The sequence below is a fragment of the Pantoea phyllosphaerae genome (genome assembly GCF_051025595.1).
In the GTDB taxonomy this organism is placed as follows: Bacteria; Pseudomonadota; Gammaproteobacteria; order Enterobacterales; family Enterobacteriaceae; genus Pantoea.
This window is the reverse complement of record NZ_JBPFDE010000010.1, coordinates 115,344-171,598: the sequence shown is the minus strand read 5'-3', so window position 1 is coordinate 171,598 and position 56,255 is coordinate 115,344. Positions and strand designations below refer to the sequence as shown.

At 60.4% G+C, this 56,255-nt stretch carries 55 protein-coding genes (2 of these 55 cut by a window edge); 19 read left to right on the top strand and 36 right to left on the bottom strand.

The window, feature by feature from the left end:
• The 9 genes from ACR6A7_RS14860 to ACR6A7_RS14820 form a co-directional block, all read right to left on the bottom strand.
• A protein-coding gene (locus ACR6A7_RS14860) for a response regulator transcription factor (RefSeq protein WP_434125708.1) crosses the window boundary here: on the bottom strand, positions 1-197 show its beginning. It extends 484 nt beyond the left edge of the window; 197 of the gene's 681 nt are visible here — the first part of the coding sequence; its start codon is at positions 195-197; its stop codon lies beyond the left edge, outside the window.
• Between the two features lie 167 nt (positions 198-364).
• Positions 365-1,246: a cysteine synthase CysM gene (gene cysM / locus ACR6A7_RS14855; protein WP_434125707.1), complete on the bottom strand. Its 882-nt coding sequence runs from the start codon at positions 1,244-1,246 to the stop codon at positions 365-367.
• Positions 1,247-1,321: 75 nt separating this feature from the next.
• On the bottom strand, positions 1,322-2,410 hold the full coding sequence (gene cysA / locus ACR6A7_RS14850) for a sulfate/thiosulfate ABC transporter ATP-binding protein CysA (RefSeq protein ID WP_434125705.1): 1,089 nt from the start codon (positions 2,408-2,410) through the stop codon (positions 1,322-1,324).
• Positions 2,400-3,275: a sulfate/thiosulfate ABC transporter permease CysW gene (gene cysW, locus ACR6A7_RS14845; protein ID WP_434125704.1), complete on the bottom strand. Its 876-nt coding sequence runs from the start codon at positions 3,273-3,275 to the stop codon at positions 2,400-2,402. Before cysW ends, cysA begins: the two co-directional genes overlap by 11 nt.
• Positions 3,275-4,111: a sulfate/thiosulfate ABC transporter permease CysT gene (cysT, locus tag ACR6A7_RS14840; RefSeq protein ID WP_434125702.1), complete on the bottom strand. Its 837-nt coding sequence runs from the start codon at positions 4,109-4,111 to the stop codon at positions 3,275-3,277. The genes cysW and cysT overlap by 1 nt, the downstream gene beginning before the upstream one ends.
• Positions 4,111-5,127: a sulfate ABC transporter substrate-binding protein gene (locus ACR6A7_RS14835; RefSeq protein ID WP_434125700.1), complete on the bottom strand. Its 1,017-nt coding sequence runs from the start codon at positions 5,125-5,127 to the stop codon at positions 4,111-4,113. The genes cysT and ACR6A7_RS14835 overlap by 1 nt, the downstream gene beginning before the upstream one ends.
• Positions 5,128-5,305: 178 nt before the next feature.
• Complete coding sequence (locus ACR6A7_RS14830) at positions 5,306-5,923, bottom strand: RpoE-regulated lipoprotein (RefSeq protein ID WP_434125699.1); 618 nt, start codon at positions 5,921-5,923, stop codon at positions 5,306-5,308.
• A gap of 64 nt (positions 5,924-5,987) precedes the next feature.
• A complete protein-coding gene (locus tag ACR6A7_RS14825) occupies positions 5,988-6,449 on the bottom strand; it encodes a DUF2919 domain-containing protein (protein WP_434125732.1) in 462 nt (153 codons plus the stop codon).
• Complete coding sequence (locus ACR6A7_RS14820) at positions 6,445-6,870, bottom strand: GNAT family acetyltransferase (protein WP_033753728.1); 426 nt, start codon at positions 6,868-6,870, stop codon at positions 6,445-6,447. The genes ACR6A7_RS14825 and ACR6A7_RS14820 overlap by 5 nt, the downstream gene beginning before the upstream one ends.
• Positions 6,871-7,080: 210 nt before the next feature.
• Between ACR6A7_RS14820 and amiA the strand changes: the two genes are divergently transcribed.
• Both amiA and hemF read left to right on the top strand, forming a co-directional pair.
• Complete coding sequence (amiA, locus tag ACR6A7_RS14815) at positions 7,081-7,947, top strand: N-acetylmuramoyl-L-alanine amidase AmiA (protein ID WP_434125698.1); 867 nt, start codon at positions 7,081-7,083, stop codon at positions 7,945-7,947.
• A gap of 32 nt (positions 7,948-7,979) precedes the next feature.
• Positions 7,980-8,882 carry an oxygen-dependent coproporphyrinogen oxidase gene (gene hemF / locus ACR6A7_RS14810; protein ID WP_434125697.1) on the top strand — a complete coding sequence of 301 codons (903 nt, stop codon included), beginning with the start codon at positions 7,980-7,982 and terminating at the stop codon, positions 8,880-8,882.
• Here hemF and maeB read toward each other — a convergent pair.
• From maeB to ACR6A7_RS14775, 7 genes are all read right to left on the bottom strand, one after another.
• Positions 8,877-11,156 (bottom strand): NADP-dependent oxaloacetate-decarboxylating malate dehydrogenase, encoded by a 2,280-nt coding sequence (maeB, locus tag ACR6A7_RS14805; RefSeq protein ID WP_434125695.1) that lies wholly within the window; start codon positions 11,154-11,156, stop codon positions 8,877-8,879. The two genes, hemF and maeB, sit on opposite strands and share 6 nt — an antisense overlap.
• Before the next feature lie 116 nt (positions 11,157-11,272).
• On the bottom strand, positions 11,273-12,238 hold the full coding sequence (locus ACR6A7_RS14800) for a sugar-binding transcriptional regulator (RefSeq protein ID WP_033753739.1): 966 nt from the start codon (positions 12,236-12,238) through the stop codon (positions 11,273-11,275).
• Positions 12,239-12,339: 101 nt separating this feature from the next.
• On the bottom strand, positions 12,340-13,197 hold the full coding sequence (locus tag ACR6A7_RS14795) for a phosphogluconate dehydrogenase C-terminal domain-containing protein (RefSeq protein WP_033753742.1): 858 nt from the start codon (positions 13,195-13,197) through the stop codon (positions 12,340-12,342).
• A 4-nt stretch (positions 13,198-13,201) separates the two neighbouring features.
• Positions 13,202-14,011 carry a sugar phosphate isomerase/epimerase family protein gene (locus ACR6A7_RS14790; RefSeq protein WP_434125693.1) on the bottom strand — a complete coding sequence of 270 codons (810 nt, stop codon included), beginning with the start codon at positions 14,009-14,011 and terminating at the stop codon, positions 13,202-13,204.
• Complete coding sequence (locus ACR6A7_RS14785) at positions 14,008-14,781, bottom strand: triose-phosphate isomerase family protein (RefSeq protein ID WP_434125691.1); 774 nt, start codon at positions 14,779-14,781, stop codon at positions 14,008-14,010. Before ACR6A7_RS14785 ends, ACR6A7_RS14790 begins: the two co-directional genes overlap by 4 nt.
• Positions 14,778-16,523, bottom strand: a complete 1,746-nt coding sequence (locus ACR6A7_RS14780) for a dihydroxyacetone kinase family protein (protein ID WP_434125689.1) — start codon at positions 16,521-16,523, stop codon at positions 14,778-14,780. The genes ACR6A7_RS14785 and ACR6A7_RS14780 overlap by 4 nt, the downstream gene beginning before the upstream one ends.
• A gap of 2 nt (positions 16,524-16,525) precedes the next feature.
• Entirely contained in the window at positions 16,526-17,857 is a 1,332-nt protein-coding gene (locus ACR6A7_RS14775) for an MFS transporter (protein ID WP_434125688.1), read from the bottom strand.
• A gap of 395 nt (positions 17,858-18,252) precedes the next feature.
• Between ACR6A7_RS14775 and rpiB the strand changes: the two genes are divergently transcribed.
• The 4 genes from rpiB to ampH all read left to right on the top strand — a co-directional run bounded on the left by rpiB (position 18,253) and on the right by ampH (position 23,327).
• Positions 18,253-18,717 carry a ribose 5-phosphate isomerase B gene (gene rpiB, locus ACR6A7_RS14770; protein WP_033753755.1) on the top strand — a complete coding sequence of 155 codons (465 nt, stop codon included), beginning with the start codon at positions 18,253-18,255 and terminating at the stop codon, positions 18,715-18,717.
• 276 nt (positions 18,718-18,993) lie between these two features.
• A complete protein-coding gene (tal, locus tag ACR6A7_RS14765; RefSeq protein WP_216491448.1) occupies positions 18,994-19,944 on the top strand; it encodes a transaldolase in 951 nt (316 codons plus the stop codon).
• A gap of 68 nt (positions 19,945-20,012) precedes the next feature.
• Positions 20,013-22,013, top strand: coding sequence for a transketolase (gene tkt / locus ACR6A7_RS14760; protein WP_434125686.1), 2,001 nt, complete (start codon positions 20,013-20,015; stop codon positions 22,011-22,013).
• 144 nt (positions 22,014-22,157) lie between these two features.
• Complete coding sequence (ampH, locus tag ACR6A7_RS14755; RefSeq protein WP_434125685.1) at positions 22,158-23,327, top strand: D-alanyl-D-alanine-carboxypeptidase/endopeptidase AmpH; 1,170 nt, start codon at positions 22,158-22,160, stop codon at positions 23,325-23,327.
• On the opposite strand, the gene ACR6A7_RS14750 is transcribed toward ampH, so the two are convergent.
• The 4 genes from ACR6A7_RS14750 to ACR6A7_RS14735 all read right to left on the bottom strand — a co-directional run bounded on the left by ACR6A7_RS14750 (position 23,324) and on the right by ACR6A7_RS14735 (position 27,365).
• Positions 23,324-24,385, bottom strand: coding sequence for a DUF1176 domain-containing protein (locus ACR6A7_RS14750; RefSeq protein ID WP_434125684.1), 1,062 nt, complete (start codon positions 24,383-24,385; stop codon positions 23,324-23,326). The two genes, ampH and ACR6A7_RS14750, sit on opposite strands and share 4 nt — an antisense overlap.
• A gap of 235 nt (positions 24,386-24,620) precedes the next feature.
• Positions 24,621-25,199: a GDP-mannose pyrophosphatase NudK gene (gene nudK, locus ACR6A7_RS14745; protein ID WP_434125683.1), complete on the bottom strand. Its 579-nt coding sequence runs from the start codon at positions 25,197-25,199 to the stop codon at positions 24,621-24,623.
• 125 nt (positions 25,200-25,324) lie between these two features.
• Positions 25,325-26,818 carry an L-asparagine permease gene (ansP, locus tag ACR6A7_RS14740; protein WP_434125682.1) on the bottom strand — a complete coding sequence of 498 codons (1,494 nt, stop codon included), beginning with the start codon at positions 26,816-26,818 and terminating at the stop codon, positions 25,325-25,327.
• A gap of 274 nt (positions 26,819-27,092) precedes the next feature.
• A complete protein-coding gene (locus ACR6A7_RS14735) occupies positions 27,093-27,365 on the bottom strand; it encodes a YdgH/BhsA/McbA-like domain containing protein (protein WP_434125681.1) in 273 nt (90 codons plus the stop codon).
• A 256-nt stretch (positions 27,366-27,621) separates the two neighbouring features.
• Between ACR6A7_RS14735 and narQ the strand changes: the two genes are divergently transcribed.
• From narQ to acrD, 3 genes are all read left to right on the top strand, one after another.
• Positions 27,622-29,310 carry a nitrate/nitrite two-component system sensor histidine kinase NarQ gene (narQ, locus tag ACR6A7_RS14730; protein WP_434125680.1) on the top strand — a complete coding sequence of 563 codons (1,689 nt, stop codon included), beginning with the start codon at positions 27,622-27,624 and terminating at the stop codon, positions 29,308-29,310.
• Positions 29,311-29,387: 77 nt separating this feature from the next.
• Positions 29,388-30,020, top strand: a complete 633-nt coding sequence (locus ACR6A7_RS14725; protein WP_434125678.1) for a response regulator — start codon at positions 29,388-29,390, stop codon at positions 30,018-30,020.
• 170 nt (positions 30,021-30,190) lie between these two features.
• Positions 30,191-33,307 (top strand): multidrug efflux RND transporter permease AcrD, encoded by a 3,117-nt coding sequence (acrD, locus tag ACR6A7_RS14720; RefSeq protein WP_434125677.1) that lies wholly within the window; start codon positions 30,191-30,193, stop codon positions 33,305-33,307.
• Positions 33,308-33,404: 97 nt separating this feature from the next.
• On the opposite strand, the gene ypfM is transcribed toward acrD, so the two are convergent.
• Positions 33,405-33,467 (bottom strand): protein YpfM, encoded by a 63-nt coding sequence (gene ypfM / locus ACR6A7_RS14715; RefSeq protein ID WP_434125731.1) that lies wholly within the window; start codon positions 33,465-33,467, stop codon positions 33,405-33,407.
• 380 nt (positions 33,468-33,847) lie between these two features.
• Between ypfM and ACR6A7_RS14710 the strand changes: the two genes are divergently transcribed.
• From ACR6A7_RS14710 to ACR6A7_RS14700, 3 genes are read left to right on the top strand one after another with little or no spacing between them, the layout of a single operon-like run.
• Positions 33,848-34,216: an ArsC family reductase gene (locus ACR6A7_RS14710; RefSeq protein ID WP_434125675.1), complete on the top strand. Its 369-nt coding sequence runs from the start codon at positions 33,848-33,850 to the stop codon at positions 34,214-34,216.
• Position 34,217: 1 nt separating this feature from the next.
• Positions 34,218-35,345 carry a succinyl-diaminopimelate desuccinylase gene (gene dapE / locus ACR6A7_RS14705; RefSeq protein WP_434125673.1) on the top strand — a complete coding sequence of 376 codons (1,128 nt, stop codon included), beginning with the start codon at positions 34,218-34,220 and terminating at the stop codon, positions 35,343-35,345.
• A gap of 23 nt (positions 35,346-35,368) precedes the next feature.
• Positions 35,369-35,557 carry a YpfN family protein gene (locus tag ACR6A7_RS14700; protein WP_434125671.1) on the top strand — a complete coding sequence of 63 codons (189 nt, stop codon included), beginning with the start codon at positions 35,369-35,371 and terminating at the stop codon, positions 35,555-35,557.
• 57 nt (positions 35,558-35,614) lie between these two features.
• Here the strand turns inward: ACR6A7_RS14700 and ypfH are convergent, their stop codons facing one another.
• The 6 genes from ypfH to dapA form a co-directional block, all read right to left on the bottom strand.
• Positions 35,615-36,298, bottom strand: coding sequence for an esterase (gene ypfH, locus ACR6A7_RS14695; RefSeq protein WP_434125670.1), 684 nt, complete (start codon positions 36,296-36,298; stop codon positions 35,615-35,617).
• 73 nt (positions 36,299-36,371) lie between these two features.
• Positions 36,372-38,342 carry a tRNA(Met) cytidine acetyltransferase TmcA gene (locus tag ACR6A7_RS14690; RefSeq protein WP_434125669.1) on the bottom strand — a complete coding sequence of 657 codons (1,971 nt, stop codon included), beginning with the start codon at positions 38,340-38,342 and terminating at the stop codon, positions 36,372-36,374.
• On the bottom strand, positions 38,342-39,202 hold the full coding sequence (gene ypfJ, locus ACR6A7_RS14685) for a KPN_02809 family neutral zinc metallopeptidase (RefSeq protein WP_434125667.1): 861 nt from the start codon (positions 39,200-39,202) through the stop codon (positions 38,342-38,344). Before ypfJ ends, ACR6A7_RS14690 begins: the two co-directional genes overlap by 1 nt.
• Positions 39,203-39,327: 125 nt before the next feature.
• Complete coding sequence (purC, locus tag ACR6A7_RS14680; RefSeq protein ID WP_434125666.1) at positions 39,328-40,041, bottom strand: phosphoribosylaminoimidazolesuccinocarboxamide synthase; 714 nt, start codon at positions 40,039-40,041, stop codon at positions 39,328-39,330.
• 146 nt (positions 40,042-40,187) lie between these two features.
• Positions 40,188-41,219 (bottom strand): outer membrane protein assembly factor BamC, encoded by a 1,032-nt coding sequence (gene bamC, locus ACR6A7_RS14675; RefSeq protein WP_434125665.1) that lies wholly within the window; start codon positions 41,217-41,219, stop codon positions 40,188-40,190.
• A gap of 14 nt (positions 41,220-41,233) precedes the next feature.
• Positions 41,234-42,112 carry a 4-hydroxy-tetrahydrodipicolinate synthase gene (gene dapA, locus ACR6A7_RS14670; RefSeq protein WP_434125664.1) on the bottom strand — a complete coding sequence of 293 codons (879 nt, stop codon included), beginning with the start codon at positions 42,110-42,112 and terminating at the stop codon, positions 41,234-41,236.
• A gap of 143 nt (positions 42,113-42,255) precedes the next feature.
• On the opposite strand from dapA, the gene ACR6A7_RS14665 reads away from it, so the two are divergent.
• On the top strand, positions 42,256-42,834 hold the full coding sequence (locus ACR6A7_RS14665; RefSeq protein WP_033753810.1) for a glycine cleavage system transcriptional repressor: 579 nt from the start codon (positions 42,256-42,258) through the stop codon (positions 42,832-42,834).
• A gap of 142 nt (positions 42,835-42,976) precedes the next feature.
• Entirely contained in the window at positions 42,977-43,444 is a 468-nt protein-coding gene (gene bcp, locus ACR6A7_RS14660; RefSeq protein WP_434125662.1) for a thioredoxin-dependent thiol peroxidase, read from the top strand.
• Between the two features lie 42 nt (positions 43,445-43,486).
• Here bcp and ACR6A7_RS14655 read toward each other — a convergent pair whose 3' ends face one another.
• The 3 genes from ACR6A7_RS14655 to ACR6A7_RS14645 all read right to left on the bottom strand — a co-directional run bounded on the left by ACR6A7_RS14655 (position 43,487) and on the right by ACR6A7_RS14645 (position 46,692).
• On the bottom strand, positions 43,487-45,067 hold the full coding sequence (locus ACR6A7_RS14655) for a GGDEF domain-containing protein (RefSeq protein WP_434125660.1): 1,581 nt from the start codon (positions 45,065-45,067) through the stop codon (positions 43,487-43,489).
• A gap of 376 nt (positions 45,068-45,443) precedes the next feature.
• Complete coding sequence (locus ACR6A7_RS14650) at positions 45,444-46,052, bottom strand: DsrE family protein (RefSeq protein ID WP_033753830.1); 609 nt, start codon at positions 46,050-46,052, stop codon at positions 45,444-45,446.
• 34 nt (positions 46,053-46,086) lie between these two features.
• Complete coding sequence (locus ACR6A7_RS14645) at positions 46,087-46,692, bottom strand: DsrE family protein (protein ID WP_434125659.1); 606 nt, start codon at positions 46,690-46,692, stop codon at positions 46,087-46,089.
• A 735-nt stretch (positions 46,693-47,427) separates the two neighbouring features.
• Between ACR6A7_RS14645 and bepA the strand changes: the two genes are divergently transcribed.
• Both bepA and arsC read left to right on the top strand, forming a co-directional pair.
• The gene (bepA, locus tag ACR6A7_RS14640; RefSeq protein ID WP_434125657.1) at positions 47,428-48,891 is read left to right on the top strand and encodes a beta-barrel assembly-enhancing protease; all 1,464 of its coding nucleotides are present in this window, start codon (positions 47,428-47,430) and stop codon (positions 48,889-48,891) included.
• 6 nt (positions 48,892-48,897) lie between these two features.
• The gene (gene arsC / locus ACR6A7_RS14635; RefSeq protein WP_434125655.1) at positions 48,898-49,239 is read left to right on the top strand and encodes an arsenate reductase (glutaredoxin); all 342 of its coding nucleotides are present in this window, start codon (positions 48,898-48,900) and stop codon (positions 49,237-49,239) included.
• Positions 49,240-49,365: 126 nt separating this feature from the next.
• On the opposite strand, the gene ACR6A7_RS14630 is transcribed toward arsC, so the two are convergent.
• Complete coding sequence (locus tag ACR6A7_RS14630; protein ID WP_434125653.1) at positions 49,366-49,521, bottom strand: hypothetical protein; 156 nt, start codon at positions 49,519-49,521, stop codon at positions 49,366-49,368.
• Positions 49,522-49,588: 67 nt separating this feature from the next.
• On the opposite strand from ACR6A7_RS14630, the gene ACR6A7_RS14625 reads away from it, so the two are divergent.
• The gene (locus tag ACR6A7_RS14625; RefSeq protein WP_434125651.1) at positions 49,589-50,485 is read left to right on the top strand and encodes a hypothetical protein; all 897 of its coding nucleotides are present in this window, start codon (positions 49,589-49,591) and stop codon (positions 50,483-50,485) included.
• A 44-nt stretch (positions 50,486-50,529) separates the two neighbouring features.
• Here the strand turns inward: ACR6A7_RS14625 and hda are convergent, their stop codons facing one another.
• From hda to upp, 3 genes are all read right to left on the bottom strand, one after another.
• Positions 50,530-51,231: a DnaA inactivator Hda gene (gene hda, locus ACR6A7_RS14620; protein ID WP_239670403.1), complete on the bottom strand. Its 702-nt coding sequence runs from the start codon at positions 51,229-51,231 to the stop codon at positions 50,530-50,532.
• Between the two features lie 91 nt (positions 51,232-51,322).
• Positions 51,323-52,606, bottom strand: coding sequence for a uracil permease (gene uraA, locus ACR6A7_RS14615; RefSeq protein WP_434125730.1), 1,284 nt, complete (start codon positions 52,604-52,606; stop codon positions 51,323-51,325).
• Between the two features lie 66 nt (positions 52,607-52,672).
• Positions 52,673-53,299, bottom strand: coding sequence for a uracil phosphoribosyltransferase (upp, locus tag ACR6A7_RS14610; RefSeq protein ID WP_081138348.1), 627 nt, complete (start codon positions 53,297-53,299; stop codon positions 52,673-52,675).
• A gap of 238 nt (positions 53,300-53,537) precedes the next feature.
• On the opposite strand from upp, the gene purM reads away from it, so the two are divergent.
• The gene (gene purM / locus ACR6A7_RS14605; RefSeq protein ID WP_434125649.1) at positions 53,538-54,578 is read left to right on the top strand and encodes a phosphoribosylformylglycinamidine cyclo-ligase; all 1,041 of its coding nucleotides are present in this window, start codon (positions 53,538-53,540) and stop codon (positions 54,576-54,578) included.
• On the top strand, positions 54,575-55,213 hold the full coding sequence (purN, locus tag ACR6A7_RS14600) for a phosphoribosylglycinamide formyltransferase (protein WP_434125647.1): 639 nt from the start codon (positions 54,575-54,577) through the stop codon (positions 55,211-55,213). The genes purM and purN overlap by 4 nt, the downstream gene beginning before the upstream one ends.
• Before the next feature lie 258 nt (positions 55,214-55,471).
• Here the strand turns inward: purN and pstB are convergent, their stop codons facing one another.
• Positions 55,472-56,239, bottom strand: a complete 768-nt coding sequence (gene pstB / locus ACR6A7_RS14595) for a phosphate ABC transporter ATP-binding protein PstB (RefSeq protein ID WP_434125728.1) — start codon at positions 56,237-56,239, stop codon at positions 55,472-55,474.
• Positions 56,240-56,251: 12 nt separating this feature from the next.
• On the bottom strand, positions 56,252-56,255 hold the 3' end of the coding sequence (gene pstA, locus ACR6A7_RS14590) for a phosphate ABC transporter permease PstA (protein ID WP_434125645.1). 1,637 nt of this gene lie beyond the right edge of the window; 4 of the gene's 1,641 nt are visible here — the last part of the coding sequence; its start codon lies off the right edge, out of view — the gene reads right to left on this strand; it ends in the stop codon at positions 56,252-56,254.

The following is a 56,255-nucleotide window of genomic DNA, read 5'->3' as shown; positions in this document are numbered from 1 at the left end:
ACCTGACGCAGCACGTCAATGCCGCTCATATCGGACAGCATAATATCGAGGATCATCGCGGTGTAGTGGCCGGAAAGCGCGCCTTCAATACCGGCGCTGCCGGTTAATACCAGCTGGGTTTCAAAGCCTTCTGCAATAAGGTACTGGCTGAGCATGGTGCCCAGCTCCACATCGTCGTCAACTAACAAAATTTTCATAGGGGTCTCTCGCCTGAATTGCCGCTATTTTGTCCTGAGCGGAGGCCGGACGCAGCCGATTTTACGCGTTCCTTACAGATCCGACGTCAGGCGATGCTCAGGAAGACTATAGACAAAAACGGCCCGGCAGTACCAGACAGGCACAGCCGGGCCGCCTGGCAGAAGGATTAGCGGTAGACGCCGGTCGAGAGATAGCGGTCGCCGCGATCGCAGACGATAGCGACGATAACGCTGCCGGGCTGCGCCTGCGCGATGCGCAACGCGCCCGCCACCGCGCCGCCGGAGCTGACGCCGCAGAAGATGCCTTCGCGGCGCGCCAGCGCCCGCATCGTCTCTTCCGCCTCGGCCTGCCCCATATCCATCACCTCGTCCACCAGTTCGGGACGATAGATGCGCGGCAGATAAGCCTGCGGCCAGCGACGAATGCCCGGTATGGCGCTGCCCTCTTCCGGCTGCAGGCCGATAATAGCCACGCTGTCGCTTTGCTCTTTGAGGTAGCGCCCGACGCCGGTAATGGTGCCGGTAGTGCCCATGCTGGAGACGAAATGGGTCAGGCGTCCGGCGCTCTGCTGCCAGATTTCCGGACCTGTAGTCTGGTAGTGGCCGAGCGGATTATCGGGATTATTAAACTGATCGAGCACATGCCCCTCGCCGCGCGCCATCATCGCCAGCGCCCTATCACGCGCGCCCTCCATGCCCTGCTCGCGGCTTACCAGCACCAGCTCGGCGCCGTAGGCGCGCATCGCGTCCTGTCGCTCCTGGCTCATATTTTCAGGCATCAGCAGGCGCAGCGCATAACCCTTCATGGCGGCGATCATCGCCAGCGCGATGCCGGTATTGCCGCTGGTCGCCTCAATCAGGCGGTCGCCGGGCGCGATCTCACCGCGCAGCTCTGCCTGGTGAATCATCGACCAGGCGGCGCGATCCTTCACGGAGCCGGCAGGATTATTGCCTTCCAGCTTGAGCCAGATTTCGCTGCCGTTGGCAGGCGTCAGGCGCTGGAGTTTGATCAGCGGCGTAGTGCCGATGGTGTTTTGCAGAGTGGTCAAGGTGCGTTTCCCGGCGAAGCTAAGCGAGCATAAAAAAGGGCGGGATCGCTCCCGCCCGCTGTCGCGTGAAAAATATCAGGCGCTCTCGGCAAAGGCAACAGCGCGCAGCGGGGTCGCCCCCTGATAAAGGCGCGCCTGCTGCAGGCCGACGAACAGGCGTTCGCCGCGCACCGGCGCGCTTCTTCCGCCGTCGTACACCAGCGAAACCGGCTCGCTCTGCCAGCCGACGGGCTGAACCACCAGCTGCCAGAAGTGGCCGCGCGGGCTTACCTCAAGGATTTGCACCGGCAGCGGCGTCTCCAGGCTGCTCTGACGGGAAACGTCAATTTCCCACGGGCGCAAAAAGAGATCGACCGCGCCCTGATGCGCCGGGGTATAGCCCAGCGGCCAGTGGTGCGCGCCGACGTGAAACTGCGAGCCATGCACCTCGCCGTCGAAGCGGTTCACTTCGCCGAGGAACTCCAGCACGAAGCGCGTAGCCGGATCGCGCCATACCTCATCCGGCGTCCCCACCTGCTCAATATTGCCCTGGCTCATCACCACCACGCGGTCGGCCACTTCCATCGCCTCTTCCTGATCGTGGGTAACAAAGACGCTGGTGAATTTCAGTTCTTCATGCAGCTGACGCAGCCAGCGACGCAGCTCTTTACGCACCTGCGCGTCCAGCGCGCCGAAAGGTTCATCGAGCAGCAGAATCTGCGGTTCGACCGCCAGCGCGCGCGCCAGCGCCACGCGCTGCTTCTGCCCGCCCGAGAGCTGTGCCGGGAAGCGGTTTGCCAGATGCGCCAGCTGCACCATTTCCAGCAGACGCGTCACGCGCTGCTTGATTTCCGCCGAAGAAGGGCGCTCGCGGCGCGGCAGCACCGTCAGGCCGAACGCAATATTGTCGAACACCGTCATATGACGGAACAGCGCATAGTGCTGAAACACGAAGCCGACCTGGCGATCGCGGGCATGCAGCGCGCTGACATCTTTATTGTGAAAGCGAATTTGCCCGCTGTTCTGATGCTCCAGTCCGGCGATAATACGCAGCAGCGTGGTTTTCCCGGAGCCGGACGGGCCCAGCAGCGCCACCATCTGGCCAGAAGGAATATCCAGAGAGATATCGTTCAACACCGGAGTGCGGCCGAAAGATTTGTTGATCTGGTTAATCTCAATGCTCATGGTTTTCCTCCTGTTGCAGGCGATGCTGCTGTTGCTCTAAACGCCACTGCAGCATGCTTTTCAGAAACAGCGTCACAATAGCCATCAGGGTCAGCAGCGCGGCGGCGGTAAAGGCGCCGACCACGTTGTAATCCTGATGCAGTAATTCAACCTGAAGCGGCAGCGTGTAGGTCTCGCCGCGAATCGATCCCGATACCACCGACACCGCACCGAACTCGCCCAGGGTACGGGCGTTGGTCAGCACCACGCCGTAGAGCATCGCCCAGCGAATGTTCGGCAGCGTGACGCGGCGAAACATCTGCCAGCCAGAGGCGCCAAGCAGCACCGCCGCCTCATCTTCGTGGCTGCCCTGGCTCAGCATCACCGGCACCAGCTCGCGCACCACAAAGGGACAGGTTACGAAGACGGTGGCCAGCACCATACCGGGCCAGGCGAACATCACCTGAATATTATGGGCGTCCAGCCAGCTGCCCGCCGGGCCGTTGATGCCCCAGAACAGCAGGTACATCAGCCCCGCCACTACCGGCGACACGGCGAACGGAATATCAAACAGGGTCAGCAGCAGCTGGCGGCCAGGGAAGTTAAAGCGCGTGACCAGCCAGGCGAGCAGCGTGCCGAACACCAGATTAACCGGCACGGTGATCAGCGCTACCAGCACCGTCAGCCAGATGGCGTGCAGCATGTCGCTGTCGGCGAGATTCTGAAAGGTGACGCCCAGCCCCATCTTCAGCGCTTCGTAGAAGATGGAGAGCATCGGCACCACCAGCAGCAGCAGCGACACCAGCACGCCGATGCCGATCAGCAGCCATTTGCCCCAGTTGATCGGCTGACGGTCAGCGGCGTTGATGTGGGAAATATCCGCCATTAGTGACCTCCCAGTCGGCGACCGAAGCGGCTCTGCAGGGTGTTAATCGCAAACAGCAGCACCAGCGACGCCGCCAGGATCACTGAGGCGATAGCACTGGCGGCCGGGTAGTCGAACTCCTGCAAACGCACGAAAATCATCAGCGAGGTGACCTCGGTTTTCCAGGCGATATTGCCAGCGATAAAGATCACCGCGCCGAACTCGCCGATGCTGCGGGTAAAAGAGAGCGCGGTGCCGGCCAGCAGCGCAGGCGCCACCTCCGGCAGCACCACGCGGCGAAAGCTCTGCCAGGGCGTCGCGCCCAGCGTCTGCGCCGCCTCTTCATACTCTGGCCCCAGCTCCTCCAGCACCGGCTGTACGGTACGCACCACAAAGGGAATGCTGGTAAACGCCATGGCGACGGCGATGCCGAGCCAGGTATAGGAAACTTTGACGCCGAAAGCGTTGTAGATCCACTCGCCGTACCAGCCGTTCAGCGAGAAGAGACCGGCCAGCGTCAGACCCGCCACCGCCGTTGGCAGCGCGAAAGGCAGATCCACCAGGCCGTCCAGCAGCGTGCGGCCGGGAAAGCGATAGCGCGTCAGGATCCACGCCATAATCATGCCGAACACCGCATTGAACAGCGAGGCGACGGCCGCCGAGAGCAGCGTCACCTTATAGGCCGCCACCAGCTGCGGGTTGCTGATCACCGCCCAGTACTGCGCCAGCGTCATCTGCGACAGCTGCATCAGCAGCGCGCTGATCGGCAGCAGCAGAATCAAACAGGTAAACAGCAGGCTGGTGCCCAGGCTCAGGCCGAAGCCAGGCAGAACGCGTTTCTGACCTAAGGCAAACATTATCCACGCCCCGCTGATAAGAGTTGATCCAGCTCGCCGCCGCTGGCGAAGTGGGTTTTCATCGCTTTATCCCAGCCGCCGAACTGATCTTCCACGCGGAACAGCTGCGTCTGCGGGAAGCGATCTTTATGCTCGCCCATTAGCTGCGGGTTGTTCACGCGGTAGTAGAAATCGGTCACGATTTGCTGCGCCTGCGGCGTATAGAGATAGTTGAGATAGGCTTTCGCTGCGTCCGCGGTGTGGTTGTGCTCGACGTTTTTATCGACCCAGGCAACCGGGAATTCGGCGAGAATATCCGTTTTCGGCACCACGACGTCATACTCGTCTTTGCCGTACTGGTTACGGATATTGTTCACTTCCGATTCAAAGCTGATCAGCACATCGCCTAGGCCGCGCTCGGCGAAGGTAGTGGTCGCGCCACGCCCGCCGGTATCGAACACCTCGACGTTCCTGAGAAACTGCGCCATAAAGGCGCGGGTTTTCGCCTCGTTTCCGCCGTTAGCTTTACTGGTGGCGCCCCAGGCCGCCAGCCAGGTGTAGCGGCCGTTGCCGGAGGTTTTCGGGTTGGGAAAGACCAGCTTTACGCCGTCACGGCCGAGATCGGCCCAGTCGTGGATCTGCTTTGGATTGCCCTTGCGCACCAGAAACGCCATGGTGGAGTAAAACGGCGAACTGTTGTTGGGCAGCCGGCTCTGCCAGTCGGCCGCGACCAGATTGCCTCTGTCGTGCAGCACCTGCACGTCGGTGACCTGATTATAGGTAACCACATCGGCGCGCAGCCCCTGCAGGATCGCCAGCGCCTGCTTTGAGGAACCGGCGTGCGACATTTTGATGGTGAGTTTGTCATCGGGATGGCTGGCATCCCACGCTTTTTCGAACGGCGCATTCAGGGCGACAAACAGCTCGCGCGCGACGTCGTACGAGCTGTTGAGCAGTTCGGTGGCACTGGCCGCGCCCGCCAGGCTAAGCGACAAGGCGATACCGCCAACGATATTTTTCATCGTTCTTTTGGTCATGGGGCACCCTGAGGAAACAAGAGATCCGGCTTATGCCAGCCGTTTGCCCAGTGTATTTATAACCCCATGAAAAGCTGTAGCGGTTTTATATATCGTTTGATGATTTCAAAGTCGAAAATGGCATAAGCGGGCGCAAGAGTTTATGCGTCAGGCGAGAAAGGCGCTGACGCTAAGAGCTTTAACGCTGCCAGATGATTTTGCTGAGCTTCCAGCTTTTCAGTACGTCATCCGACGGCATCAGACCGTCCGGGCCGTGCCAGTCGCCGCTGTAAACGTAGGAGAGATGCTGGCTGCCCGGCGCGCGGCACTCGACGTCGTGACTGCCCGCCCCGCCCGTCAGCCTGCAGTTGTTAAAGGCCTTGCTGAACCTGTCGCTAAAGGCCTCGCCAATTTTCGCGCCGTCCTGCGCGGCGATATCGCTGTCCATCACCTCAATACGCTCTACGCTGCGGGATCCGCTGATCTGTAATTTCACTTTGCCGTCGTCCAGCGCCTGCCAGAACGCAATAACGTCGCCGTTTTCGCTGCGCATGCCCTGACGCAGCGTATAGTTGCCTTTCAGGCCCTCGCTAATGGCGCTTTCGCTCATCGCGGTGGCGCTGCCAACGCCACCGACGCCCTGCTCAGTGGCGGTCAGCGATGAACCAAACCAGTTCCACGGCAGCGCCGACGACCAGTGATAGCTCAGCGGGTTATACCAGCTTACGTCGGATGCAGAGGCGGAACCGGAACCAGAACTGGCGCAGCCGCTTAGCAGCGCGGCGGCAACCAGCAGCGAAATGGGGAAAGCTTTCATGAAAACTCCTGTTAACACTGTGCCAAACGGCAGAACTCATTGGAGTCGCCAGCGGCAAAAAAGTTTATTCCGCCAGCTGCTGTTCCGGCAGAAAGCAGTCGCGCAGCCTGACGTTGACCAGCAACCACAGCAGCGCCAGACCGTCGAACAGCGTCAGCAGCAGCGGCCAGGGCGAGGCGAGCAGATCGCCAGACGCGAACGTAGCGCCCTGCCAGGCCAGATTGACGGCCAGCGACAGCGCCAGCACCCAGCGCCACGCCTGCCATAGCCGCGGCCAGCGCGCGCGATAGCCGGTCAGCAGCAAGCCGATCAGCGCGGGCGCGCCGAGCGCCAGACCGAGCCCGAACGCCTGGCGATCGGGATAGAACAGCCCCAGCAGATCGCTGCCCTGCTGGCGCGACGCACCCGCCATCACCAGCAGGATCCAGGTGCGCGCCAGCAGCAGTAGCGTCAGCCAAAAAAGAAACGGCAGCCGCAGCTGCCCTTTCGCATCATATTCATCCGGCAGATATTTCACCGCATCAATACTCCCGGTCTTCAATCAGCCGTTTGCCGAGCAGCACCGAATCCACCGGTTCGTACTCCAGCTTCTCGTAGAACGCCACCACCTGATCGTTCTCTTCGCGTACCATCAGGTTGATCTTGGGACAGCCGCGCGCGATCAGCTTTTTCTCCAGCCGGTTCATCAGCGCGTTGGCGAAACCACGCCCCTGGTAGTCGGGATGCACCGCCAGATAGTAGGCGGAGCCGCGATGGCCGTCGTAGCCGCCCATCAGCGTGCCGACTACTTCGCCGCCCACTTCCGCAACCAGAAAGAGGTCTGCGTCATGGTTCATCTTGCGTTCGATATCCAGCTCCGGGTCGTTCCACGGACGTAACAAATCGCAACGCTCCCAAAGCGTGATCACCTCTTCAAAATCTTCCTGGCGGAAGGCGCGGATTTCCATCTTCTTTACCTTGCAAATAAGCACAATTCGCTGATTATCACGCATTCGCCGCCGCGTGCAACCCCGGTTAGCGCCGCCCTGAACAAAAACCGGCATTTTTTCTGTTAGCAACCTGACATACAAAGTAAAGAGCTGAAAGGGTTCCGCCCTCGCGGCAGGCAAACTGTTACGATATAACACTGGGCACACATTTCGCTAATGGACCAGCCCATGCCTACACTCTCTCTGCTTAAGCGTCTAACCAACCGGCGCCAGCTGCTGCTCTCCGGCCTGGCACTGGCCGTGCTCTCCCCACGCGCAATTCAGGCGAAAGAGGAGACTGCACCGCTGCGTGCCAGCCCGCGTCACGCGCAGCCTGCCCCGCCGCAGAAAAACGGCAAACGTATTGTGATGATCGATCCCGGTCACGGCGGCATCGATTCCGGCGCCGTCGGCAGCGAAGGCTCGGAAGAGAAGCATGTCGTGCTGGCGATTGCGAATCAGGTGCGCGCGCTGCTGCAGGCGCATCCACGCATCGAGGTGCGACTGACGCGCGACAGCGACCATTTTATTCCGCTCTACCAGCGCGTTGAGATTGCCCACCAGCACGGCGCGAACCTGTTTATGTCGATTCACGCCGACGGCTTTACCAGCCCGGAAGCCAGCGGCGCCTCGGTGTTCGCCCTCTCGAATCGCGGCGCCAGCAGCGCCATGGCGCGCTACCTCTCCGATAAAGAGAACGCGGCGGACAAAGTGGGCGGCGCGAAAGTCGAGGAGCAGGATCACTACCTTAACCAGATCCTGTTCGATCTGGTGCAGACCGACACCATCCGCAACAGTCTGACGCTGGGCAAACATGTACTGGATCAGATCCGCCCGGTGCATCGACTGCACAGCGAACACACTGAGCAGGCGGCGTTCGCCGTGCTGAAATCGCCGTCCATTCCCTCGGTGCTGGTAGAGACCTCTTTTATTACCAACCCGCGCGAAGAGCAGCTGCTTGGCACTGACGCCTTCCGCCATAAAATCGCGACGGCGATCGCCAGCGGCATTACGCGCTACTTTGATGAGTACGATCGCCGCAATGGTCAGGTATAATCGCGCCACTTTTTTGCAATGAGTCCGAAGCCATGCCCGATATTTCCCGCGTTAAAGCCTTTCTGCTGCACCTGCAGGAGACAATCTGTAGTCAACTGGCGGCCGCTGACGGCGGCGCGCAGTTTATTGAAGACAGCTGGCAGCGTCCGGGGGGCGGCGGCGGACGCAGCCGCGTGCTGCGCGATGGTGCGGTGTTTGAGCAGGCAGGCGTGAACTTTTCCCACGTGCACGGCGATCAAATGCCCGCGTCGGCGACGGCGCACCGTCCCGAGCTGGCGGGCCGCAGCTTTGAGGCGATGGGCGTGTCGCTGGTGATCCATCCGCACAGTCCCTATGTGCCGACCAGTCACGCCAACGTGCGCTTTTTTATCGCCGAAAAGCCGGGCGCCGATCCGGTATGGTGGTTCGGCGGCGGTTTCGATCTGACCCCCTACTACGGCTTCGAGGAGGATGCGGTGCACTGGCATCAGACCGCCTTCGATCTCTGCCAGCCGTTTGGCGACGAGGTCTATCCACGCTACAAAAAATGGTGCGACGACTACTTCTATCTGAAGCACCGCGACGAGCAGCGCGGCATCGGCGGCCTTTTCTTTGACGATCTCAACGCGCCGGACTTCGACACCAGCTTCGCCTTTATGCAGGCGGTGGGCAACGGCTTCCTTGACGGCTATCTGCCTATCGTCGAGCGCCGCAAAACGCTGCCCTGGGGCGAGCGCGAGCGTCAGTTTCAGCTCTATCGTCGCGGACGCTACGTCGAGTTCAATCTGGTGTGGGATCGCGGCACCCTGTTCGGCCTGCAGACCGGCGGCCGCACCGAATCGATCCTGATGTCGATGCCGCCGCTGGTGCGCTGGGAGTATGACTACCAGCCCGCGCCCGACTCGCCGGAAGCCGCGCTGACGCGCGACTTTTTACCGGTGCGCGACTGGCTATAGCGGCGCGGTTTGCGCCTCCACCACCGCCAGCGCCACCATATTGACAATGCGCCTGACCGAGGCAATACGCGTCAGCACATGCACCGGCTTGCTGATGCCCATCAGCACCGGGCCGACGGTAACGCCTTCAGAGCTGGAGACGCGCAGCAGGTTGTAACTAATGCGCGCCGCTTCGACATTGGGCATGATCAGCAGGTTAGCCGCCCCTTTTAGCGGGCTGTCCGGCATCAGTTCGCGGCGGACGCTCTCTACCAGCGCCGCGTCGCCGTGCATCTCGCCATCCACTTCCAGTTCCGGCGCGCGGCGCTGAATAATCGCCAGCGCCTCGCGCATCTTGCGCGCCCCTGGCGCATTTGAAGTACCGAAGCTGGAGTGTGACAGCAGCGCGACGCGCGGCTCGATGCCGAAGCGACGCACCGTTTCCGCCGCCAGCAGCGTCAGATCGGCCAGCTGTTCCGGCGTGGGATCGTCGTTGACGTAGGTGTCGGTAATAAAGGTGTTGCCGCTGGGCAGCAGCAGCGCGTTCATCGCGCCCGCGACCTTAACGTCGTCCCGCAGGCCAAACACCTTCTCCACCACGTCATAGTGCTCATGGTAGTCGCCGATGGTGCCGCAGATTAGCGCGTCCGCCTCGCCGCGATGCACCATGATGGCACCGATCAGCGTTGGATTGCCGATCACCGCGCGCTGCGCCTGCTCCGGCGTCACGCCGCGCCGCTTCATCATCTGGTAATACTCGTTCCAGTACGCCTTGAAGCGCGGATCCGATTCGTTGTTGACCACGTCGAAATCCTTGCCCGCCTCGATCTTCAGCCCCTGCTTCTGCAAACGCATCGCGATAACATTGGGACGCCCTATCAGGATCGGCCGCGCCAGGCCCAGCGTCACCAGCTCCTGCGTGGCGTGCAGCACCCGCACCTCCTCGCCCTCCGCCAGCACCACGCGCTTTGGCGCCTTGCGCGCCTGGGAGAAGATCGGCTTCATAAACAGGTTGGTTTTATAGACGAATTCGGCCAGCTTCTCGCGGTAGGCGTCGAAATCCTCAACGGGCCGGGTCGCCACGCCCGACGCCATGGCGGCGCGCGCCACCGCCGGCGCGATCTGCACAATCAGGCGCGGATCGAAAGGTTTAGGTATTAGATAGTCCGGCCCGAAGCTAAGATCCTGGTCGTCATAGGCGGAAGCGACCACGTCGCTCTGCTCCGCCTGCGCCAGCGCGGCAATGGCGTGCACCGCCGCCAGCTTCATCTCTTCGTTAATAGTAGTCGCCCCGACGTCGAGCGCGCCGCGAAAAATAAACGGGAAGCAGAGCACGTTGTTGACCTGATTAGGGAAGTCGGAGCGGCCGGTGCAGATGATGGCGTCGGGGCGCACCGCCTTCGCCAGCGGCGGCATAATTTCCGGCTCAGGGTTGGCCAGCGCCAGGATCAGCGGATCGCGCGCCATCTTTTGCACCATTTCCGGCGTCAGCACGCGCGGCCCCGAGCAGCCGAGAAAGATATCGGCGTTTTCCATCACCTCTTCCAGCCTGCGCGCACCGTTATCTTCAATGGCGTAGGCGGACTTGGTGGGCGTCATATCCGATTCGCGATCGCGGTAGATTACCCCTTTTGAATCGCACACCACGATGTTGCGCTTCTGCATGCCGAGCGCCACCAGCAGGTTCAGGCAGGCGATAGCCGAGGCGCCCGCGCCAGAAACCACCAGCCGCACCTCGCCAATCGCTTTCCCGACAATGCGCAGCCCGTTGAGCACGGCGGCGGTGCAGATAATCGCCGTGCCGTGCTGGTCGTCGTGAAATACCGGAATCTTCATACGCTGGCGCAGCTGCTGCTCGATATAGAAGCACTCCGGCGCTTTGATATCCTCCAGGTTGATGCCGCCGAAGGTGGGCTCCAGCGCGGCGATAACCTCGATTAGCCGATCGGGATCCTGCTCGTCGATCTCAATATCAAAGACGTCGATGCCGGCAAACTTCTTGAACAGCACCCCTTTGCCCTCCATCACCGGCTTGCCCGCCAGCGCGCCGATATTGCCGAGCCCCAGCACCGCGGTGCCGTTGGAGATTACCGCCACCAGATTGCCGCGCGCGGTGTATTTATGCGCCGCCAGCGGATCCTGCGCAATTTCCAGACAGGGCGCCGCGACGCCGGGAGAATAGGCCAGCGCCAGATCGCGCTGGGTGGCGAGAGGTTTGGTAGGGGAAACCTGGATTTTGCCCGGGGTGGGAAACTGATGAAAATCCAGCGCGCTCTGCTTGAGTTGGTCGTCCATTGTCGGTTCCTTTTTCAGCTTCGGTGCGCTGGCAGTATAAAAGGCTGACGACAGGGAAAACCTCGGAGCGATCGCGATCGGGGCGTTCGGTGCCGCTGGCGACACCGTTTTGCACGCTACTGCGTCATACTGAGGATGGTGCGGATGTTCTGCGCCGAGGTGGCGACGATATCGATAGCGCCGGTGCGCAGCGCGCCGAGCAGCGCCATCGCTTTGGTGTTTTCCGCAGCGATGGCGATAACGCAGGGAATTTTACGCAGCTCGTCAATGCTCAGACCGATGACGCGATCGTTCATCACCGTGTCCACGTGCTGGCCCTGAGCGTTGAAAAAGTCGTAGCCCGCCACGTCGCCGGTGACGCCCTGATTGACGCTGGCGTCGATAATTTCATGCGGCGTAAACCAGCCGAGTTTGACCATATAGCTGTTTTCATTCATATCGCCGATGCCCACCAGCGCGATATCCGCTTTGCGCGCGCGATCCAGCGTCTCTTTAATGGTGCCGTTCTGCATAAACGCCTCTTTCAGCGCACGGTTTTCCACATAGGCGGGCGCATAAAGCGTTTCGCTAAAGCCGCCGAACTTTTTCGCCAGCCGACGGCTGATATGATCGGCGTTGATGGCGTCGCCCGGGCGATGGGTGCCGCCGATACCGCAGATAAAGTGACAGTTGCGCAGCGGCACCGCGCCGGGATGATCGGCCACCGCCGCGACGTTGCGCCCCTGGCCTACCGCCACCACGGTGTTCTCTTTGAGATTTTGCGCCAGATGCGCCGAAACCAGCGCCGCTACCTGACGACGCTGCTCGTCGCCATCCTGCTGGTCAAGCGCGATCAGCGCGCGCTGCAGCTGCGGAAAGCGATCCAGCAGCTGCTGCTCCAGTCGGGTGCTGAATACCGGATGGTAGCGAACATTGATCTCGACAATGCCCTCTTCTTTCGCCCGTTTCAGCAGTCGTCCGACTTTGATGCGCGAGATGCCGAACTTGCGCGCGATCTCTTCCTGTGTGATCTCATCCTGATAGTAAGCGACGGCGATTTCCGTCAGCAGTTCCGTGTCCGGAGCGAGGGTATGTTTTTCCATCGTGACCTGATTGAGCGTTGCCGTTAACTGCCGGGATTTATAACACTGATGCGGCTCACTTAGCCAGGCAAGCGCCCATGAGCCGCTTTCGTCGTCACAGATCAGCGGCGGATGGCGTCAATTTTCAGCATGCGCGCAATCACGATATCCAGCTCTTTTTGATCGAAGATTTGCTTCCAGTCCGGCTTGACGATCTTCTCGCGGCCATACTCCATGGCGATCATGCAGGCGTCCGAGAAGGGGTTGGTGGCGCGGAAGGCGACCGCCAGCGCGATCTGGATATGGCCGTAAAGCATCGCTTTCGCCGCCTCTTCCGGCACGCCGCTATGTTTCACCGTCTCGTCCAGCGCCTCTTTCATAAAGGCGCCGACCATGCAGGCGACGGTTTCCACCAGCGTCGGCTCCAGATAGGCAAGCTGCGTCACCGTCACCCAGTGCACCTGATCCACCGGGCCATACATCACGTTGATCACCTTCGCCAGCTCCGCCCTCTGCGCGTCGCTGCCGTTCTCCCACGCTGCCGCGATATGCTGTATCGCCGCCACGCCGCCAAAGGCATCCTCATGCTCCTCTTTGGTGTAGCGCTGCAGGAATACCGACGGATGGCAGGGGTGCGCCACCGCATACTCGATATCGTCACGCTGGGCGATCAGGTTGGCGTAGGCCGCCGCCGGATCGAGCGTCAGCAGCACGGCGCCGGGCTTCATCTGCGGGACCACCGTTTCTGAGACCTTGCCCAGGACAATATCCGGCACCGCGAGGATCACCACATCGCTCAGCGGCACCACCGACTGCGCATCAGAAATTTCGCGGCCCTGAGCGCCGATCTGCGCCTGCGCCTGCGGCGAGTTTTCGCAGTAGAAGACCTGATAGTCGCTGCGCTGCAGGTTGGCAGAGATGCGCATGCCCATTTTGCCGCCTGCGCCGATAACAGTAATGGTTTTCAGTTGATTGCTCATGGTGTTACTCCTGATCTTGTTTACGACGTAAGAATTCGACACAGCGCTGCGTCCACTGCGCTTCTAGCTGGCAGGTGTGCTCTGCGCTCTCCTGCCACGGCAGCCAGTGCTCGATAATCTGGTTAATGCCTTTTTCGGCTGGCCGCACGCTGGCAATCAGCGCATCGTAGTCCAGCAAGCCTTCGCCCAGCGGCACGCCCGCCAGGGTAAAGCCGACCCAGCCGTCGCGGCGCGAAAAGGCGAAATCTTTGATGTGCAGATTGCCGACGCGCGCGGCGGTGTTGGCGATGACCTGCTGCGGCAGCTCCAGTCCCGCCACGCAGTTGGCCGGATCGAGGCAGACCGCCAGCCAGGGCGAAGGGAAAAGATCGATCAGCGCCATCAGATCGGCGCTAGAGATTTGCTCATAGGTTTCAAGGCAGAGTTTGACCTGCTGACGTTCGAAAGCGGGCAGCACATCGGCGATAAGCTGCTGCGCCTCGTCAGGCGACGGACGATGGCTGGCGGTAAAACACATCGAGCGGATGACTTTTGCCTCCAGCAGCGCCGCCATATGCAGATAGCGCTGCAGATGGGCAGTGGCGAGGCCGCGCGTGCCCAGCTCCAGCGTGATGCCGAGGGTGTCGGCCTGCTGCTTCAGGGCACACAATTGCGCGTCGCTCCAGCTTTCTATCGCCGGGTAGTCGCAAATCTGAAATACCGGCACGTCGAGGTCGGCAGTCTGCTGCAGCATTTGCGCCAGCGTCAGCGGCTGCGGGGCGCGATCCGACAGGCGCCAGAAAAAGGCGTAGGTGCTTAATCCAATCCGGCTCATACGCTCTCCCTCGCCAGCAGCGCGTCGGCTTCGTCAACGATCTGCGCCAGCGCGGCGGGATCGTGGGCGAAGCGGCCGAGAAACAAGCCGTCGACGCTCTCTTCCAGCCGGCTCAGCAGGCCAGGGCCGGCGCTGCCGCCGTAGATCACCTGCAGCGTGATGCCTGGCGGCAGCGGCTGCTGGCGCAAGGCGCGGCACACCGCGCGAATATGGCTTTCCGGCGCGGGCTGCGGCGCGCCGATCGCCCACTGCGGCTCGTAGGCGAGCAGCAGGCTACCGTGCAGCGACTGCGCCTCGGCCAGCGCGCGCCTGAGCTGGATGGCGCACGCCTCTGCCGCCGCGTCGGGCGTATCCTGCTGCGCCTCGCCGATGCACAACACAGGCGTCAGCTGGGACTGCAACGCCAGCGCGACTTTCGCAGAGACCTGCGCATCGCTTTCCGCAAAGTGACGTCGGCGTTCCGCATGGCCAATCTCCGCCAGCGTTCCGCCCAGCTCCTGCACCATGCTGGCACTCACCTCGCCGGTCCAGGCGCCGCTGGCGGCGGGCGCGATATTTTGCGCGCCGACGCGCACCGGTGTATCGGCAAACAGCGCTTTTACCGCCGGCAGCGTCGGAAAAGCGGGCAGCACAAACAGGCCGACGCGCCCGTCGCGCACCGCAGGATGCTGGCGCGCAATCTGCGCAACCGCGCGGCACCATGCCAGCGTCTGCGCGTAGCTGAAATACATTTTCAGGCTGGTTCCCAGCCAGATAGCGGGCTGCGTCATACCGAGGCTCCCTGCGGCTGGATTGCACGCAGACGCTCTGCCACCGTGGCGACAATCAGCGCCAGCGACACCGCGCCGGCGTCCGGCGTGCCCAGGCTTTTCTCCGCCAGCGGACGGGCGCGGCCCATCTTCGGCAGCAGCTGTGCGGTAGCCTGCGCGGCGGCCTGCGCTGTTTCCGCCGCCAGCTGCCAGGCGTCAGGCAGCGCCTCCCCGCGCGCGACCGCCGCGCTCAGGCTGTCGCTGAACGGCACCAGCACATCGACCATGGTTTTGTCGCCGGGTTGGGCTTTGCCAAAGTGCATAATCCCCTCTTTGGCCTGCTTCACCCCTTCGGCGACACGCTGCGCGTCGGGTTTGCTTTCATCGCCGAGCGCAGTGCCGATGGCGGTCAGCGCCACGCCCCACAGCGCGCCCGAGGTGCCGCCCGCCTTATCCGCCCAGGCGTCGGCGGCCTGACACAGCAGCGTGCCCGCCCCCGCGCCCTGCGCCGCAGCGTCACGCGCCTGCGCCAGCGCGCCCAGCACGCCGCGCTCCATGCCGATGCCGTGATCACCGTCGCCGGCAACGGCGTCGATGCGCCCCAGCTGTTCAGCATTGCGCTGTATCACGGCAGCAATGGCGTCGAGTATCGCCAGCACGCGCTGCGCGCTCTGCTGCGACGCGACGCTGGCGGCGGGTATGGCGTTCTGCGTCGCCTGCTGACACTCGCTGGCCTCCAGCGGTTCGGCGACGATCACGCTGCCTTTGCGAAAAGCCGGTGCGTTAGCCGGCGCGCGCCAGCACTCTTCCAGCGCTTCATCCAGCCACATCAGCGTCAGCGATGCGCCTGCCATATTGAAGCTGGTGACGAATTCGCCCACTTCGGGCTCGACAATCTCCAGCTGCTGTTCGCGCAGCAGCTGCGCCACGCGGCGATAGACCACGAACAGCTCTTCATATTTCACCGATCCTAGCCCGTTGAGGATCGCCGCCACGCGCGTGCCTGGCTGCAGTTTGACGCCCGGCGGCAACTCGCTCAGCAGGTTGTCGACGAAAATTTCCGCCAGCACGTCGGCGCGCGGCACGTCGCTTTCGCTGATGCCTGGCTCGCCGTGAATACCCATGCCGAGCGCCATGCGTCCGGCGTCGATGCGGAACAGCGGCTGCGTCGCCCCAGGCAAGGTACAGCCGGAAAATGCGACGCCAAAAGAACGCGTGCGCTGGTTGGCATGACGCGCCAGCGCAGCCACCTGCGCCAGATTGTGGCCCGCTTCGGCCGCGGCGCTGGCGACTTTGAATACGGTTAAATCGCCTGCGACGCCGCGGCGCTTTTCAATCTCTTCCAGACTGGCGCTGGAGATATCGTCGGTGACCGTCACCACTTCGCAGGCGATGCCTTCTGCCCTCAGGCGCTCGCACGCCTGACCGAAATGCAGCACGTCACCGGCGTAGTTGCCAAAGGTGAGCAGCACGCCGCCGCCGTTGTGCGCCGCGCGCGCCACATTAACGATTTGCTGCGCCGAGGGCGAAGCGAACAGATTGCCCATGGCGGCGCCGTGCGCCATGCCCTGGCCTACCAGTCCGGCGAAAGCAGGATAGTGGCCAGAGCCGCCGCCCACCACCACCGCCACCGTGCCGGGCTGGCTGCGCGTGCTGCGCACCACGCCGCCGGGCACCTGACGGACTTTATCCGCGTTGGCCGCGACAAAACCTTCGATCAGCTCCGCCGCAAAGGCAGAGGGCTGGTTATAGAGATACGTCATGATTAATGCTCCTGAGCAAGTGAGGAGGCCAGCGGTTCAGCGCGGCGGCGGTTCAGCAGCAGCATCAGCAGGGCTGACAGCAGCATAAAGCCGCCCACCACCATCATCGGCAGCGTGTAACTTTGCGTGGCGTCGTGCAGCGCGCCGGTGATGTAGCCCGCCGAAAAGCCCGCCACGTTGCCGAGCGTATTGATCAGGGCGATGGCGGCGGCGGCCGAGGCGCCGGAGAGAAACTGCGTCGGTAGGGTCCAGAAGTTGGGCAGCGCGGCAAAGATAGAGCTGGCGGTAACGGCGATAACCAGCATGGTGCTGAGCGGCGAGTTCATAAAGAGCGCCAGCGGCACGCTGATGCCGCCCGCTAGCGCAGGCAGCGCGATATGCCAGGTTTTACAGCCGCGGCGCGAGGCGTCGCGCGACCAGAAAAACATCACTACGGCCGCCACCAGATAGGGCGCGCCGGTGATCAGCCCTTTTTGCATCACGTTAAAGGTGGTGCCGAACTGCTGCTGAAAGCCGCCGATAATGGTCGGCAGGAAAAAGGCGAGCGCGTAAAGGCCATAGATAAAGCCGAAGTAGATCAGGCAGAGCAGCCAGACGCGACCGTTGCCCAGCACGGTGCGCACGCCAGGATGCGCGTTTTGCTTGGCGGCGTGCTCGCTCTCCAGCTCGCGTGTCAGCCACTGTTTCTCTTCCCCAGTAAGCCAGCGCGCGTCGCGCGGCGCATCCACCAGCCAAAATAACGTCACGAAGCCGATCAGGATGGCGGGCACCGATACGCCGATAAACATCAGACGCCAGCCCTCCATGCCAAACAGGCCATGCTGCTCGATCATGCCTGCCGCCAGCGGCGCGCCGAATACCACAGTCAGCGGCTGGGCCAGGTAGAACAGCGAAAGGATTTTGCTGCGATGGCGTGCTGGCACCCACAGGCTGAGATAGAGGATCGCGCCGGGAAAGAAGCCCGCCTCCGCAATGCCAAGCAGCAGGCGCAGCGTATAGAGGCCCTCGACGCTGCTTACCCAAGCGAACAGCAGCGACACCACGCCCCAGCTCACCATAATGCGTGCCAGCCATTTGCGCGCGCCGAAGCGGTGCAGCGCAAGATTGCTCGGCACCTCCAGCAGGATATAGCCAATAAAAAAGATGCCCGAGGCGAGCCCAAACTGCGCGGCGCTTAGCCCCAGATCCTGCGTCATGCCGTTCGGCCCGGCGAAGGAAATGGCGGTACGGTCGAGAAAGTTGATAAAGAACATCAGCGCCACGAACGGCACCAGTCGCCAGGAGATTTTGCGAATGGTGGACTGTTCGATCTGCGCCTGCGTCTGTTGCGTCATTTTGCGCCTCCACAGCGCGACAAAGCGCGCTGGTTTCCTGGTAAGCGCGCCGCAGGGCGCGCAGTCGGGTCGGTAAGTGTCATGGCAGTCACCTCGAAGGATCTTATTGTTGCTGCCTGCCTGAACAAATGAACACTAAACGATTAAATGAACATCCCTCAAGCGCAGTTTGCAAAAATGTGATCGCTCTCAAATGAAACGTTTTTCCACAACATTTAAGAAAAATGCCCGACAGGCTGCCGTCTTACAGCGGTTAGCGGCACGCTACCCTCGCCTGATCCGCTAAAAAACAAATGAAACATACTTGAACATATGAACAAAAGTATGGCAGGCTGAAATCGAGCATCACTTTCTGCCCGGCTTGCGGGCCCTGTTAAATACCTGGAGAAAACCGGATGAGCACCATTGCGATTGGCGCCGATGACGCGGCGCTGGAACTGAAAAACCTGATCAAACGCCACCTTGAATCGCTGCACTACGAAGTGGTGGATTACAGCAACGATGCGCGCCAGGACCTGCCAATTTATCCCGATATCGCCTGGAGCCTGGCGAACGCCATCAGCGACGGCAAGTTCGCCCGCGGCATTCTGGTGTGCGGCACCGGTATCGGTATGGCGATCGTCGCCAACAAGGTGCCGGGCATTCGCGCGGCGCAGTGCCACGACACCTACTCCGCCGAACGCGCGCGCAAAAGCAATAATGCGCAGGTGATGACGCTGGGCGCGCGCGTCGTCGGGCCGGAACTGGCGAAATCGATCGTCAACGCCTGGCTGGCGTCGGAGTTTGAAGGCGGCGGATCGACGGAAAAAGTGGAAAAGATCGGCTTTTACGAACAGACGGCGCAAAACGCCTGCCGCTAAAACACCTGACCGGGCGGAAAGTGCGGTTAACCCGGCAGAACTCGTCAGTTCTGCTAACCTTTGTGATGCGCGATTTTCGCCCCCCGGCTCGCTGACAGGATGTTGCAGCACGCTCTCCCTGTTTGACATCACGCTGTTTTCGCCGCGCGGGGCCCCGATGAGTTCAACCCATCGCAATAATCAGAAAAAGAGTATTTTCATCATCGAACGCCTGATGCACTGTGTTGCAGGGTGAAATCATTTGCAATAAAGAATTGCTCATCAAGGAGTTAAAAGATGAACCAGCTAGAGGCACTAAAACAGTTCACCACCGTCGTGGCGGACAGCGGCGATATCGAATCCATTCGCAACTACCATCCTGAAGATGCGACCACCAACCCTTCCCTGATCCTGAAAGCGGCCGGCCTCGAAGGCTACAAGCACCTGATCGACGACGCTATCGACTATGCGAAAAAGCAGGGCGGCAGCAAAGAGACGCAGATTATCAACGCCAGCGATAAAGTCGCCATTAACCTCGGTATGGAGATCCTGAAAAGCGTACCGGGCCGTGTTTCGACCGAAGTAGATGCGCGCCTCTCTTTCGATCGTGGCATGTGCGTGACCAAAGCGGAAAAACTGGTTCGCCTGTATGAAGAGCACGGCATCGACCGCTCGCGCATTCTGATCAAGCTGGCCTCCACCTGGGAAGGCATCAAGGCGGCCGAGGAGCTGGAGAAAAACGGCATCCACTGCAACCTGACGCTGCTCTTCTCTTTCGCCCAGGCACGCGCCTGCGCCGAAGCGGGCGTCTTCCTGATTTCGCCGTTCGTTGGCCGTATCTACGACTGGTACAACAGCCGCAAGCCGCTTGACCCGTATGTGGTTGACGAAGATCCCGGCGTGAAATCGGTGCGTCGCATCTACGACTACTACAAAAAGCACCGTTACAGCACCATCATCATGGGCGCAAGCTTCCGTAAAGTTGAGCAGATCATCGCGCTGGCGGGCTGCGACCGCCTGACCATCTCTCCGAACCTGCTGGAAGAGCTGCAGAACAGCGACGCGCCGGTTGAGCGCAAGCTGGAACCGTCAACCGAAGGTTTCCATCAGCCTGCGCCGCTCTCCGAAGCGGAGTTCCGCTGGGAGCATAACCAGGATCCGATGGCGGTCGAAAAACTTTCCGACGGCATCCGTCAGTTTGCCGTCGATCAGCAGAAACTCGAAGACGTGCTGGCCGCGCGCCTGTAGTTTTTGCCTGTTTAATATTGTCGGGCGGGTCTCCCGCCCGCACTTCTGCTCAACGAAGGGAGAACCCTATGTCACCACGCAGAGAGCTGGCGAACGCGATTCGTGCGTTAAGTATGGATGCGGTACAAAAAGCGAACTCAGGTCACCCGGGCATGCCGATGGGCATGGCGGATATCGCCGAAGTGCTGTGGCGCGACTACCTGAAACATAACCCGACTAACCCTGCATGGGCAGACCGCGACCGTTTTATTCTCTCCAACGGTCACGGCTCGATGCTGCTCTATAGCCTGCTGCACCTCACCGGCTACGATTTGCCGATGGAAGAGCTGAAGAACTTCCGTCAGCTGCACTCTAAAACGCCGGGCCACCCGGAAATCGGCTATACGCCGGGCGTCGAAACCACCACAGGTCCGCTGGGACAGGGGCTGGCCAACGCCGTGGGGCTGGCGATCGCCGAACGCACGCTGGGCGCGCAGTTTAACCGTCCGGGTCACGATATCGTCGACCACTTCACCTATGTGTTTATGGGCGACGGCTGCCTGATGGAGGGGATCTCCCACGAAGTCTGCTCGCTGGCGGGCACGCTCGGCCTCGGCAAGCTGATCGGCTTCTATGATCATAACGGCATCTCTATCGACGGCGAAACCGAAGGCTGGTTTACCGACGATACCCATAAGCGTTTTGAAGCCTACAACTGGCACGTTGTCGGCGAGATCGACGGCCACGACGCCGAGGCGGTGAGCCGCGCGATTAAAGAGGCGCAGAGCGTCACCGACAAGCCGTCGCTGATTATCTGCCGCACCGTTATCGGTTTCGGTTCGCCGAACAAAGCCGGTAAAGAGGAGTCGCACGGCGCGGCGCTGGGCGACGCGGAAGTGGCGCTGGCGCGTAAAGAGCTGGGCTGGACCTCGCCGCCGTTTGAAATCCCGCAGGAGATTTATCAGCAGTGGGACGCCAAAGAGGCCGGTGCCGAGCGCGAGCGCGCCTGGAACGACAAGCTGGCCGCCTATAAGCAGGCGCATCCCGAGCTGGCTGAAGAGTACCAGCGCCGCATGAACGGCGAAATGCCGTCAACGTGGGAGAGCGAAACCCACAAGTTCATTACCGACCTGCAGGCTAACTCGCAGAAAATCGCCAGCCGTAAAGCGTCGCAAAATACGCTGGAGCATATCGGCTCGCTGCTGCCCGAGCTGCTGGGTGGATCGGCGGACCTCGCGCCGAGCAACCTTACCATCTGGTCAGGGTCGAAGCCGATTAAAGAAGATGCGGCGGGCAACTATATTCACTACGGCGTGCGCGAGTTCGGTATGACCGCCATCGCCAACGGCATCGCCCATCACGGCGGCTTTGTGCCCTACACCGCCACCTTCCTGATGTTTGTGGAGTATGCGCGCAACGCCGCGCGTATGGCGGCGCTGATGAAAGCGCGGCAGATTATGGTCTATACCCATGACTCCATCGGCCTGGGCGAAGATGGTCCGACGCACCAGCCGGTGGAACAGCTCGCCAGCCTGCGCCTGACGCCGAACTTTAGCACCTGGCGTCCCTGCGACCAGGTTGAGACGGCGGTGGCGTGGAAAGCCGCCATTGAACGCCATCACGGCCCAACCGCGCTGATCCTGTCGCGCCAGAACCTGCTGCAGCCGGAACGCAGTGCGGCGCAGGTTGAGAATATCGCGCGCGGCGGCTACGTGCTGAAGGAGTGCGACGGCACGCCGGATATTATCCTGATTGCCACCGGCTCCGAAGTGGAGATCACGCTGGGCGCGGCGGAGAAGCTGACGGCCGACGGCCATAAAGTGCGCGTGGTGTCGCTGCCGAGCACCGACGTGTTCGACAAGCAGGATATCGCTTATCGCGAATCGGTGCTGCCGTCGACGGTGCGCGCGCGCGTCGCGGTTGAGGCGGGCATCGCCGACTACTGGTACAAATATGTCGGCATCGACGGCAAAATCGTCGGCATGACCACCTTTGGCGAATCCGCGCCGGCAGGCAAACTCTTCCCTGCCTTCGGCTTCACCGTGGAAAATGTGGTGGCGCAGGCGGAGTCGTTACTCAAGCCAGCGTAATGCTTCAGGCCCTTCCTCCTCTGCGGGAAGGGCCGCTCTCTCACAGCCTGAAACAGAAAAAAATCCCTTTCGCCCCCTTCACCGCTTGCATAAACCCATTACTATAGGATCTTTCCTTTATCCCTTTCGCTGGATGCTTTTCCGTTGAAAAAACGTACACCCTGGTTACTCGCCTTAATGGTTTCGCTGATGCCATTCGCAGGCAAGGCGCAGATCGCGCCCGATCCGCTGCTCTCGTCCCAGATCGTCGATCGCTACGCTGAACACATTTTTTACGGCAGCGGGGCCACCGGCATGGCGCTGGTCGCTATCGATGGCAACCAGCGGGTTTTCGCCAGCTTTGGCGAAACGCGCCCTGGTAATAACGTGCGGCCGCAGAAAGATTCTCTGATCCGCATCGCCTCGCTCAGTAAGCTGCTAACCAGCGAAGTGATGGTGAAGATGGCGGAGCGCGGGCAAATTCGCCTTGACGATCCGCTGAGCAAATATGCACCGGCGGGCGCGCGCGTGCCGAGCTACGCCGGACAGCCGATTCGCCTGATCAACCTGTCCACCCACACCAGCGGCCTGCCGCGCGAGCAGCCCGGCGGCAAGCCGCATCGCCCGGTGTTTGTCTGGCCGACGCGCAGCGACCGCTGGCAGTGGCTGGCCGGCGCGAAGCTAAAAGCCGCGCCAGGCACCGACGCCTCCTATTCAAATCTGGGCTACGACCTGCTGGGCGATGCGCTGGCGCGCGCCGCCGGCATGCCCTACCCGGCACTGCTCCAGCAGCTGATCACCCGCCCGCTCGGCATGAAAGACACCACCTTTACGCCGTCGCCTGAACAGTGCGATCGCCTGATGGTGGCGGAGAAAGGCGCCAGCCCCTGCAACAATACGCTGGCGGCGATCGGCAGCGGCGGCGTCTACTCGACGCCGGACGATATGGGCCGCTGGATGCAGCAGTTCCTCGACTCCGCCATCAGCCCGCGTTCGCCGCAGGTGGATCGTATGCAGACGCTGATCTATCGCCGCGATCAGCTGGCGAAGGTAGAAGGCATGGACGTGCCGGGCAGAGCCGACGCGATTGGCATGGGCTGGGTCTATATGGGGCCGAAAAACGGTCGCCCCGGCATTATTCAGAAAACCGGCGGCGGCGGCGGCTTCATCACCTACATGGCGATGGTGCCGCAGAATAACGTCGGGGTCTTTGTGGTGGTCACCCGCTCGCCGCTGACGCGCTTTACCGCCATGAGCGACGGCGTTAACGATATGCTGGCGGAGCTGGTCGGCAACCAGAACGGCTCGCCGATGATGGTGCAGGCGATTCGCTAAGGCGCAGGCGGCGGCTGAGAGACCCACAGGGTTGGCCAGTCGTCGCTGCTGTGCCAGGCATCGCAGGTAGACTCTTCGGCATATTCCGCCAGCGTGAAGTCGGTGCCGTTAAAGCGCCAGCGCGTGGCGGCACCGCAGTCGCCCAGCCCGCGTCCTTTGCTGAAGGTGTAGAGCTGGCCGGTACTGGCGTCATAGTCGGCGTTGATCAGCTCCAGCTGACGTTCGCCGCGCGGCGGCGTAAACGGCAGCGTCAGGGTGATGCCGCGTGCGACATAGGGTGCGGCGCGCGTCACTTCGAACGCCAGATCGATCACGTTATAGGCGCCCATCTCGCAGCTCACCATCAGCAGCGCTTTGCTGTCGGTCAGCGGCGCAACGTTGACTTCGCGCCGCATCGGGTCGAGCGAGCAGGCGTCGCTGTTAAGCCGCCAGGTACCGTAATCGAGCAGCCCGCTGGTTTCCTCGCGCGTCAGTGCGGCAGGCGGCGCGCCCATCTCGGGCAGCTGCGGCAGCGGCGGCTGGGGCGGCACATCCCACAGCGCGCGCGAACCGCGTTTTATCCATGCGCTCATGCCGTTGACCCTGCCCTGCACGTCGTCCACCAGCAGCAGCGCCGCTTTCAGACCATGCAGCGAAATAGCCGCCTGTCCGTTATAGGTGAGCTGGATCGCGTCCGCGTCGAGAATTTGCGCAAGAAATTCGTCAATGGCGATAGCGTTGCTGGTGGCGAGGTGGTGCGGCTCGACCGTCCAGTGTTTGAAGTCGGGACGGAGACGGCGCTGATCGAGCAGTAAATTATCCTGCAGCGGCCCGCCGGGCAGCTCGCCGCTGTAGGCGCTACCGTAGTCGATACGCAGCAGCGGGCGATCGTTGACGCCAGCATGGCGCGCGATAGTCATGACCAGTCCTTTGTCGCCGGGTATATTACGCGCCACGCAGAACGCGGCGTTATTGCAGGTCACCTGCCAGTCGGAAAATGACTTTTGCAGTGGATCGGCTTTAACGCAGGCAATGAAAAAGAATGGCAATACCAGCAGTGACTTCGTCCAGGTCGGCATCAGGAAAAACGGTCCCCAAAATCTCAGAGTGGAGATGATAGCGCAACGGCCGGACATCAGGTGGACCTAAACTGTGACCACCTCCGGAAAGCGCACTTAACTGCTGAAAAACCATACGATAATGCGATACGGCGCCACAGAAATCACCATTTTCATCATCAAGAGCGCACGGATTTATCTCAATCGGATTTATCGGACAATGCGCGTCGCCCTGCCCCACGCGTCATCTCCCTCCTCAGGCCCTGAGCCAGCCCGCCAGCTGGGCATGCTGCAGCAGCATAATGGTTTTGCCATCCCGGATACGGCCATCCTTCACCATCGCCAGCGCCTCCGGGAAGGGGATTTCCAGCACGTCGATATCCTCATCCTCTACGCCGCCGCCGGCGTTATCGCGCAGCGACTCGTTATATTCAGCGGCGAAAAAGTGAATCAGCTCGGTAACGCCACCCGGCGACATATAGGCTTCATAGAGTTTTTCTACCTCGCCCACCGCATAGCCCGTCTCTTCAATCGCCTCTTTGCGAATGCAGACTTCCGGCGTGTCGTTATCCAGCAGCCCGGCGCAGGCCTCAATCAGCATGCCGCTGGCGTTGCCGTTGACGTAAGTGGCGATACGAAACTGGCGGATCAGCACGACGCTGTTTTTCTCGCGGTTATAGAGCAGGATAGTGGCGCCGTTGCCACGGTCATACACTTCGCGCTTGTGGCGCACCACCTCGCCGCTTTTAGTGGCGAGCTCGTAGGTGAAGTTGCGCAGGATAAAGTAGTTTTCGGAGAGAAGTTTGTCTTTGATGATATTGATCTTGAACGACATGATGGCTCCACTGCCGATTTAGGGGAGCCTGCCATCATAGGGGGAAGCGCGCGGGAAAACTATAAGCGGCGGGAATAAAAAAGCCTGCCGCTAGCCGGCAGGCTTTTCAGCACGGACGTCTGCGCTTAGCGCGCGGCGTCATCCGCCAGCGCGTGCGGCTTTTCGTCGTGCAGGTCATCGTGCTCGGTCTGCGCGACCGCGGCCACGCGCTTGCGCACGCCGAACCAGCCCAGCACCAGAATCACCGCCAGAACCGGGATAGCAGCGATGGTGTAGGTGCCGTTCGGGTAATCGAACGCCATCAGCACCAGCACGCTCAGCAGGAACAGCAGCGTCAGCCAGGAGGTGACCGGCGCGCCCGGCAGCTTAAAGCTGACGTCGTCTGCTTTGCCTTCCTTGATCGCTTTGCGCAGACGCATCTGGCAGATCACAATAAAGCCCCATGAGGCGATAATGCCCAGCGATGCGACGTTCAGCACGATCTCGAAGACCTGCGAAGGCACGTAGTAGTTAAGCACCACGCCGATGACATAGACCGCGATGGTGACCAGAATACCGGCGTAAGGCACCTGCTGGCCGTTCATTTTCGCCATGAACTTCGGTGCCGAACCGCCCATCGCCATTGAACGCAGAATACGGCCGGTAGAGTAGAGGCCGGAATTCAGACTGGAGAGCGCCGCGCTGAGCACCACGATGTTCATGATGCTGCCGACGTAAGGCACGCCCAGCTTCGAGAAGAAGGTCACGAACGGGCTCTGGCCCGCCTGATAGGCGTTCCACGGCAGCAGCAGCACCAGCAGCACCACCGAACCGACGTAAAACAGGCCGATTCGCCAGATCACGCTGTTGATCGCTTTCGGCAGCATGGTTTCCGGATCTTTACACTCGCCTGCGGCGGTGCCCACCAGTTCGATAGACGCGAAGGCGAACACCACGCCCTGCACCAGCACCAGCGCCGGCAGCAGACCGTGCGGGAACAGGCCGCCGTTGTCGGTCACTAAGTGAAAGCCAGTGGCGTTGCCGTCCAGCGGTTTGCCGGTGCCGAGAAACACCACGCCCACGACCAGAAAGATGACGATCGCCAGCACTTTCACCAGTGCGAACCAGAACTCCATCTCAGCAAACCACTTCACGCCGATCATGTTCATGGTGCCGACAATGGCCAGCGCGCCGAGCGCGAAGACCCACTGCGGTACATCGCCGAACGCGCCCCAGTAGTGCATATAGAGCGCGACGGCGGTGATGTCGACAATGCCGGTCATCGCCCAGTTGACGAAGTACATCCAGCCCGCAACGTAGGCCGCTTTTTCTCCAAGGAATTCGCGCGCGTAAGAAACAAAGCTGCCGCTGGAGGGGCGGTGCAGCACCAGTTCGCCCAGCGCCCGCAGAATAAAGAACGAGAAGATGCCGCACACCAGATAGATTAACGCCAGCGCCGGTCCCGCCGCCTGCAGCCGTCCGCCTGCGCCGAGGAACAGGCCGGTGCCGATGGCGCCACCGATGGCAATCATCTGCACGTGACGATTGCCCATCGCCTTGTGGTAGCCGGTGTCATGTGAGTTCAGCCAGCGTCTTTTCGCAGCACGCATTTCGGCTGCGGTTTTCTTAGTAGATTTCATAGCCTTCCTGTTTGTCCTGACCATCAATCACGGCGATCACAAACGATTGCGTACGCCATGCGAAATGGGGTAATCACCCTGTTATCTGCCTGTGAGTTATTAGTAAAAAGGCAGGGGAAATTACGGCGATGAATCCTACCCGTTCTGCGTGAACGAAGCAAAAGATACCGGCGAGGCGCACAAAGTGTTTTGTAATAATCGGGTTTATTGCACAAAAAAACCGGCCACTGGCAGGCCGGTGAAAGCTACAGGGATGGAAGGGTATGGCTGAGGGTTAGCGATAAATCTCTGCGGTGCCGCGCCACAGGCTGGAGTCGCCCGGGTTTTCGACGCCGATAACTCGGTAATGGCTGGCGCCCATCTCTTCCGCTTTTTGCGACAGCTGACGCGTGGCGTCATCCAGCGAGCCGCGCGCGTTGGAAACGGAAACGCTGCCGAGGCTTTGCAGACCCTGCGCCTGGTCCTGATCGACCGGCGTGGCCGCCAGCGTAGTGAACGAAGCGGTTGCCAACAGGGCGCCAGCCAGAATAACAATACCTTTTTTCATAGCATGCTCCTTCGAGGGGGGTTGCAGGTAGCTCGTTTAATTCTGTTTAGAATTATTAGCGCCGTAATGAAAATCTACATCTGGCCGATGTAAACCTGTCTGCTTTTTAAAACGCTGCTTCGCATGCTCTCTTGGGTTATGTCAGCAGAGTTCATTTTTTGTGCAGTCTGTAACCCAGCGTGTCGATTCCTGTATGACCCTGGCAGCTTTTTCTCCTCTCCTTTATAATGCCCGCACCAAAAACAGGGATATTGCCGTGATTGTAAAACGTTCCGTGACCCGCAGTATCGCCCAGGCGCTAAGCGCTATTGTGCTGCTGGCGCTGCTGACCACCGGGCTGGCGCTGATGACCCTCTCCAGCAGCCTGCGCGACGCCGAGGCGATCAACCTGGCAGGTTCGCTACGCATGCAGAGTTACCGGCTGGCCTGGGACAGCGCCAGCGCACCGCAGCAGCTTGGACTGCATCTGCTGGAATATGAAGAGACGCTCAATAAACCTGCGCTGCGCGACCTCGATCGTCCCTGGGTACCGCAGGAGGTCGTTAACCGCTATCGCCATCTGCGTACCGCCTGGCCCGTGCTGCAACAGCAGCTTCAGCGCGGCGAGGCAGCGCTTTATCAACAGCAGGTGGCGAACTACGTCGGCGAGATCGATCGTTTTGTCATGGGGCTACAGCGCTACAGCGAAAGAAAAATGGAGCTGGTGGCGGCCAGCAGCCTGCTGGGCGTGGTATTGATTGTGGCGCTGGCGCTGGGCACGATTCGCTTCAGCCGTCGTCAGGTAGTGCGTCCGCTCAACGCGCTGGTCACCGCCAGCCGCTACGTTGAAAGCGGCAACTTCGCCTTTCCGCCGCTGGTGGTGGAGCAGAATAACGAACTGGGGGTGCTGGCGCAGACCTTTAGCGCCATGGCGGCGCGTCTGCATTCGCACCATCAGGCGCTGGCCAGCGCGGTAGAAGAGAAGACGCGCGATTTACAGGAGGCAAACCGCACGCTGTCGCTGCTGTATGAAAGCTCGCAGATGCTGACCGCCCGACCGCTCAATGCGGCGCTGTTTGAAAGCGTGATGGCGCAGGTGCGCGAGCGCGAAAACCTGCGCGCGCTGGTGCTGGAGAGCGAGCATGGCCGCTTCAGCGTCGGGGAAAGCGACGCGGCGCTAAGCTGGCATGGCGTCACGCTGCAGCAGGATGACGAACAGGCCGGCGCGCTGCGCTGGCAAAGCGATCGGCCGCGGCCGCGTCAGGCGTTAATGCAGAGCCTGGGCAATATGCTGTCGCGCGCCGTCTGGATCTGGCAGACGCAAAAGCAGGTTCAGCAGATGCTGTTAATCGAAGAGCGCGCCACTATCGCCCGCGAGCTGCACGACTCCCTGGCGCAGGCGCTCTCTTTTATGCGTATTCAGTTTACGCTGCTGCGCCGTACGCTCGGCCCCGCCAGCGCGGAGGCGCAAAGCATTATCGCCGACATCGACCGCACGCTTTCCGACGCCTATCGCCAGCTGCGCGAACTGCTGGCGACCTTCCGCCTGACCATTGAGCAGGCCGATCTGGTGGCGGCGATGCAGGCGATGATCGCTTCGTTGCAGGAGCAGGTTACGGCTAAAATTAGCTTCAGCTTCCAGCCTGGGCTGGAAACGCTGGAGGCGCAGCAGCAGGTTCATCTGCTGCAGATTGCCCGTGAGGCGGTGTTGAACGCCATTCGCCACGCCGATGCCGCCACCATCAGCGTACGCTATGAACGCAATGCGGAAGGTGAGCATTTACTTACAGTGACGGATGACGGCGTTGGCATCGCCAGCACCGAGGAGCCGCAGGGCCACTACGGCCTGACCACTATGTCGGAGCGCGCCGCGCGGCTGGCGGGCGAGCTTAAAATTCAGGCGCAGGCGCGCGGCACGCAGGTCACGCTGCGTTTTCCGCCGCGGCCCGCCGCGCCGCTGACGTAACGAGCATCGCGTTGAGGCGCAACGCTTCTTATCAACCTTTTCAGACGCGCGTTTTCGCGTTTTCGCCGGGAGTCAATATGCAACAATCTACGCTGACGGTCATGATTGTCGACGACCATCCGCTAATGCGCCGCGGTATTCGCCAGCTGCTGGCGCTGGAGCCTCGGCTGGAGGTCATTGCCGAAGCGAACAACGGCACCGAAGCGCTGGCCGAGGCGCGTCGCCTGGCGCCAGATATCATCCTGCTCGATCTCAATATGAAGGGCATGTCGGGACTCGATACGCTGAAGGCGCTGCGCCATGAAGGGATCAGTTCGCGCATTTTGATCTTTACCGTGTCCGATGCGCGCAGCGATATCGATGCGATGGTCGATGCCGGCGCGGACGGCTATCTGCTCAAAGACAGCGATCCGGAACTGCTGCCCGGTCAAATTCTGCAGGCGGCAAGCGGCGAGAAAATTTTCAGCGACGCGGTGCGCGATTATCTAGCCACGCGCCAGCACAGCGCCAGTCCGTTTCGCCAGCTCACCGAGCGCGAGCGCGATGTGCTGCAGGAGGTAGCGCGCGGCCTGTCGAATAAAGAGATCGCCGCCGCGCTGCATATCTCGGAAGAGACGGTAAAAGTGCATATCCGCAATCTGCTGAAAAAACTCGACGTGCGCTCGCGCGTTGCCGCAACCGTCATGTGGCTGGAAAACCGCCATAGCTGACCTGACAGGGGTTTTACACTTTCTCCACATTTTCTCCACGATTTCCTAATTTGCAGCACGTAGAGTAAGTTTCAGCGAAAGAGTGACTTTTCCCTGCCCGCACGGCCCGCGCAAAGCGCGGGCCGCATTCAGATAATAAACGTGAAACGCTGCTGAGGAGTGTCGATTCGATGTCGAATTTTTTCATCGACCGTCCCGTTTTTGCCTGGGTGCTGGCGATTTTAATCAGCCTGTGCGGCACGCTGGCGATTATTTCCCTGCCCATTGAGCAGTATCCCGACCTGGCGCCCCCAAACGTGCGCATCACCGCCAATTATCCGGGCGCCTCGGCCGAAACGCTGGAAAACACCGTCACGCAGGTTATCGAGCAGAACATGACCGGTATCGACAATCTGATGTATATGTCGTCCAACAGCAGCAATACCGGCCAGGCGCAGATCACCCTCACCTTCTCGGCTGGCACCAACCCCGACGAAGCGCGCCAGCAGGTGCAGAACCAGCTGCAGTCGGCGCTGCGCAAGCTGCCGCAGGCGGTGCAGTCGCAGGGCGTGACGGTCAATAAAACCGGCGACAGCAATATCCTGATGATCGCCTTCGTCTCTACCGACGGCAGCATGGATAAACAGGATATTGCCGACTACGTCGCCAGTAATATTCAGGATCCGCTGAGCCGCATCGACGGTGTCGGCCAGGTCGACGCTTACGGCTCGCAGTATGCGATGCGTATCTGGCTCGATCCCGCCAGGCTTATTGCTTACTCGCTGACCACCGACGACGTGGTAAGCGCCATTGAGGCGCAAAACGCGCAGGTCGCCGTCGGTCAGGTCGGCGGCCTGCCCTCGGTGGACAAGCAGGCGCTGAACGCCACGGTCAATGCGCAGTCGCTGCTGCAGACGCCGGAACAGTTCAAGGCCATTACCCTGAAGACCAATCCCGACGGCTCGGTGGTGACGCTGAGCGACGTGGCGCAGGTGGCGCTGGGCGCGGAGAAATATGATTACCTGAGCCGCTATAACGGCCAGCCAGCGTCGGGCCTGGGCATCAAGCTCGCCTCCGGCGCCAACGAAATGAACACCGATAAGCTGGTGCGTCAGCGCGTGGAAGAGCTGTCGCACTTTTTCCCGCACGGGCTGGAGGCCAAAATCGCCTATGAAACCACGCCCTTTGTCAAAGCCTCGATTACCGACGTGGTGAAAACCCTGCTGGAAGCGATCGTGCTGGTATTCGGCGTAATGTATCTGTTTATGCAGAATTTTCGCGCCACGCTGATCCCGACTATCGCCGTGCCGGTGGTGCTGCTCGGCACCTTTTCCGTGCTCTACGCCTGCGGCTTCAGCATCAATACCCTTACCATGTTCGCTATGGTGCTTGCTATCGGCCTGCTGGTGGACGACGCCATCGTGGTGGTGGAGAACGTCGAGCGAATTATGAGCGAGGAAGGCCTCTCGCCGCGCGCGGCGACGCGTAAGTCGATGGGGCAAATTCAGGGCGCGCTGGTGGGGATCGCGCTGGTGCTGTCGGCGGTTTTCGTGCCGATGGCCTTCTTCGGCGGCACGGTCGGCGCGATCTACCGTCAGTTTTCCATTACCATCGTCTCGGCGATGGTGCTGTCGGTGCTGGTGGCGATGATCCTGACGCCTGCCCTGTGCGCCACGCTGCTGAAGCCGCTGGCGCAGGGAGAACATCACGGCCGCCGCGGCTTTTTCGGCTGGTTCAACCGCCACTTCAACCGCAACGCCGACCGCTACGAGCGCGGCGTCGCGCGCATTCTGCGCAAAGGCGGTCGCTGGCTGCTGCTCTACCTTGCGATTATCGGCCTGATGGCATTTCTGTTTATCCGTCTGCCCACCTCGTTTCTGCCGCTTGAGGATCGCGGCGTTTTTCTGACGCAGGTGCAGCTGCCGCCGGGCGCAACGCTGCAGCAAACCTCCGACGTGGTGGCGAAGGTTGAGCGCTACTATATGACCCAGGAGAAAGAGAACGTGCTGTCGGTGTTCTCTACTATCGGCGCGGGACCGGGCGGCAACGGTCAGAACGTGGCGCGCCTGTTCGTGCGCCTGAAAGACTGGGAGGCGCGCCCCGGCGCCGATCGCACCTCTTTCGCCATTATCGAACGCGCCACCAAAGCCTTTCGCGATATTAAAGAGGGACGCGTTATCGCCAGCAGCCCACCCGCGATTACCGGCATGGGCAGCTCCTCTGGTTTTGATCTGGAGCTGCAGGATCACGCCGGCATCGGCCATACCCAGCTGATGGCGATGCGCGATAAGCTGCTGGAGATGGCAGAGGCGGATCCGGCGCTATCGCGTGTGCGCCACAACGGCCTGGACGACAGCCCGCAGCTGCAGATCGATGTCGATCAGCGTAAAGCGCAGGCGCTGGGCGTCTCGATCGACACCATCAACGATACTCTTACCACCGCGTGGGGCTCGACCTACGTTAACGACTTCCTTGACCGGGGACGGGTGAAAAAGGTCTACGTTCAGGCCGCGCCCGCTTTCCGCATGCTGCCGGACGACATCAATAAGTGGTACGTACGCAACAGCAGCGGCGGCATGGTGCCCTTCTCCGCCTTCGCCACCAGCCGCTGGGAGACCGGCTCGCCGCGCCTGGAGCGCTATAACGGCTACTCGTCGATTGAGATTGTCGGCGAGGCGGCGCAGGGCGTCAGCAGCGGCGCGGCGATGGACGCCATGGAGCGCCTGGTGGCGCAGCTGCCGCTCGGCGTCGGCTTCCAGTGGACCGGCGCCTCTTATCAGGAGCGGCTGTCGGGCTCGCAGGCGCCCGCGCTTTATGCGATTTCGCTGCTGGTGGTGTTTCTCTGCCTGGCGGCGCTCTATGAGAGCTGGTCGATTCCCTTCTCGGTGATGCTGGTAGTGCCGCTCGGCGTGGTCGGTGCGCTGGTCGCCACCTGGCTGCGCGGGCTGGAGAACGACGTCTACTTCCAGGTGGGGCTGCTAACGGTGGTGGGCCTGTCGGCGAAGAACGCCATTCTGATTGTGGAGTTCGCCAACGAGATCAACAGCAAAGGCGGCGAACTGGTCGGGGCGACGCTCGCCGCCTCGCGTCAGCGTCTGCGCCCGATCCTGATGACCTCGCTGGCCTTTATCTTCGGCGTGCTGCCGATGGCCATCAGCGCGGGCGCCGGTTCCGGCAGCCAGCACGCGGTCGGCACCGGCGTGATGGGCGGCATGATCTCCGCTACCCTGCTGGCGATCTTCTTTGTGCCGCTGTTCTTCGTACTGGTGCGCCGCCGCTTCCCGCTCAAGGCTAAGCCGCATGACTGAGTGAAAAAGTAAAGGCAGCCACCGAAGTGGCTGCCTTATTGCTATGTGTGGTCAGAATCAGAGCAAGGGGGAGATGTCCTGCCTTTTCCGCCGCGCGTTACTTGTTGCGTAACATCGCCGCGATAAATTCTTTCCAGTTCCCCATTTCGGTGTCAATCATATAAACCCTCTCTTATTGTGCTGACGATTTTACGCATAAATTTTCGCCATGTGAATACGGTTACACCTGTTTTCATTATCGGCAGCGTCGATTAATTACTGTAATTTTTCTTTCTGCTAGCTGACGCATATTTCAGCAACCTGTTATAAATGCGAAAGAAAGGGGGAAATATCTGGACCAGCCGGTCTGGATGCGCACTAAGATAATTCTTAACGTGATCATGATAAACCGCGTGACAGTAACCATTAAAATGAAAGCGGTTACTAAGACAAATCCTAATGATTTTATTCCAGTTATTTATTCGCTTTTCTGTTTACACTGCTCAGCGCCCCGGCTCTCTGTGTTAAACTGGCCGCCTCATTTTCAGACGAGGAATCCTGATGACAGCGCAGTGGGTGATGTACGGCATAAAAAATTGCGACACCATAAAAAAAGCGCGCCGCTATTTAGAAGCCGCCGACATCAAGGTTGAATTCCATGACTACCGCGCCAGCGGGCTGTGCGATGCGCTGCTGTCACAGCTTATCGATCGGTCCGGCTATCAGACGCTGCTTAACATGCGCGGTACCACCTGGCGCAAGCTGACGGACGCCGAACGCGACGCCGTTATCGATGCTGAGAGCGCTAAAGCGCTCATGCTGGCGCACCCCGCGGTCATCAAGCGGCCCGTACTGCGCGCGCCGGACGGCGCGCAGCTTGTCGGCTTCAGCGAAGCCGCTTACCAGGCGTTTATCCAGGAGAAGTCATAATATGTTCTGTCCTGTAATCGAACTGGCGCAGCAGCTTATCCGCCGCCCTTCGCTCAGCCCGGATGACGCGGGCTGTCAGGCGCTGCTGATTGCGCGTCTGCAGGCGATTGGCTTTCAGGTCGAGCCGATGCTTATCGACGACACGCTCAATTTCTGGGCGACGCGCGGTCAGGGCGAAACCCTGGCCTTCGCGGGCCATACCGACGTGGTGCCGCCGGGCGACGCCAGCCGCTGGATCAACCCTCCTTTCGAACCCACGATTCGCGACGGCATGCTGTTTGGCCGCGGTGCGGCGGACATGAAAGGTTCGCTGGCGGCGATGGTGGTGGCGGCGGAGCGCTTTGTCGCCGCGCACCCTAACCATAAAGGCCGCCTGGCGTTTTTGATCACCTCTGACGAAGAGGCGAGCGCCAAAAACGGTACGGTAAAAGTGGTCGAGCGTCTGATGGCGCGTAATGAGCGCGTGGATTACTGCCTGGTAGGCGAGCCGTCCAGTACCGAAGTGGTCGGCGACGTGGTGAAAAACGGCCGTCGCGGCTCGATGACCGCGAACCTGACCATCCACGGCGTGCAGGGTCATGTCGCCTATCCGCATCTGGCGGATAATCCGGTACATCGCGCCATGCCGGCGCTCAACGCGCTGGTCGCCACCGAGTGGGACAGCGGTAACGCCTTTTTCCCGCCCACCAGCATGCAGATTGCTAACGTGCAGGCGGGCACCGGCAGCAACAACGTCATCCCGGGCGAATTCTTCGTGCAGTTTAATTTCCGCTTCAGCACCGAACTCACCGATCAGATGATTAAAGATCGCGTGGCGGCGCTGCTCGACAGCTACCAGCTGCGCTATACGCTGGAGTGGAACGTTTCCGGTCAGCCCTTTCTGACCTCGCGCGGCAGGCTGGTCGACGCCGTTATCAGGGCAGTCTCGCACTATAATGAAATTAAGCCGCAGCTATTGACCACTGGCGGCACCTCAGACGGGCGGTTTATCGCGCGAATGGGCGCGCAGGTGGTGGAGCTTGGCCCGGTGAATGCCACCATTCACAAAATCAATGAGTGCGTGAAGGCAGCCGATCTGCAGACGCTGAGCCGCATGTATCAGCGCATTATGGAACAGCTGGTCGCCTGATCGCGATCGAGAGGAGCAGGCAAATGGAATTTATTAAAGATTACTGGTGGATCCTTGTGATCCTGTTGCTGGTCGGCGTGTTGATGAACGTTTACAAAGATCTGAAGCGCATCGATCATAAAAAATTTATGGCGAACAAGCCCGACCTGCCGCCGCATCGCGACTTTAACGATAAATGGGACGATGACGACAACTGGCCTAAGAAGAAGTAACCGGCCCTTTTCGTCGCGTCACCGTCCTGCAACGCCCTCGCCTGCGCGAGGGCGTTTTTACATCATCATGATGACGTCGTCGTCGCCAGGTTTCGCGCCGCTCAGCGCCTCATCGAAGTAGCGCTTCGGCACGGTGTAGTGCAGATGCTTCAGCGCCAGCGCCATGCTGCGGTCATCGACCGCGTGCGGCAGATCTTCAACGATATCGAGCGTCACGTCGCCGCCCAGCGCGGTCAGCCGTTGCGCCGCCTGTTCGGCGTGCTGCACCGGTATCTGTTCGTCATACTCGCCGTGGATCAGATGGATAGTGGTGCGCGTCGAGGCGTGCTCCGGCAGCGTCGCATAGCGGCCGCTAAACGCCACGACCCGGCCCGCCAGATCTGGCTGCGCCTTTATGCCCTCCAGCACCATGGTGCTGCCCTGCGAAAAGCCCACCAGTGCGGTCGCGTTGGCGCGCACGCCGCTTTGCGCCTGCCAGTGCCGCACTGAATCGACGAACTGCGGCAGCACGGCGTTAACCCGCTGCTGCTCGCTCTGATCGTGCTGGACGGTTTCGCTGAACCAGTAGTGGCCCGGCGACGGGGCGCCTACTGCCACCACCTGCGCCTGCGGGAACTCGCGCGCGAACCAGCTGCCCAGCTGCGCCATAGAGTGAGGATTGTCGCCGACGCCGTGATAGAGCAGGAACAGCTGTTGCGCTTCCGCGCTCGGCTGCTGAACAATAACGTATTGCAGTGTCATAGTGACCTCCTTTAATCACTATACGCCGCCCTGCGCAGAGCGCTATTGGGAAAATTTGAACAAGTTGGTGGATTTATTCTACTTGCCGACGCAGCTGTTCAGCGCGCGCCGCGTCCACCGTCATCAGGACGGCGCCGGTTTCAAGGCGCAGCCGGGCGATTAGCGCCTTGCGTCCGGTCAACCCGGCCTGCCGCGCCAGCGCGCCGGGCTCCGCTTCCGGCCGCAGCACAGCCTGCAGCAGCGGCGGCACAGCGACGCTGGCGGCGAGCCGGGATAGCACCGGCAGGCTCGCCTCCAGCGGCCGCTGCGCCCAGGCGAATCCCGCCGCCAGCCGGGCATCTTCATCAGTAAAGGTCAGCGGTGCCTCCGGCAGCGCGATCGACTCGGCAACCTGCAGGCGCAGCTGCGGCCAGTCGCGCGCCAGCTGCGTCGCGGCGCGCTGCTGTAGCGCCCGGCCTGCGGGCGTCAGCGCCAGAATCGCCATCGCCGCATAGCAGCCGCTGCTTGCTTCGCGCTGGGTGCCGATACGCGCCAGGCTAAAGCCGCAGGCGCGCCAGAAGGCCCACAGCGCCTCGGTGTAGCCGAAGCTGACCGAAAGAAAATCCACGTCCCGCTGACGCCGGGCGGCAGCGACTAACCCCAGGCCGACCCCCTGCCTGCGCTGCTCCGCCGCCACCGCGATACGGCTGATACGTCTGGAGCGCAGCGTCGCCGCCTCGACCAATCCGGCGTGCGCCGCCAGCGACTGCGCCACCAGATTGCCGCGCGGACGGCGTCTGCCCGCCCAGACCGCCTGCGCCAGCTCGGGCGTCAAACCGCCCTCCTCAACCAGCCAGAGCGCGCCCTGCAGCGCGGGCGCTTCGCCGCTCAGCCACAGGGTCATGCCAGGCGCATCCATTAAGCGTCGCAGATCGAGCGGCGAGGTGCGGTAGTGAGCGCTGGCCAGCAGGCGATACGCGGCCGCCGGCAGCGCGGGATCGCGCCGCCAGGCGTCGTCAGGCATCCGACGCGGCGCGCCGACCGAAGCGCGCGGCGCGGGCGCGGCATCCTCAAACAGCAGCGCCTGATTAAGCCAGGCCTCCAGCGGATCGTGCCGCGACCAGCGCAGCGGCTCATCCAGCGTAAAGTAACGCACCTGCTCCAGCGCGGCGCAAAACTTCAGGATAAAGCCGCGGCCGGTGCCTTCGTAGCCCTGCACCGTGGTGGTCAGCAGCACGCGCGGGAAGCGCGCGACCAGCTGCGTCAGGATAGGCGCCGGGATCGCCGCGGCCTCGTCGACGATTAGCCAGTCGACAGCGGGCAGATCCGGCTGGGCGAGAATGGCGTCGGGCGCCATAAAGTGAAAGTGGTGCTGCGCGAAGCGCGTCAGCACGTCGGTGGCGGCTTTCGCCGGGGCGGTGATCAGCGCGCGCGGGATCTGCCGCGCCAGCATGCCCGCCAGCGCCGATTTGCCGCGTCCGCGCGGCGCGGTCAGCACCGCGACGCCTGACGTCATCGTCAGCAGCTGATGAACAATCGCCTGCTGCTGCTCCGGTGCCCGGCACTGCCAGCGCGGCAGCGGCGCCAGCGGCAAGATACGCGGCGGCGCCTCCTGACGCAGCAGCGCCACGGCGGGATCGGCGAGCAAACTCGCCTGCAGATGACGCACAAAGTGCGGCGTCGGAAGCGGTTCGGCGACGTCGGCCCAGCGCAGGCTGTCCTCGTCAGGCTGTTGCGCCCAGCGCGGCCACGTTGGCGTCAGCAGCAGCAGCCAGCTTCCGGCGCGCAGCGTGCCCGCCAGGGCGGCGAACGCCTCGGCGTGGAAACCGCGGCGCGCGTCGAAAATAGCATGGGTGAATTCGCGGCCAAGCAGCGTGCGCAGCGCCGACGGCGCGCAGTGCGGCAGCCCCTCAACTGGCGCGTCGCCCACGACCAGCCAGTCGCCAGGCAAGGCGGCGCGCCACTCGGCGGCGCGCGCCAGAGACCATTCTGCCTCGCCGCTGATGACGCAAAGCCGCCTGATGCCTGCCTGCTGCATCTGACGGCTGAGCTGTTCAGGCGACATCAGTTAGCGGCGAAGGTGTTGCACTGTCCCGGATCGCCGCTGTCGAATCCGCGTTTAAACCAGGTGTAGCGCTGCTCCGAGGTGCCGTGGGTAAAGCTGTCGGGCACCACGCGTCCCTGACTGCGCTGCTGCAGACGGTCATCGCCGATCGCCCGCGCCGCATCCAGCGCCTGCTGCAGGTCGCCGGTTTCCAGCCAGTTATCTTTGCTGACATAGTGGCCCCAGACGCCGGCAAAGCAGTCCGCCTGCAACTCCATTTTTACCGACAGATGGTTGATTTGCGTCTGGCTTGCGCCCTGCTGCATTTCACGCACTTTCGGTTCAATGCCGAGCAGATTCTGCACGTGGTGTCCCACCTCATGCGCCACTACGTAGCCCTGCGCAAATTCGCCGCCCGCACCGAGCTTGTTTTTCATCTCATCGTAGAAGGAGAGGTCGATATAGACGCGACGATCCGCCGGGCAGTAGAAGGGACCCATCGCCGTCTGGCCGGTGCCGCAGCGGGTCTGGGTTGCGCCGCGATACATCACCAGCGTTGGCGCGGTGTACTCTTTGCCCATCTGCTGGAACAGTTTGCTCCAGGTATCTTCCGTGGAGGCCAGGATAACGCGGGTGAATTTCGCCGCTTCGTCATCATTGGCGCTGACGCGCTGCTGCTGGCTGGTGGGAGCAACGTCGCCGCCGGTCAGCAGTCCCGTCAGGTCATAACCGTAATAGCCAGCAACCGCGACCACGACTAACAGAATAATGCCGCCCTTTCCGCGTGGAATACGAATCTGACGTCCGCCGCCACCGTAAGCTGGGCTCTGATCTCGACGGTCTTCTACATTGTCGCTCTCGCGACGTCCTTGCCAGCGCATACACTGCTCCTGATTAAGATAGTTTCCCGTGATTTTAGTTGCGCGAGGAGACAACTACCAGCCTTGCGGCCAAATGAAAAAAGGAGAGTCGCGGCTCTCCTTTTTCTGTCTGGCAGGCGATGAGCCTAGTCGAGCTTAACGCCCAGACGCTGCGCCACCTCTTCATAGGCCTCGATCAGACCGCCCAAACTCTGGCGAAAACGATCTTTGTCCATTTTGTCCATGGTCTGCTTGTCCCACAGGCGCGCGCCGTCTGGCGAAAATTCGTCGCCCAGTACTACTTCCCCTTTAAACAGGCCGAACTCCAGTTTGAAATCGACCAGGATCAGGCCTGCGTCGTCAAACAGTTTGCTCAGCACGTCGTTGGCTTTAAAGGTCAGCTCCTGCATACGCGCCAGGTTCGCTTTACTTACCCAGCCGAAAGTTTCGCAATAGGATTCATTAACCATCGGGTCGTGCTTCGCGTCGTCTTTGAGGAACAGATCGAACAGCGGCGGATTGAGGATCATGCCCTCCTCCACGCCGAGACGTTTAACCAGCGAGCCAGCCGCGCGGTTGCGTACTACGCACTCCACCGGCACCATCTCCAGCTTTTTCACCAGCGCTTCGTTGTCAGAGAGCAGCGCTTCCATCTGGGTCGGAATGCCCGCTTCCTGCAGTTTGGTCATGATGAAATGGTTGAACTTGTTGTTGACCATTCCTTTGCGATCGAACTGCTCGATTCGGGCTCCGTCGCCTGCTGACGTATCGTTGCGGAACTCAAGTACCAGCAGATCCGGATTGTCGGTGCTGTATACGGTTTTCGCTTTACCGCGATACAACTCAGCTCGCTTTTGCATCTTGTTAACTCCAGACTTGAAAATTTCAGGTGTTCTGCGACGGCGGGCCGCTGGGGGATTGCCGCGACGCAATCGTTTACTTCGCCGCGCGCTATTATGCCAGAGAAGAAAAAAAAAGGCCGGAGAATCTCCGGCCCTGAGGCGATTTATTTGTTGAGGGCCGCCTGGAACACGGCCACCAGCGCATCGTTCTGCGACTGGGTGAGCACGTGCCCTTTCGGATCGATAAACTGCAGGCTGCTGCGGTTATCAAGGTCGCCGACCTGCACTTTATAGTCACCGTTCGGCAGCTCCGGATCTTTCGCGCCGACCTCATCCCACGCGCCGCTGCCCGGCGACTTGTAGGTCACATTCATGCTGCCCTGCGAGCGATTGCTGTCGGTCACTTCCATGCCGACGCGCTGCATCGCCTGCGGCAAACGCTGCCAGGCAACGCTGAACGGCGTGCGCAGCACCAGCATCGGCAGGCCGGTATCGTCCGCGCCGCTCTGTACGTCAATGCTGCCGCTGGCGCGGCCCGCCGCCGCGTTTTCGCTGGCGACGTCGATTTTATCCAAACCGGCGCTGATGGCGTTGAGCATCTGCGCGGTATAACGCTGGATCTGCACCGGTGCGGTGACCGCTTTGCCTTCCTGCTCCAGCTCCAGCAGGCGCACCGTCAGCACCTGCTGATAGCTCTGCGACTGCACGCTGATCTCATAGCGGCCGCGATATTGATGATCTTCGTCGGCGCGGTTCCACTGCACCCAGTCAGTGGTGAGCTGCTGACGCGCATCGTTGCGCTGCGCAATGGGGAAGTTGCTCGACTCAACGACTTTGGTCACCTGCGACCAGACCGCGCCGCGACGGTTTTCCAGCATCAGCACGCCGGTGTTGCCGGTGAACTGCGCACGCGCGCCGTTGACCAGCGCCAGCGGCTGAGCTGGCGGACGAATATCGAGCTGCTTGCCGACGTTGCCGCTGGCGGCGGTGTGCGGCACGTCGTAATCGCCGTGCGCCACCGGCAGGATCATGCCGGCGGGGGCCTGCAGATCGTGCAGCTCGCTGGCCTGTAAATAGGACTCGTCACCGCTTACCTGACGTTTATAGCGCTGATCGCTTGAGCACGCCGTTAACAGCATCGCAGTAGACAGCGCCACGACGGTCGCCACCGTTGAGCGCTTTACAGAATGATTCATTGAAACTCCCTAACTTATCGCAAACCCGCTTTAATCAGCGCCTGCTCAACTTTTGGTATGGCCGCTGAACTCAGCGGCGTCATCGGCAGACGCAGCGTGTCACTGGCGATTAATCCTAACTGTTTCGCCGCCCATTTCACTGGGATCGGATTGGGTTCGCAGAAAAGCGTCTGGTGCAGATGCATCAGACGCTGATTCAGGCGACGCGCCTCGACGAAGTTGCCCTGTTGCGCCAGCGCGCACAGCTCAGCCATTTCACGCGCCGCGATATTGGCCGTGACCGAGATAACACCCTTGCCGCCCAGCTGCATCAGGTCCAGCGCGCTGGCGTCGTCGCCACTGACAATGATAAAGGCCTCATCGACCAGTGCTTGGATCTGGCTAACGCGCGATAAGTTCCCGGTCGCCTCTTTGATTCCGATAATATTTTTGATTTCAGCCAGGCGCGCGACGGTCTCCGGCAACATGTCGCAGCCGGTGCGCGAGGGGACGTTGTATAACATTTGCGGCAGCGCCGTGCTTTCCGCGATCGCTTTAAAGTGCTGGAACAGCCCTTCCTGCGTCGGACGGTTGTAGTAAGGCGTCACGGTCAGGCAGCCAACTACGCCGCTGTTTTCGAAGCGTTTGGTGAGAGAGATGCCTTCTGCGGTGGCGTTGGCGCCGGTGCCGGCGATCACCGGAATACGGCCATCTGCCAGCTCGAGCGTCAGCATCACTACGTCGCCATGCTCTTCATGGCTCAGGGTCGCGGATTCGCCGGTGGTGCCGACGGAGACGATCGCCGCGGTGCCGCTGGCGACGTGATAATCAATTAGTTTTTTCAGACTCGCACGGCAGACATTACCTTTGTCATCCATTGGCGTAACGAGTGCAACAATACTTCCCGTGAACATTGGCGATCCCCTCGACAAACAAGTGCTTCATGGTACGTTTTACTTCTGCTGAAAAGCAAGCAGGCCACGCCGCTCCTGCGCTTGTCAGCAGTTTTTTTTATGTTTACCTTATAGTTATTAGCGAATGAACAGGAAATCCCACTTTGCCGCAGTCTCAGCCCCACCATTTGGTGATCACCGCACTGGGTGTTGACCGTCCGGGTATCGTCAATACCATTACCCGTCACGTCAGCAGCTGCGGATGCAATATCGAAGACAGCCGTCTCGCCATGCTCGGGGATGAGTTCACCTTTATTATGCTGCTCTCCGGCAGCTGGAATGCCATCGCGCTGATTGAATCGACGCTGCCGCTGAAAGGGGCGGAGCTGGAGCTGCTGATCGTCATGAAGCGCACTAGCGCCAGAATGCGTCCGCCGATGCCGGCGACGGTGTGGGTGCAGGTCGAGGTGCCCGATTCGCCCCACCTGATCGAACGCTTTACCGATCTGTTCGACAAACATGCGATGAACATTGCTGAGCTGGGATCGCGCATCAAGCCGGGTCAGGCGGATCAGACGCCGACGCTCTATATTCAAATTACCGCGCACAGCCCGGCAGGCGTTGGCGACTCTCAGTTTGAGCAGGCGTTTTACGCCCTGTGCCGCGAACTCAACGCCGACGGCACGCTGCGTTTCTACAGCCTGGCCGACGACGATGCGGCAACGCTGCAGGGTTCACGCTAAGCTGTAAACAAGCCGGGGCTATTTCTCCACATCACTGTTGTCTGGCTATGTGGCGCAATATCCCCTGATGGCGGCTTTTCGCCTGACGCCGTTTGTCAGATGTCAGGTCGCCCACAGCATAAAGAAAAAATGGAGAGTAGTGATGAATCCACTGAAAGCCGGTGATACCGCACCGAAATTTAGCTTGCCCGACCAGGATGGCGAACAGGTAAATTTAACCGACTTCCAGGGACAGCGCGTTCTGGTCTATTTCTACCCGAAAGCGATGACGCCGGGATGCACCGTGCAGGCCTGCGGCCTGCGCGACAATATGGATGAGCTGAAGAAAGCGGGCGTGGAAGTGCTCGGCATCAGCACTGATAAACCTGAAAAGCTGTCGCGCTTCGCCGAAAAAGAGCTGCTGAACTTTACGCTGCTCTCTGACGAAGATCATGAGGTCTGCTCCGCCTTCGGCGTCTGGGGCGAGAAGACCTTTATGGGCAAAACCTATGACGGCATCCACCGTATCAGCTTCCTGGTGGGCGTCGACGGCACAATCGAAAAAGTGTTCGACGACTTCAAAACCTCTAACCATCACGACATCGTGATGGCTTATCTGAAGTCGGCGTAACGCGGCGCGGATGCGGCCCTGCGCCGCATCCCCCTCTTCTCTTTACGGCGTCAGGCTCTCCGACGCCTTCGCCACCCGCACGCAGTTGCGCCCGTCATGCTTGGCCTGATAGAGCGCGGCGTCAGCCTGTTTCAAACTCTGCTCCAGCGGCATCGCCTCATCCTGCCAGGCCGCAACGCCGACGGAAAGGGTAATGGCGCCAACGTCGGCTATCGACGCGGCGGCGATGCTGGCGCGTATGCGCTCGGCGAGGCGGCTCGCCTCATCAATATCGGTCACTGGCAGCAGCATCAGAAACTCCTCTCCGCCGCTGCGGCACACCACGTCGCTCTGACGTGCGCTGGCGCTTAAGGTCTCTGCCACCTGCTTGATCACGCGGTCGCCGACGTCGTGTCCCCAGCTGTCGTTGACCCGCTTAAAGTGATCGATATCGAGCGCCAGCACGGCGAACGGCTGACGCATTGTCTGATAGTAGTCGAGCACTGCGCTGAGGCCGCGTCGGTTGAGGAGCTGCGTCAGCGGATCGGTCTGCACCTCTGATTTCAGTCGGCCAATTTTATCCTGTACCAGCCCGATGCCGGTCAGCAGCGCGCGCTTCACCTGCGCCGCCTCGAAGTACCAGGCATGAATCATGCCGAGCTCCAGCGAGACGCCGGGCGCATCCATCTGGCGCGCCTTACGCGCCAGCTGCCAGAGCGGCAGCGCGATGAGCCGCGCCAGCACCACCGCCACCAGCAGCGTCAGCAGCGCGAAAGGCACCGAGTGCTTCAGCACCTGCATCAGCAGACCGGTGAGCGGCTCCAGCGTTACCGCGGTGGGCTTCAGCGCCACCACCGTCCAGCCGGTGGTCGGCACGACGGCGTATCCGGCAAGGCGCGGCGGTTCGCCCGCCGACTGCAGCTGCAGCGAGCCGTTGCTGTTTTCGTCGTGGCCGCTCAGCAGCGCGGGCAGGGTTTTCCCAATCAGCTGCCCGTTCTGGTGATAGAGCACCTGGCTGCTGCTGTCGAGCACATAGACGCTGGTGCCGTCACGATAGTACTGCTCGCCGAGCAGCGTATTTAAGATGCTTTTCTTTTTCAGGTAGATGGTGCCGCCTACGTAGCCGAGATAGTGCCCGTCGCGGCTCCAGATCGGCCAGGAGACGAAAATAATCAGGTTGTTTGCCGCTGAAATGGTCGGCTTGCTGATGGCGGGCTGCCGCGCGCTTAGCGCCTCGCGTGACGCATCGCTGGTCAGGTGCATGCCCTGCAACATCAGCGACTCCGGCGAGATAGCTTTTACCACGCCGCTGGCGTCGACCACCGCCACCGAGTTAAAGCTGCTGGTCTGTTCGCGCAGGCGATCGACCTCCTGACGCAGCAGCGCGGGATCCTCAAAGTTTTCGCCAAGCAGCCTGGCGCTGTAGTGCAGCTGCGACTGCGCCAGCTGGAAAAAGATTTCGGTGGTGGAGGCGAGCTTGGTGGCGTAAGCGCGGTTCGCCTCCAGCGTGCTGTCGATCAGCGCCATACGCTGCACGCGCCAGGTGGCATAGAGCGTGTTGGTCAGCGTAACCACAATGCTGACGATAGCGAGCAACGCAATAAGCGTACGCAGATCGGTTCGGGGACGCAGGCGCATTAGCATAGCGCGCCCGCCGCAAAAGATAAGTACATGCTGAAAGGCCTGAGAATGTCGTTATTGTTGGAGATGATCTGCCCTGGTGAGGCAATCGCCAAGTGTACACGCAGTCGCCCTCATGAGCACCTTTCCCGCCGCGACATTCTCAGAAACCTTTTATTTACGCTGGTGCTGAGGGATCGGTTGGTATCGATCGTGAAGGATTCAGAGGAGTGGCGTACAAGGGGGGCGGCCCGTTCGGCTGCAGGTCAAAAGCGGTCTGATGCAAAACCCGCCGCGCATATTGAAGGTGCGCCCCTGAGTCAAACGTCCATGCGGCAGATAACGTCAGCCACAGCGAAATAAAGATAACAGCGGCGCGCGGCCGCTGTCGGGAGGGGATTTACAGCATCAGGAAGGCGTAGCCTTCGTTTTGCAGCGTCGCCACCGTGGTGCCGCTGGAGATGGTATGGGTCACGCGCTGATCGATCCAGTCGCGCTGCAGATTGTGGAAGGCCACCGACTGGTCGCAGATCGAAACCTGCACGCCAGCCTTTTTCAGCTCGTCAATCAGCTTCAGATTGGGGTTATCCACGCCGTAGGCTTTATGGAACTGATCGTTATTCAGCGCGGCTGGCACCGCATCGCTGTTGATCGACACCACGAATTTCAGCTGATCCAGCGGCACGCCTGCAGCATAATAAAGGTTGGTCACGCGGGCGACGCGCTCCAGCCCGAGATTCGGCTGACGAATATCGCCTTCATTACGGTTAATCTGGAAAACGATTTTATTGCTCAGGCCCGGCACGGTACCGGGTTTAAAAGCGGGCGTATCGACATAGTGAATTTTGCCGAAGCCTTCAATTGCAGGCGTACTCCAGAAATCCGCTGGCTGTGTGGTGTTACCGGCAAATTTGCCGCTCACCTTGTCATATAATTCCGGCAGCTGTAACACATTGCCGCCAATAAAACCGGCTATCGCCGCCACCACAATATAGGCCGCTGGGCGCATCGTTATTCTCCTGCTTGTTATTTTTGAAGTGTGATTACATCTGTAGCCATGCGTAACCCTGATTTTCCAGGGTTGAGACCGTAGTTGGGCTGGAGAGCGCATGGACAACCGATTTATCGATCCAGTCGTTGGGATAATGGTGGAAAGCCACCGACTGATCGCAGACAGAGACCTTCACGCCCAACTTATCAAGCTGGTTGATAAGCTTGAGGTTGGGATTGTCTACGCCATAGAACTGTTTGAAGTGGGCGTTATCCAGCATCGCAGGCGTTGCGTCGCCCGTTACCGAGACCACGAATTTTAGCTCTTCGACCGGCACGCCAGAGGCGACATAGAGATTGACCACGCGCGCCACGCGCTCCAGGCCGAGGTTGACGTCGGTCATCGCGCCGTCGCTACGGGTAATCTGGAACACAATCTTATTGCTCAGACCCGCGACCGGTTTAAAGGCGGCGTCTGGTTCATAATGGATCTTGCCGTAGCCGTCGACGGCGGGCGTGCTCCAGAAACCGTCAGGATCGCTGGGTTTGGCGGCAAAATGGTTAACGACTTTTTGATAGAGCGCGCCGCTCTGGGTAACGCCCGCGCCAACAGCACCGCCAATAATGGCGATGAGCGCGTAAGATACAGCTGAACGCATAAATTATCTCCGGACAACAGCGTAGCGCTGGTTCACATCCCGAATTGGGTGAGCTATCTATACCACAGCGCTGGCGCGGCAAAAGGGCGGAGCGCTGACCGCCTGAGGCGCGTTAATTGCAAAGGGAACTATTAACAAAGTTAATTGATGAACACTTTTGATGGCGAGAGGCGTAGTGGTCAGCATTGAAGTGGATCGATATTAAAGAAGAGAACGGCGTTAAATTAAATTCAATGCACCGAATAACGTACCAGCTATTTATACTTCCCGGTGAAGCGCAGCAGGCACCACAATAAAAATGATTGATTTTCGCTTTCGCTCGCTAAGCCCTTTCGGCGCGTTTTTTTCAGAGTAAGCCTGGAAAAAAACATGCCACCTTCAATTTTTTTGAGTAAATTTACATATCTTTAATCAAAAAGCGTGGTTCCTCTCCCCATATTCTATCGCTGCCAGCTATCCCGCCCGGGGCGTTTAAAAAATCCACACCTGCTGCAGCGCTGCCAGAGCGTCGTTTCCCGCTAAGGGAGTAAATGCGCGTTTTATTTTTGAACGAAAGCGCCCCTGCGTTTAACGTTCAATTTTTTGCGGCAAAAGCGCCGCGGCGGGGTGTGGGAATAGCAGAGCAGACCGTTTCTTTCTTTTAAGGCTCTGGTTAAGATAGGCGCGACGCGTCTTTTACCCTGAAAAAGCACAATGTACTTTCCAGGCCTCAGAGTTTCTCTACAGGATCCAGGCATGTTGAACCGGTTAAAGAAAACGCTACTCGCCGCGCTGCTTCCCACGCTGATGCTGATGCCGCACGCGTCCGTTTGGGCTGACGTCAGCGACGCCCTTCCCGATATGGGCACCACCGCAGGCTCAACGCTCTCTATCGGTCAGGAGATGCAGATGGGCGATTTTTACGTGCGTCAGCTGCGCGCCAGCGCGCCGCTGATCAACGATCCGCTGCTTAATGAGTACATCAACCAGCTCGGCCAGCGCCTGGTCGCCCATGCCGATTCGGTGAAGACGCCCTTCCACTTTTTCCTGATCCAGAACGACGAGCTCAACGCCTTCGCCTTCTTCGGCGGCAACGTGGTGCTGCACGCCTCGCTGTTCCGCTTTACCGAAAATGAGAGCCAGCTGGCGTCGGTGATGGCGCATGAAATCTCGCACGTTACCCAACGCCATCTGGCGCGCGCCATGGAAGATCAGAAGCGCAACGCACCGCTGACCTGGGTCGGGGCGCTGGGATCGATTCTGCTGGCGATGGCGAGTCCTCAGGCGGGCATGGCGGCGCTGACCGGCACGCTGGCGGGCACCCAGCAGGGCATTATCAGCTTCACCCAGGGCAATGAGCAGGAGGCGGATCGCATCGGCATTCAGGTGCTGCAGCGCGCCGGATTCGATCCTGAGGCGATGCCCAATTTTTTACAGAAGCTGGCCGATCAGAGCCGCTTCTCGTCGAAACCGCCAGAGATCCTGCTGACGCACCCCCTGCCCGATAGCCGCCTGGCGGACGCGCGCAACCGCGCCAACCAGATGCGTCCGGTAGTGGTGCAGTCATCACAGGATTACTACATGGCGAAAGTGCGCGCGCTTGGCATGTACGCCACCGGTCGCAACCAGCTGACCGACGAGCTGCTGGACAGCTATAGCCACGGCAACAGCCGCGAGCAGCAGGCGGCGCAGTATGGTAAAGCGGTACAGTTTTTACAGGCGAAGAGTTTCGCCAACGCGAAAAAGATCATCGAGCCGCTGCTGGCGAAGCAGCCCGATAACGTCTGGTATCTCGACATCATGACCGATATCGATATCGGCCTGAACCAGCCGCAGCAGGCGATCGCCCGGCTGAATGCCGCGGGCGCGGCCAAAAACAGCCCGGTGGTGCAGCTCAATCTGGCGAACGCCTACGTCGAGGCAAAACAGCCCGCCAACGCCAGCCGCATTCTGAATCGCTACACCTGGTCACATCCGGACGATGTTAACGGCTGGGATCTGCTGGCACAGGCGTCGGCGCAGCAGGGACTGAACGATGAAGAGATGGCGGCGCGTGCCGAAACGCTGGCGCTTAACGGCCAGCTGGATCAGGCGATTACTACGCTGAGCAGCGCCAGCGCGCAGGTGCCGGTCGGCAGCCTGAAGCAGGCGCGCTACGACGCGCGTATCGACCAGCTTCGTCAGCTGCAAACCCGCTTCAAGCAGTATCAAAAAGGATAACCCAGCATGGTCACCATTTATCACAATCCGCGCTGCAGCAAGAGTCGGGAAACCCTGGCGCTGCTGGAGGCGAACGGCGTTAAGCCTGCTATCGTCCACTATCTGGAAACCCCGCCGGACCGCAAGACGCTGCAAATTCTGCTGAAAAAACTCGGCATGCGCAGCGTTCGGCAGCTGATGCGCACCAAAGAGACGCTTTATAAAACGCTGCGGCTGGAAGAGGCCGACGAGGCGCAGCTGCTTGAGGCGCTGACGGCGCATCCGGCGCTGCTGGAACGGCCGGTGGTGATCAACGGCGATCGGGCGCGCATTGGCCGGCCGCCGGAAGCGGTGCTGGAGATCCTTTAGCTCACAGTATGACTTCTGCTCCTCACCTCGGTTGCAGGGCTAATTTTTAGACGATTGTCAGCAAAAGGCCGCTGGCGTATATTTGAGCAACAGTCCGTTTTGGCCTATCTAATCGGTGATTCTATGTCAGCTCAGGAAGCGAAAATCAGGCATCAGCGTGAATATCAGCAGCATGTTGAAGCCGTCCGCAAAGGCGAGGCAACTGGCCGCATAATTGAAAAGCGCCCTGACGGTGTTGTTCCGGCTAAAAAGGGCCGCAGCCAGACGTTTTTCTGAAAACACTTTCTCTCTTGTATCCTCTGCCTCTGCCCAGGCTATAAAAAAGCGCCGTCGCTGAGATAGAATTTTTATGACTGAACGTTCTATTCCGCCCGAAGAACAGACTCTTAAACTCAATCGCTATTTGATTGACAATGCTTATCAGCTTCCGTCGCCAGTGATAACTGTAGGCGGACAAGCAGTTATGTACTGGTATCTCACCTATCTGCATCTTTACCCTGACCAGCCAGATGTGACGGCTATAACCTCAATCGACGTCGATTATGTGGCGCGTAAAGAAGGTGTGGATGTGATTGCGCGTATCTTTAACGTAGAAAGCAAAACTCAGGATATATTTCATCCGCCTTCAATCGCGGTATTGAGTTTAATAGACAGGGACACCGGCCAGGTAAAAGAGGATGAACAGGGCCAGTTTTTGAATGCGCGACTAAACGAAGCAAACATTGTCGATATTATCGACCGACCGACGGGTTTTGACGCCGATGATTTTGTCGGCAATAAACTCAGGCTTAATACCGAACCTTACCTGGTCATGCCCGATCGGCACGGTGCAGCGATGTATCATGAATTTGTCAGGGTTCTTAATCCCCTCGCCTGCATCCGGTCACGACTCTCCAATGCAACAGTCCCAATGGGAAAAGACAGGCTAACTGAAGCCGAAAGAATTCGCGTGCTGGCATTACCCGCCTTTAACTTTTTGCTTGAAAAGCTACAGACGTTGCCCTTACGCGTGAGCAGAAAGTACGTCGATTACTTTTTGTCTTTTATCTGGCAAAGAGATTTTAGACGGTTTCAGGCTGAGCACAACATCCCGCTATATCGCATCGTTGAACAGCTTACAGTAGAACTGGAACACAATCCTGGTGATTACAGTTCGCCAGAGCTATATATGAAAGAGCTGCCGCGCAAAATTGATTATTTGAAGCAGGAATATGAGCGTTTTTTAAAACGCATTGCTATGCGTTAGAGGCATCTGTTCTGCGGTTCTTCCAAAAATAGAGAGAAAATACATTAAAGCCCGAGCGTCTCTTTTACGAAAGGAATGGTGAGCTTGCGCTGTGCGCTGATCGAGGCGTGATCGAGGCGATCCAGCGTATCGAACAGCGTGCGCATCTCGCGATCGAGGCGTTTCAGCAGGAAACGGCCGACATCTTCCGGCAGCTCAAAGCCCCGCATACCGGCGCGCAGCTGCAGCGCCTGCAGCTTATCTTCGTCGCTCAACGGCTGCAGACGATAGATCTGCCCCCAGTCGAGACGCGACGCCAGATCGGGCAGGTTGAGATTGAGCTGGCGCGGCGGCCGATCGCCGGTGATAAAGAGCCGGGTTTTGCCGGTTTCCAGGATGCGATTATAGAGATCGAAGATCGCCATTTCCCACGCCTCTTCGCCAGCGATGCACTCAATATTATCGATGCAGACCAGCGCCAGATGCTCCATGCCGTCCAGCACGTCCGGCACAAACCAGGTGCGTTTATCCAGCGGCACATAGCCAACCGCTTCGCCGCGCGCCGACATCTCCGCGCACGCCGCATGCAACAGATGGCTGCGGCCACCGCCTTCGCGCGACCAGAAATAGAGATAGCTGCCGTGTTGCTGACTGAGGGCGCCTTTCAGCGCGGCAATAAGCGACGGATTCTCCCCCGGCCAGAAGCTGGCGAACGTCTCGTCGTCCGGTAAGTAAAGTGGCAATGACAGTTGTGCCGGCGTGTTCAGAAGCACCTCAAAAGGAACAGGCAAAAAACGGGGCAAGTCTACCACAGTTTTCGCCAGGTGAGGATAACGGGCATCCCTGCCCTTACGGAGCTTAGTGACCGCTCTTCTCTTCGGCGTCCAGCACCACTTCTTCCGGGCGCAACAGCGAAATAACACGGAAGATCAGCGCCAGCAGCACGCCGACCAGCGTCGCCAGCGCCATGCCCTTCAGCTCCGCGGCGCCGATGTGCACTTTCGCTCCGCTGACGCCGATGATGAGGATAACCGAGGTGAGGATCAGGTTTTGCGCCTTGCTGTAATCCACTTTGGATTCGATCAGCACGCGGATACCTGACGCGCCGATAACGCCATAGAGCAGCAGCGACACGCCGCCCATGACCGGCACCGGGATCGCCTGAATCGCCGCCGCCAGCTTGCCGACGCACGACAGCAGGATGGCGATGATCGCCGCGCCCCCGATCACCCAGGTGCTGTAGACGCGGGTAATGGCCATTACGCCGATGTTTTCGCCATAGGTGGTGTTGGGCGTCGAGCCGAAAAAGCCGGAAATCACGGTGGAAAGGCCGTTAGCGAACATTGAGCGATGCAGGCCGGGATCGCGGATCAGATCTTTTTTCACAATGTTGGCGGTCACCACCAGATGACCAACATGCTCGGCGATCACCACCAGCGCGGCGGGCAGAATAGTGAGCATCGCCGCCCACTCGAAGCGTGGCGTATAGAAAGTCGGCAGCGCAAACCAGGGCGCGTTGTAGACCGGCGTCCAGTCGACGATGCCCATAGCGAACGAGAGCGCGTAGCCTGCCACCACGCCCACCAGAATAGGGATAATGGCGAGGAAGCCGCGGAACAGCACCGAGCCAAACACCGTCACGCCCAGCGTCACCAGCGAGATAGTGATGGTGGTGCTGTCAGGGCTGGCACCTTCCGCTGGCAGCAGCCCCGCCATATTGGCCGCCACGCCCGCCAGCTCCAGACCGATAACCGCCACGATCGCGCCCATCGCCGCCGGCGGAAACATCACGTCGATCCAGCCGATGCCAGCCTTTTTCACAATCAGCGCCACGATGCAGAACAGCACGCCGCACAGGATAAAGCCGCCCAGCGCCAGCTCATAGCCGAGCGGCAAGAGCAGCAGCACCGGCGAGATAAAGGCGAAGCTGGAGCCGAGGTAGGCGGGAATTTTGCCTTTGCAGATAAAAAGATAGAGCAGCGTGCCGACGCCGTTGAACAGCAGCACCGTCGCCGGGTTGATATGAAACAGGATCGGCACCAGCACCGTTGCGCCGAACATGGCGAACAGATGTTGCAGGCTGAGCGGTATCGTTTGCAGTAGCGGCGGGCGTTCGCTGACGCCAATGGCGCGACGAGTCATCATTTATCCCCTTAAAGCGGTTTTATTTTGCCAAAAAAAAGCCGACTCTCTGGTCGGCTGATTCAGTTACTTGGTTCCGAAAATCTTGTCGCCGGCATCGCCCAGCCCCGGAATGATATACCCCTTTTCATTCAGTCCGTGGTCGACCGACGCGGTGTAGAGCTCAACGTCCGGATGCGCCTTCTCCAGCGCGGCGATGCCTTCCGGCGCGGCGACCAGCACCAGCACCTTGATGCTGCTGCAGCCCGCTTTTTTCAGCAGATCGATAGTGGCGATCATGGAGCCGCCCGTGGCCAGCATCGGATCGACCACCAGCGCCAGGCGCTCTTCGATATTGGAGACCAGCTTCTGGAAGTACGGCACCGGCTCCAGCGTCTCTTCGTCGCGGTAGACCCCGACCACGCTGATGCGCGCGCTTGGCACATGCTCCAGCACCCCTTCCATCATCCCCAGGCCGGCGCGCAGAATCGGCACCACGGTGATTTTTTTACCTTTGATTTGATCGATTTCCACCGGGCCGTTCCAGCCTTCGATGGTAACGCGCTCGGTTTCCAGGTCGGCGGTGGCTTCGTAGGTCAGCAGGCTGCCAACTTCCGAGGCCAGCTCGCGGAAGCGCTTGGTACTGATATCGTGCTCACGCATCAAGCCCAGTTTATGTTTGACCAGCGGGTGTTTGACTTCCACGATCTTCATTGGTGTTCTCCCGGAATGAGTTGAGCTAAAAAAAATCGCGGGATTATACCGCCTTTTCGCAAGCGCGCCATATGTCGTTGCGCAAAGAGGCGAAGTTTTGATCCGTTATTCAAGGATTGATGAAAATCGTCCGGCGCGCAATTTGACCAGGCGATGGGGCTCGCAAACGTTTGCCTGCGCTGTTAGAATTGGCGCGCTTTTTGTTAACCACCAACCGCAATCGCGTGGGGATTCCGCAGTGACCGACAAGACCTCTCTCAGCTACAAAGACGCCGGCGTTGATATCGATGCTGGTAATGCTCTGGTTGATCGTATTAAAGGCGTAGTGAAAAAGACCCGCCGCCCGGAAGTTATGGGTGGGCTGGGCGGTTTCGGCGCCCTTTGCGCGCTGCCGCAGAAATATCGCGAGCCGGTACTGGTCTCCGGAACCGACGGCGTCGGCACTAAGCTGCGTCTGGCGATGGATCTGAAGCGCCATGACGCTATCGGCATCGATCTGGTCGCCATGTGCGTGAACGATCTGGTGGTTCAGGGCGCAGAGCCGCTGTTTTTCCTCGACTATTACGCCACCGGCAAGCTGGACGTCGAGACCGCTTCTGCCGTTATCACCGGCATCGCCGAGGGCTGTCTGCAGTCTGGCTGCGCGCTGGTAGGCGGCGAAACCGCTGAAATGCCGGGCATGTACCACGGCGAAGATTACGACGTGGCGGGATTCTGCGTCGGCGTAGTTGAGAAATCTGACATTATCGACGGCTCAAAAGTGCAGGACGGCGACGTGCTGATTGCGCTGGGCTCCAGCGGCCCGCACTCCAACGGCTATTCGCTGGTGCGTAAAATCCTGGAGGTAAGCCAGACCGATCCGCTGACCAAACAGCTGGATGGCCGCCCGCTGGCGGATCACCTGCTGGAACCGACCCGCATCTATGTGAAAAATATTCTTAGCCTGATCGAGCAGGTCGATGTGCATGCGATTGCCCATCTGACCGGCGGCGGCTTCTGGGAAAATATCCCGCGCGTGCTGCCGGATCACACCCAGGCGGTGATCGACGAGAAGAGCTGGGAGTGGCCCGCGGTCTTTGACTGGCTGCAGCAGGCGGGCAACGTCAGCCGTCATGAGATGTACCGCACCTTTAACTGCGGCGTCGGCATGGTGATCGCCCTGAGCGCCGCTGAAGCCGACAAGGCGGTAGAGCTGATGCGCGCCGCGGGCGAGAAAGCCTGGAAGATCGGCGTCATTAAGGCGTCAGATGCGGAAGAGCGCGTGGTTATCAACGCATGAAAAAGCTGGTTGTACTGATCTCCGGTAACGGAAGTAATCTTCAGTCCATCCTCGACGCCTGCGCAAGCGGGCGGATTAACGGCAGCGTCGCTGCCGTTTTCAGTAATAAAGCGACCGCTTACGGCCTGACGCGCGCGCGCGACGCGGGCGTGCCTACCCATGCGCTGGCGGCGGGCGATTTTCCCGATCGCGAAGCCTTCGATCGTCAGCTGATGCGGGAGATCGACGCCTACGCGCCGGATCTGGTGGTGCTGGCGGGCTATATGCGCATCCTGAGCAGCGCCTTTGTCGCGCATTATCAGGATCGCCTGCTCAATATTCATCCTTCCCTGCTGCCGAAGTACCCTGGCCTGCACACCCATCGTCAGGCGCTGGCGAACGGCGACGCCGAGCACGGCACATCGGTGCATTTCGTCACCGACGAGCTGGATGGCGGCCCGGTGATACTGCAGGCTCGCGTGCCGGTCTTCCCTGACGACAGTGAAGACGAGGTTACCGCGCGCGTGCAGCATCAGGAGCATGCAATCTATCCGCTGGTGATTAGCTGGTTTGTCGAAGGTCGGTTAGCGATGCGCGAGGGCAAGGCCTGGCTGGATAATCAGCCGCTGCCGCCGCAGGGCTACGCCTGCGACTAAGGCATAACGCTGTTTGACTCGTCCGTGCTTACGTAGATGGCATGGACCGATCGCAAAGCCGCTTAAGGTATCTATACGCGCTCGTCCTGCGCGGACACGCACCTCCTCCCTGAGGTGCGCCCGTAAACGGGCCAGCGCTCTGCGCTGTTCAAAAACGCTCCCGGCGTTTTTGTCCCTGGCGCAGGACGCTTTGCTCGTCTGCCCATGCCAGCTACGTTTTAACTTTGTTAGCTGCCTGTGACAACCAGTACCGCTACCTCAGCCGTAGCGCCCGGTAATGTAATCCTCGGTGCGCCGGTTGCCCGGCGAGGTAAAGATGCGGTCCGTCTCATCGAACTCCACCACCGCGCCCTGATGCATAAAGGCGGTGTAGTCGGAGACGCGCGACGCCTGCTGCATATTATGGGTGACCAGCACCAGCGTGAAGTGCTGCTTCAGCGTGGCCATCAGCTCTTCAATCACCAGCGTTGAGATAGGATCGAGCGCCGACGTTGGCTCATCCAGCAGCAGCACTTCCGGTTCGATAGCGATGGCGCGAGCGATGACCAGCCGCTGCTGCTGGCCGCTGGAGAGCGTCAGCGCGTTCTGCCCCAGCTGATCTTTTACCTCGCCCCATAGCGCCGCGGCACGCAGCGCACGTTCGCACGCCTCGTTCAGTACCCGCCTGTCGCGCACGCCCTGCAGTCGCAGGCCGTACACCACATTTTCATAAATTGATTTAGGAAAGGGATTGGGTCGCTGAAACACCATGCCGATGCGGCGGCGCAGCGCCGAAAGATCCTGCGCCGGCTGCATAATGTCGTGGCTGCCCAGCAGAATGTCGCCTTCGATACGGCAGCTGTCTACCACGTCGTTCATGCGATTAAAGCAGCGCAGCAGCGTCGATTTGCCGCAGCCGGAAGGCCCGATCAGCGCGGTAATGCGCTTCTCGGGAATGCGCAGCGAAATATCATGCAGCGCCTGACGTTCGCCATACCATAACGAAAGGTGGTTTAGCGTCAGCGCCGTTTCGGTATCGGGCATCATAGTCATCATCTTTTAT

Excerpts from the sequence above, each read along its gene's own strand:
- ACR6A7_RS14780 (WP_434125689.1), bottom strand. The coding sequence starts at position 16,523 with ATGACGTATCTCTATAACCAGCCCTCTGCCTTTGCGGCGGAGCTGATC.
- ACR6A7_RS14690 (WP_434125669.1), bottom strand. The coding sequence starts at position 38,342 with ATGTCGCCTGAACAGCTCAGCCGTCAGATGCAGCAGGCAGGCATCAGG.
- ACR6A7_RS14830 (WP_434125699.1), bottom strand. The coding sequence starts at position 5,923 with ATGAAAGCTTTCCCCATTTCGCTGCTGGTTGCCGCCGCGCTGCTAAGC.
- maeB (WP_434125695.1), bottom strand. The coding sequence starts at position 11,156 with ATGGACGACCAACTCAAGCAGAGCGCGCTGGATTTTCATCAGTTTCCC.
- ACR6A7_RS14800 (WP_033753739.1), bottom strand. The coding sequence starts at position 12,238 with ATGGAAAAACATACCCTCGCTCCGGACACGGAACTGCTGACGGAAATC.
- pstB (WP_434125728.1), bottom strand. The coding sequence starts at position 56,239 with ATGATGCCCGATACCGAAACGGCGCTGACGCTAAACCACCTTTCGTTA.
- hemF (WP_434125697.1), top strand. The coding sequence starts at position 7,980 with ATGCCCGATATTTCCCGCGTTAAAGCCTTTCTGCTGCACCTGCAGGAG.
- purC (WP_434125666.1), bottom strand. The coding sequence starts at position 40,041 with ATGCAAAAGCGAGCTGAGTTGTATCGCGGTAAAGCGAAAACCGTATAC.
- ACR6A7_RS14790 (WP_434125693.1), bottom strand. The coding sequence starts at position 14,011 with ATGAGCCGGATTGGATTAAGCACCTACGCCTTTTTCTGGCGCCTGTCG.
- bcp (WP_434125662.1), top strand. The coding sequence starts at position 42,977 with ATGAATCCACTGAAAGCCGGTGATACCGCACCGAAATTTAGCTTGCCC.
- ACR6A7_RS14625 (WP_434125651.1), top strand. The coding sequence starts at position 49,589 with ATGACTGAACGTTCTATTCCGCCCGAAGAACAGACTCTTAAACTCAAT.
- acrD (WP_434125677.1), top strand. The coding sequence starts at position 30,191 with ATGTCGAATTTTTTCATCGACCGTCCCGTTTTTGCCTGGGTGCTGGCG.
- ACR6A7_RS14645 (WP_434125659.1), bottom strand. The coding sequence starts at position 46,692 with ATGCGTTCAGCTGTATCTTACGCGCTCATCGCCATTATTGGCGGTGCT.
- ACR6A7_RS14655 (WP_434125660.1), bottom strand. The coding sequence starts at position 45,067 with ATGCTAATGCGCCTGCGTCCCCGAACCGATCTGCGTACGCTTATTGCG.
- bepA (WP_434125657.1), top strand. The coding sequence starts at position 47,428 with ATGTTGAACCGGTTAAAGAAAACGCTACTCGCCGCGCTGCTTCCCACG.
- ypfJ (WP_434125667.1), bottom strand. The coding sequence starts at position 39,202 with ATGCGCTGGCAAGGACGTCGCGAGAGCGACAATGTAGAAGACCGTCGA.
- dapA (WP_434125664.1), bottom strand. The coding sequence starts at position 42,112 with ATGTTCACGGGAAGTATTGTTGCACTCGTTACGCCAATGGATGACAAA.
- rpiB (WP_033753755.1), top strand. The coding sequence starts at position 18,253 with ATGAGCACCATTGCGATTGGCGCCGATGACGCGGCGCTGGAACTGAAA.
- uraA (WP_434125730.1), bottom strand. The coding sequence starts at position 52,606 with ATGACTCGTCGCGCCATTGGCGTCAGCGAACGCCCGCCGCTACTGCAA.
- cysA (WP_434125705.1), bottom strand. The coding sequence starts at position 2,410 with ATGAGCATTGAGATTAACCAGATCAACAAATCTTTCGGCCGCACTCCG.
- ypfH (WP_434125670.1), bottom strand. The coding sequence starts at position 36,298 with ATGACACTGCAATACGTTATTGTTCAGCAGCCGAGCGCGGAAGCGCAA.
- ACR6A7_RS14785 (WP_434125691.1), bottom strand. The coding sequence starts at position 14,781 with ATGACGCAGCCCGCTATCTGGCTGGGAACCAGCCTGAAAATGTATTTC.
- ACR6A7_RS14835 (WP_434125700.1), bottom strand. The coding sequence starts at position 5,127 with ATGACCAAAAGAACGATGAAAAATATCGTTGGCGGTATCGCCTTGTCG.
- cysT (WP_434125702.1), bottom strand. The coding sequence starts at position 4,111 with ATGTTTGCCTTAGGTCAGAAACGCGTTCTGCCTGGCTTCGGCCTGAGC.
- amiA (WP_434125698.1), top strand. The coding sequence starts at position 7,081 with ATGCCTACACTCTCTCTGCTTAAGCGTCTAACCAACCGGCGCCAGCTG.
- upp (WP_081138348.1), bottom strand. The coding sequence starts at position 53,299 with ATGAAGATCGTGGAAGTCAAACACCCGCTGGTCAAACATAAACTGGGC.
- ACR6A7_RS14820 (WP_033753728.1), bottom strand. The coding sequence starts at position 6,870 with ATGGAAATCCGCGCCTTCCGCCAGGAAGATTTTGAAGAGGTGATCACG.
- nudK (WP_434125683.1), bottom strand. The coding sequence starts at position 25,199 with ATGTCGTTCAAGATCAATATCATCAAAGACAAACTTCTCTCCGAAAAC.
- bamC (WP_434125665.1), bottom strand. The coding sequence starts at position 41,219 with ATGAATCATTCTGTAAAGCGCTCAACGGTGGCGACCGTCGTGGCGCTG.
- ACR6A7_RS14775 (WP_434125688.1), bottom strand. The coding sequence starts at position 17,857 with ATGACGCAACAGACGCAGGCGCAGATCGAACAGTCCACCATTCGCAAA.
- ACR6A7_RS14795 (WP_033753742.1), bottom strand. The coding sequence starts at position 13,197 with ATGAGCAATCAACTGAAAACCATTACTGTTATCGGCGCAGGCGGCAAA.
- ACR6A7_RS14650 (WP_033753830.1), bottom strand. The coding sequence starts at position 46,052 with ATGCGCCCAGCGGCCTATATTGTGGTGGCGGCGATAGCCGGTTTTATT.
- ACR6A7_RS14725 (WP_434125678.1), top strand. The coding sequence starts at position 29,388 with ATGCAACAATCTACGCTGACGGTCATGATTGTCGACGACCATCCGCTA.
- dapE (WP_434125673.1), top strand. The coding sequence starts at position 34,218 with ATGTTCTGTCCTGTAATCGAACTGGCGCAGCAGCTTATCCGCCGCCCT.
- cysW (WP_434125704.1), bottom strand. The coding sequence starts at position 3,275 with ATGGCGGATATTTCCCACATCAACGCCGCTGACCGTCAGCCGATCAAC.
- ansP (WP_434125682.1), bottom strand. The coding sequence starts at position 26,818 with ATGAAATCTACTAAGAAAACCGCAGCCGAAATGCGTGCTGCGAAAAGA.
- tkt (WP_434125686.1), top strand. The coding sequence starts at position 20,013 with ATGTCACCACGCAGAGAGCTGGCGAACGCGATTCGTGCGTTAAGTATG.
- ACR6A7_RS14750 (WP_434125684.1), bottom strand. The coding sequence starts at position 24,385 with ATGCCGACCTGGACGAAGTCACTGCTGGTATTGCCATTCTTTTTCATT.
- ACR6A7_RS14700 (WP_434125671.1), top strand. The coding sequence starts at position 35,369 with ATGGAATTTATTAAAGATTACTGGTGGATCCTTGTGATCCTGTTGCTG.
- tal (WP_216491448.1), top strand. The coding sequence starts at position 18,994 with ATGAACCAGCTAGAGGCACTAAAACAGTTCACCACCGTCGTGGCGGAC.
- arsC (WP_434125655.1), top strand. The coding sequence starts at position 48,898 with ATGGTCACCATTTATCACAATCCGCGCTGCAGCAAGAGTCGGGAAACC.
- purN (WP_434125647.1), top strand. The coding sequence starts at position 54,575 with ATGAAAAAGCTGGTTGTACTGATCTCCGGTAACGGAAGTAATCTTCAG.
- ACR6A7_RS14735 (WP_434125681.1), bottom strand. The coding sequence starts at position 27,365 with ATGAAAAAAGGTATTGTTATTCTGGCTGGCGCCCTGTTGGCAACCGCT.
- ACR6A7_RS14710 (WP_434125675.1), top strand. The coding sequence starts at position 33,848 with ATGACAGCGCAGTGGGTGATGTACGGCATAAAAAATTGCGACACCATA.